This is a genomic window from Enterobacter cloacae complex sp. SHL021, from assembly GCF_049237765.1.
Taxonomy (GTDB): Bacteria; Pseudomonadota; Gammaproteobacteria; order Enterobacterales; family Enterobacteriaceae; genus Enterobacter; species Enterobacter cloacae.
The window spans coordinates 57,672-112,555 of record NZ_JBMKJG010000012.1 but is presented as its reverse complement, the minus strand read 5'-3'; the positions used below and the strand labels follow the sequence as shown (position 1 = coordinate 112,555).

The window sequence follows — 54,884 nt, the reverse complement described above, 5'->3', positions numbered from 1 at the left end:
TCGACAGTCTGATGATTAGCCCGTTTGCGACCAGTACGCTGACGCTAAGTGAAACAGAAGGAACGGGCTACAGCATAGGTTATATTGATGATTATGGTGCGCTACGCAAGGTCAATTTAACCTGTACCGGGTCAACACCATGCACGCTAACGCCGCGCAAGGTAGGGCAAAATGCGACATCTCGCTAAGCTTTTCCTTTTAATGCTGGTGATGTGCCCCCTTAAGCAGGCGCTGGCGCTGAACTGCTACCTTGGCACACAAAATGGCCCGGTGGAGCAAACCAAAACGGTGTCAGAATTCTCAATCCCCAGCACAGCCAGGGTTGGGCAAAAGATTTGGGAATCCAGCGATATCAAAATCCCCGTGTATTGCGACAGAAATACCGCGTCAAATCATGAGAACGAAGACGTCTTCGCCTGGGTGAACCCTTATCCGTCGGTGTCGGATCCTTACTACGAGCTCGGTGTAACCTACGAGGGTGCAGATTACGATGCCATCGGGCAAACCTACGGCGTGGATACCCGTCAGTGTCTGGACAACAACAGCCTGAGCAAATACACGGCCGAACAGTTAAAAGCAATGGGCTGGGAGAAATACATCTGTTCGGGGAATGCGTGGGATGTACATACCTCACGAACCTTTGCGGCACGCTTCAGGCTGTATGTTAAGCTCAAAGCGATACCGCCTCAGGGCTACGTCAGCACGCTTGGTGATTACATCGTCGTGCAGTTTGACGGCAAAGGCGGCGTAAATGCGCTTCCTGATGCCAAAAACCTCAAATACCACATTAACGGGCTGGAAAACATCAGGGTACTGGACTGCGGAGCGACGTTCAGTATTTACCCTGAAAATCAGGAGATCGACTTTGGCACCTTCAGCGCACGTGACATCGTCAATCAGGGCACGCGTACGCGAACGTTCTCGGTTAAAACCAGTAAAGTACAGGATGCGCAGTGTTCAGACGGATTTAAGATCGACTCGTCGTTCTATACCGATAGCGAGTTGACGGCCAATGATACGGCGTTGCTGATTGGTAATGGCCTGAAGCTGCGCATTCTTAACGGCACACAGCCCTACACCTTCAATCAGTATGACGAGTACGCTGATTTTACCGGTTCGGTGCTGCATTTCGAGACCACGTACACGGCTGAGCTTTCACGTGCAGAGGGAAAGGGTATCGATTCTGGTCCGTTTGAAACGGTCGTGCTGTTTAAAATTAACTACCACTAGAGACAAAAAAGCCGGGTTTCCCCGGCTTTTTCATTCATGCACCGTTCAGCTGGCTTTGCGCTCGTGCGCCTGACGGTATTCGATCAGATCTTCAATTGTCACGACCGGCATGTTGTGCAGGCGTGCAAAGGTGATGCACTCTGGTGCGCGCGCCATGGTGCCGTCATCGTTGGTCAGTTCACACAGTACGCCTGCAGGTTTGAAGCCTGCCAGCGTCACCAGATCGATGGTCGCTTCAGTGTGGCCACCACGGGTCAGCACACCGCCCGCCTGCGCACGCAGCGGGAAGACGTGGCCAGGACGGTGCAGGTCGGATGGCTTGGCGTCATCGGCAATTGCTGCACGGACAGTAGTCAGACGGTCAGCCGCGGAGACACCGGTAGTCACGCCATGCGCGGCTTCGATGGTCACGGTAAAGCCGGTACCAAAGGCGCTGGTGTTGTTTTCGACCATCATAGGCAGCTCGAGCTGCTTACGGCGGTCTTCGGTAATACACAGGCATACGATGCCGCTGCCGTGACGGATGGTCAGCGCCATCTGCTCAACGGTCATGTTTTCGGCGGCGAAAATCATGTCGCCTTCGTTTTCACGGTTTTCATCGTCAAGCACCATCACGCCGCGGCCTTCGCGCAGGGCATCCAGTGCATGTTCAACACGTTGAGTTGAAGTGCCAAAAGAGGAAAGTAGCGTCTGATTCATGGTAAAAAAACCTCATTAACATTATGGTTACCAGAATCAGGGCAGTCTTAGGAGCGCCGTATAAGCGGCAAAAAGATAACGTGAGCGGGCCCATGCCCGACTGGATCGTTACTCTCTCCCATCCGGACTTTAACCGTCGGCCCCGGAATTACACCGGATCTGCTGACCTTTGAGAGTTCACCCAAAGCGCTCGCGGGCTTTCAGCATGACGCTGATTTACCGCCGGTGGGGAATTTCGCCCCGCCCTGAGAATAAGCGAGATAACTATAACGCTATTGATTAACCTGGGCAATGCATAAGCTTCAAACAAATCTGCTTTATCCTGGAGCATGACGCGCTACAATGTTCATCAACACCGTCTTATCAAGGGAAGCCACTATGATTGACCCGAAGAAAATTGAGCAAATTGCGCGTCAGGTTCATGAGTCCATGCCAAAAGGCATTCGTGAATTTGGTGATGACGTTGAGAAGAAAATCCGCCAGACGCTGCAGGCGCAGTTGGTTCGCCTTGATTTAGTGAGCCGCGAAGAGTTTGACGTGCAGACACAGGTTCTGCTGCGCACCCGTGAAAAGCTGGCGCTGCTGGAACAGCGTCTTACCGAGCTGGAAAACCGCAATACCCCGGAAGAAGTGAAGCCGGCACCAGCGATACCGCCGGTGGATGACCAGGCCTAAGTGCGGCCTGATGCCCTCACCCCAGCCCTCTCCCACGGGGAGAGGGTGAAATAACGGGCCAACTGGCCCGTTTTTTACTGACTGTCTTTCTGGATCTTTTTGATGATGTTGGTGGTTGAACACCCGTCCTCAAAGTTGAGCACCATCACTTCACCGCCGTTGGCCCAGACCTCTTCGCTGCCCGCGATTTGCTCCGGTTTGTAATCGCCGCCTTTCACCAGCAGGTCAGGCAGAATGCCGGCAATCAGGCGCTGAGGCGTGTCTTCTTCAAACGGCACAACCCAGTCCACCGCTTCCAGCGCGCCGAGCACAATCATACGCTGCTCCAGCGGATTCACTGGACGCGTTTCGCCCTTCAGACGTTTGGTCGAGGCATCGCTGTTCACCGCCACAATCAGACGATCGCCCAGCTTGCGTGCATTCGCCAGATAAGAGACATGGCCCGCGTGCAGAATGTCGAATACGCCGTTGGTCATCACCACTTTCTCACCGCGTTTACGCGCGGCGGCAACGGCCACTTTCAGCTCTTCTTCCGTCATGACGCCAAAACCGGTATCGGCGCGGCCGCGCACGGCGTTTTCCAGTTCAATTGGCGAAACGGTAGAGGTCCCAAGTTTACCGACAACCACGCCCGCCGCGGCGTTCGCAAAGTAGCACGCTTCTTCGAGGGAGTTACCCGCCGCCAGCGTTGCCGCCAGTACGCCAATCACCGTATCACCGGCACCGGTCACGTCATAGACTTCCTGCGCCTGGGTTGGCATATGCAGCGGCGCCTTGCCCGGCTGCAGCAGCGTCATTCCCTGCTCGGAGCGGGTCACCAGCAGTGCAGACAGCTCGAAGTCAGCGATGATCTTCATGCCGCGCTCGACGATCTCCGCTTCCGACTTGCACTTGCCCGCCACCGCTTCAAACTCAGAGAGATTAGGCGTCAGCAGCGTTGCGCCACGATAGCGCTCAAAGTCGGTGCCTTTCGGATCGATCAGTACCGGCACATTGGCTTTACGCGCCAGCTGGATCATCTGTTGTACGCTTGCCAGTGCCCCTTTGGCGTAATCAGACAGTACCAGCGCGCCGATATTGCCCAGCGCCTGATTAATGCGCTCGTGCAGCGGCTCAGGATCCACACCCTCAAACCCTTCTTCAAAGTCGAGGCGGATCAGCTGCTGGTTACGCGACAACACGCGCAGCTTGGTAATGGTCGGGTGCGTCGGAACAGAAACGAAATCGCACTTCACGTTCACGTCCGCCAGCGACTTGCTCAGCGCGCGCGCCGCATCGTCGATACCGGTGAGGCCCACCAGACGCGAATGCGCGCCCAGAGAAGCAATGTTCATCGCCACGTTTGCCGCGCCGCCAGGACGCTCTTCAATGGTATCGACCTTAACGACCGGTACCGGTGCTTCCGGGGAGATACGGCTGGTCGGCCCATACCAGTAGCGATCAAGCATTACATCGCCGACAACCATAACTCCAGCACGTTCAAACTCTGGCAGTGTTACTTTCATTCCTGACTCCAGAAAGATTCACAATTTGCGCGCGATGATATCACACTTGTTTTGTTACGCACGGTTCCACCAGCCACTTCTGCCAGCTCGCTTTCACCTGGTCGCGTTCACGGGTAAAGCAGTCGAGCGCCACGTGGCCCGGCTGTTCCTGCAAGGCGAGGTGGTGCAACTCATCGCGCAGCGTGGTGTAGGCGCGGGTTAAGGCCTGCGCCTCCTGCTCATCCATGATGTCGTTTTGCGCAAGCAGCTCCAGAATGCGCACATTATCCGACCAGCGGGTCAGCTTCGGCTTGTCATGCGCGTGCAGGAGCACCAGATACTGGGTGATAAACTCAATGTCGGTAATGCCACCCTCATCGGCTTTAATATCAAACCGATCGCGGTGTTTATTGCCCAAATGCGCGCGCATCTTTTCACGCATTTCGCGCACTTCGGTCTGCAACTTACTGCCTTCACGCGGGGTGGTCATCACCGCTTTACGAATGGCATCAAACTGCGTTTTTAACTGCGGATCGCCATACACCACGCGGGCGCGCACCAGCGCCTGATGCTCCCACGTCCAGGCTTCGTTTTTCTGATAATCGGCGAAGGATTCCGTTGAGGTCACCAGCATACCAGCCGCGCCGGACGGACGCAGACGGGCATCCACTTCGTACAGAATGCCCGATGACGTGCGGGTGCTGAACAGGTGCATAATGCGCTGGGCCAGACGCAGATAGAACTGGCGCCCGTCAATTTCTCGCTCGCCGTCGGTCATCACGTCGGCCGGACAGTCGTGCAGGAAGATTAAATCCAGATCGGAGCTGTATCCCAGCTCCCACCCGCCGAGCTTACCGTAGCCCACCACGGCAAAACCGCGGCCTTCTCGTTCAGCAAGATGCTTCGGCTGGCCGTAACGCGCCACCATCTGGATCCACGCCTGGTGCACCACCGCATCGATGATCGCTTCCGCAAGCCAGGTTAAGTGATCGCTCACTTTCATCACCGGCAGCGTTTCGGCAATATCCGCCGCCGCGACGCGCAGCATCTGGGCCTGTTTGAACTGGCGCAGCGCTTCCAACTGCTGCTCTTCATCTTCTTCCGGCACGCGTAGCAGATACTGGCGCAACTCATCGCGGTAGGCATCGGTCGCCGTCGGCTGATAGAGGGTATTGGGATCGAGCAGTTCATCCAGCAGCAGCGGGTAACGCGCCAGCTTGTTGGCCACCATCGGTGACGCCGCGCAGAGCGTGATCAGGTGCTTCAGCGCCCCCGGGAATTCGCTCAGCAGTTCAAGATAGGTGGTACGCGTAATAATGCCGCTCAACAGCGGCATCATGCGGGAAAGCGGCACCGGGGCGTCGGCACGGGAACAGACATCGCTCAGCAGGTGCGGCATCAGGTGATCCAGCACCTGGCGACCACGCGGACCAATGGCACGCTTGTTGAGTTCAAGGCGGAAATCGGCGATCAGCGCCACCACCCGATGGCGATCGTCGTCGCTCAGGTGCGCCAGCACGGGCGTAGTGTCATCTTCCTGCAGGGCATCCTGCCACAGTTCACGCCAGTGTTCAGAGAGCGTATCGTCCTGCGATTCGCTTTCATCATCGCCAATCAGCTCGTTAAAGATACGGCGCACGCCTGCCATATGCGCCTCCAGCCGTTCGGTCAGTGCGGCCCAGTCGTCCACGCGCATGCCCCACGCCAGACGCGCCCGGTTCAGGTCATCCCCCGGCAGGGTCTGGGTTTGCTCGTCATTGATGCTTTGCAGCAGGTTTTCCAGACGACGCAGGAACAGGTATGCCTCACGCAGGGTTTGCGCGTCCCCCTCTGGCAGGAGATGGAGTTGCTCAATCGCTGACAGCGTCGGGAGCAACGAGCGGGATTGCAGCGACGGCTCGCGACCACCGCGGATAAGCTGGAAGACCTGGACAATAAACTCGATTTCACGAATGCCACCCGCGCCGAGCTTAATGTTATCTTTCAGCCCACGACGGCGTACCTCACGGGCGATCATCCCTTTCATGTTACGCAGGGACTGGATCACGCTGAAGTCGATATAGCGACGGAACACAAACGGGCGCAGCATGGCGCGTAGCTCGTTGGCGTAAGCGTCGTCGCTGTCACCCATGATCCGCGCTTTGACCATCGCGTAACGCTCCCAGTCGCGCCCCTGCTCCTGGTAGTAATCTTCCAGCGCCGCAAAGCTCAGCACCAGCGGGCCGCTGTCGCCAAACGGACGCAGACGCATATCCACGCGATAGACAAAACCGTCCTGCGTCGGCTGATCCAGCGCCTTGATCAGACGCTGGCCAAGACGGGTGAAGAACTGGGCATTGTCCAGTTCACGACGGCCTCCGCGCGTGGAGCCGTTCTCCGGCCAGGCAAAAATCAGGTCGATATCGGAGGAGAAGTTCAGCTCGCAGCCGCCCAGCTTACCCATCCCCAGAATCAACAGCGGCTGAGGAACCCCTTCCTCGCTGCACGGCGTGCCCCACTCTTTACAGCAGGCGGCGTAGAGCCAGTCTCGCGCAGCGACAATCAGCGTCTGCGCCAGCTCGCTCAACTGCTGGAGCGTGCTCTCTTCACTGACCAGCTCAAGCGACTGCGCCCAGGCTATGCGCACCATCACCCGGCGGCGAAACTGGCGCAAAACGCGCATCAGCGTGGCTTCATCCGCCACCTCAGCCAGCGCGCTTTGCAGCCAGCCTGCATAATGCCGCCACTCGTCAGCCTGCGGCGGGGCGTTTTCAAGCTCCACCAGCCAGTCCGGGTTAGCAGTAATACTTTCCTGCACAAAATCACTGAACGTGAGCACGCGCTTTGCCTGCTCGCTTAACGATGACGCCGGTAATGACTCAGGCAGACGTTCGCAAACGGTCTGCCACTGCTGCTGTAACTGCGAAGAAAGCGGCATTATAGGGGTTCCTTGCCAGAGTTAACGTTTTCCGCTGTGCAGCCAGAATGGCTCCTGCGAAATGGCCTCGTTGCGGAAATGCTCAATCTCAATATGCTGACGGGTTTCGATGGCATGTTTCAGCCCCTGCCAGTTTTCCAGCCATGCCTGCGTTTTGACATCATCATAGGCACCCGACAGCAGTAGCATGCAGTCGATGTTGCGCGTCAGACGGATCAGCTGGTCGCCGTACTGGTCACCCAGCGGATAAGCAAAGGTGGTTTTCAGCTCTGCGGCATGGCGGGAGAGGTGGATATCCGCGAAACGTTTGAAGTTTTCTGCGATTTTTGTCTGGGCTTTCGCGTCCAGGAAAGTGCGCCAGCCGCGCGTCACCAGAAACTCGGTCAGCGCCAGTTTGGCGGCCGCGGTTTGCGGGCTGTAGATCGCCGTTTGCGCAGACACATCAGAGAGCATCAGCGTTTCAGTTTGCGTCAGCAGATCGCGTAAGTGAGCACTTGCTTTGCGAGGCACGATGCCGCCAAACAGCATCAGAGTATGACGAACCAGACCGATGGCGGCCAGGACGTGGGCTTTTGCGTTTTTCACATTACGCACCCAGAGCTCTTCGTGGTACTGCCACTGCGAAAGCGCCAGCTCCAGAGCCGCCTCCATGCCCTGCTCAACGCTGGCTTTTGGGGCTACGCGTAACACAGGGGTCTCTTTCAGCGCCCGTGGCGCATTCCCGGCGGCCAGATGATATCCGCGGGCGGCTTTGCTGAGGCTGCCCTGACGCAAGCCTGACTGACTCACTAGCTTACGCGCCAGCTTCAGCACGTCGTTCGTCTCGCCTTCCAGCAGTTCAAGCTCCAGTTCGCAAATTGGCTCCTGGTATTCCCCCGCTTTCACCTCGCCCAAATCAAGGGCGATTTCAATGCGGCTTTTGCCTTCCGTTACCAGCCATTTCTCGCGCCAGAAATCGGTGCTGAACAGCGGCTGCACCTCAGCTGCCAGGGTGGATGGCAGTTCGCCGTTTGGCCACACTTCTGCCGGAAAACGTTCCAGCTCAAGTTCTGGCTGATTGATGTCGATATTGTATTCGGGGCGCTGATGCAAACCGCCCACAACGCGACCGGCGATTTTCATCGTCATCTCGTAGCGCCCGTTCGCGCCGCGGATGCGCAAGCCCATATCATGACGACGCAGCCAGTTGTCCGGCGTTTCGTAATAGATATTGAGCAGCTGTACGGGTTCATGGTGTTCGCCGGACAGCGTTTGCAGATGCTGGCGGAGCGCGTCAACGCTGTCTTTTTCGACGATAAACTTTAATTCGATCTCTTGTGCCATAGCCTTGTACTTTTGCGTGCGTCACAGACGCGTCGATGAAGGCGAACTTCCTCGCCATTTGTTTGTCAGTACATAGTATTTTGCGCCAAATTGCCACGCAATGAGCAATTTGACGGGCGTAAAAAGTTTGCAGCGGCGGCAATCGGGACACAGATGATTCTGATTGATGACGAATCCTTTGCGTAGAGACACTGATGCCACTACTATCGTTCCACTATTTATGAAAATAACGACTGATATGCTTAAATTACGCCTGATTGGACTTACTTTACTCGCTTTTAGCGCCGCGACTGCGGTCCACGCTGAAGAAAAGCGTTACGTTTCTGACGAACTGAACACCTGGGTACGTAGCGGCCCCGGAGATAATTATCGCCTCGTGGGTACGGTAAATGCCGGCGAGGAAGTCACCCTGTTACAGACCAACACCGAGACCAATTATGGTCAGGTTCGCGACAGTTCCGGCCGTACCTCCTGGATCCCCCTGAAAGAGCTGAGCACCGTGCCAAGCCTGCGCACCCGCGTGCCGGATCTGGAAAACCAGGTGAAAACCCTCACCGACAAGCTGAACAACATTGACGGTACCTGGAACCAGCGCACCGCTGAAATGCAGCAGAAAGTCGCGCAGAGCGACAGCGTGATTAACGGTCTGAAAGAAGAGAACCAGAAACTGAAAAATGAGCTGATTGTGGCGCAGAAGAAGGTGAATGCCGCTAATCTGCAGCTCGATGACAAACAGCGCACCATCATCATGCAGTGGTTTATGTATGGCGGCGGCGTGCTGGGCGTCGGCCTGGTGCTGGGTCTTGTTCTGCCACACCTGATCCCAAGCCGTAAACGTAAAGACCGCTGGATGAACTAATTCGTCTTCTCTGCCAGACTTACGTATTATCTTGCCAAAAGAGAAAACGGGAGTGTAGGGCGTGAAGAGTTATCTGGTCGGTGGTGCGGTACGTGATGCGTTGTTAGGTCTGCCGGTCAAAGATAAAGACTGGGTGGTGGTAGGCGCCACCCCCGAAGAGATGCTTAACGCGGGCTACCAGCAGGTAGGCCGCGATTTTCCCGTGTTCCTCCATCCGCAAAGCCGGGAAGAGTACGCCCTGGCGCGTACGGAGCGTAAATCCGGTTCCGGCTATACTGGCTTCACTTGCTATGCCGCGCCCGACGTCACGCTGGAGCAGGATCTCCTGCGTCGCGATCTCACCATCAACGCGCTGGCGCAGGACGAGAACGGCCAGATCGTTGATGCTTATGGCGGCCAGGACGATCTGCGCAACCGTCTTTTACGTCACGTCTCCCCGGCGTTTTCGGAAGATCCGCTCCGGGTGCTGCGCGTGGCGCGCTTTGCCGCACGTTACGCCCATCTCAGTTTCCGTATTGCCGATGAGACGATGGCGCTGATGACCGCCATGACCGAGGCGGGTGAGCTTGAACACCTGACGCCAGAGCGCGTCTGGAAAGAGACGGAGAACGCCCTCACCACCCGCAACCCACAGGTCTTTTTCCAGGTGCTGCGCGACTGCGGCGCCCTGAAGGTGCTGTTCCCGGAGATAGACGCGTTGTTTGGTGTGCCTGCCCCGGCGAAATGGCACCCGGAAATCGACACTGGCGTGCACACCCTGATGACGCTCAGTATGGCGGCCATGCTCAGCCCGGAGGTGGACGTGCGCTTCTCAACGCTGTGCCACGATCTCGGCAAAGGCTTAACGCCAAAAGAATTCTGGCCTCGCCACCACGGGCACGGCCCGGCTGGGGTGAAGCTGGTCGAGGGGCTGTGCCAGCGCCTGCGGGTGCCGAACGAGATCCGCGATCTGGCGAAACTGGTGGCCGAATTCCACGACCTTATCCACACCTTCCCGATCCTGAAACCGGCCACCATCGTTAAGCTGTTCGATAACATCGATGCCTGGCGTAAACCCCAGCGCGTCGAGCAGATCGCGCTCACCAGCGAGGCTGACGTGCGCGGGCGCACCGGGTTCGAAGCGTGCGACTATCCGCAGGGGCGCTTGCTGCGCGCCGCGTGGGAGGTGGCCAAAGCCGTGCCAACAAAAGAGGTCGTCGAAGCAGGATTTAAAGGCCCGGAAATTCGCGAAGAGCTGACGAAACGGCGGATTCAGGCGGTTTCAGAGTGGAAGGAAAAGCATTGCCCTCAGCCAAAAGACTGAGGGCAGCCGGTCAGAAGAAGACCACGTAAACCGCAGCCGCGACGATAAAGCGGTAGATCGCGAACGGGATAAACGAGATACGCTTAATCAGTTGCAGGAAGGTTTTAATGGCAATCAGCGCCACGATAAAGGCGGTGATAAAGCCCACGGCGAACATCGGAATATCGCCCGTGGTGAGAAAACCAATGCTTTTGTAAAGGTCCAGCGCGGTGGCGCCCATCATCATCGGCACCGCCAGCAGGAACGAGAACTCAGATGCCGCGTAACGGCTTACACCCATCAGCATCCCGCCGGAAATCGTTGCTCCTGAACGGGAGAAGCCCGGCCACAGCGCCAGACACTGGAAACAGCCAATGATAAAGGCCTGGCGATACGTCATATCGTCCAGACCTTCTGCGCGCGGCGTTTTTGGCTTCAGCACTTCCGCCGCAATCAGCAGGAAACCACCGACCACCAGTGCGTACATCACGTTAATCGGGTTAAACAGCGATTTGATGGTGTCGTGGAAAACCAGCCCCAGCACCACCGCCGGGATCATCCCGAGCAGGATATGAATCAGCGTCAGGCGGCCCTTGCTCTCTCCTTCACGCTGTGGCAAACGCCCGAAGTGGATGCCGATCAGCCCAAACAGACGACGCCAGAACATCACGACCACAGCCAGAATGGACCCCAACTGAATGACCACCTCGAACGTCTTTGCGGTATCGCCTTCAAAGCCCAGCAGGTGGCCAACAATAATCATATGGCCCGTACTGGAAACCGGCAAAAACTCCGTCAATCCTTCGACCACACCCAGAATTGCCGCCACCAGCAGCGAGTGCATATCGCTCATCTATAAACCCCTAAAAAAATATAAAAAAAACGGTCGCCCCAACAGCTACCGTGAAAGATACAGCTTTAAGACCGATATAACCTAAAATGGTTTAGCTATTATGACGTTAAATCTTTCCTTTCAGATTTGTGCCACGCTCGATGATGACCCCCACATTGGCGGCACGCGCCACCGCGCCCGGCTTACTCAGCTTAATGCGCACCCACGGCGAGTTGAATTTGGTCAGCAGTAACTCTGCCACCTCTTCTGCCACGCGCTCCACCAGCGCAAAACGCTGCCCTTCAACGTGGGCGATGACTGTTTCACTGATGTCGGCATAGCTCAGACAGTCATTCACGTCGTCACTTTTTGCCGACTTGCGGTTATCCCAGCCCATTTCGATATCGAACACCAGCTTCTGCTCGATGGTCTGTTCCCAGTCGTAAACACCAATAGTGGTGATTACCGAAAGTTGCTCTATAAATACAATATCCATCACGACCTGCCTGCTTTTTGGCTAAACCGGATACCACTTCCGGTGAATTATGCGTATTATCCACAGATGCTGAGAATACAGATACATTTTCAAAACGGAACAGCGTTATGAGTGCAATCGCGCCTGGAATGATTCTCCTCGCCTACCTTTGCGGCTCAATCTCCAGCGCCATTCTGGTCTGCCGCATTGCCGGGTTACCTGACCCGCGCGAAAGTGGCTCCGGTAATCCGGGAGCGACCAATGTACTACGAATTGGCGGCAAGGGAGCAGCCGTAGCGGTTTTGATTTTTGACGTTCTGAAAGGGATGTTACCCGTCTGGGGCGCGTATGCGCTGGGCGTGACCCCGTTCTGGCTGGGGCTTATTGCCATCGCCGCCTGTGTCGGTCACATCTGGCCCGTATTCTTCGGTTTTAAAGGCGGCAAAGGCGTCGCGACGGCCTTTGGTGCCATCGCGCCCATCGGCTGGGATCTCACCGGCGTAATGGCAGGCACCTGGCTGCTGACTATTCTTCTGAGCGGCTATTCGTCGCTGGGCGCCATCGTCAGCGCGCTGATTGCCCCGTTCTATGTCTGGTGGTTTAAACCCCAGTTCACCTTCCCGGTGTCGATGCTCTCCTGCCTTATCCTGCTGCGTCATCACGATAATATTCAGCGTCTGTGGCGACGTCAGGAGACCAAAATCTGGACGAAGCTCAAGCGAAAGAAAAAAGATCCTGAATAAAGCGCAGCGCCCCTCATTTATCCCGGCAGCGCCGCGCCTGCACGCGCCGGGAACGACAAAGTCTTATCCATAAGCGACTCATATGACAGCCTTCATTTCCGCCAGGGCATACTGAAACGTATCTCCCGGGCGCGCGAATGGAAGCACCATGTTAGCAACTCAGGTCACTGATAGTTCGTACAAAGGCTGGCAGGCCTCGCTTGACCTGCGGTTTTGCCACACGCCTGAGAAAACCCTCCTCCATGCCGCGCACCACGTCGGGCCGCTCACGGTACAGCGTCCGTTCTACCCCGAAGGGGAAACCTGCCACCTTTATCTGCTGCACCCGCCGGGTGGCGTGGTGGGCGGTGACAGGCTGGATATTACCGTAAGTCTGGACGCCAATAGCCACGCGCTTATCACCATGCCCGGCGCCAGTAAGTTCTATCGCAGCAGCGGCCCACAGGCCCGCCTTAACCAGCACTTTTATCTCGATGAGGCGTCCACGCTGGAGTGGCTGCCGCAGGACACCATTATCTTTCCCGGCGCCAGTGCCGCGCTGCGCTCCGTCTTCCACCTGAAGGCCTCCAGCACGCTGCTGGCGTGGGAGCTGTACTGTCTGGGTCGCCCGGTGATCGGCGAGACCTTCAGCCACGGCACGCTGGAGAGCCGCCTTGAGGTCTGGGTGGATGACGAGCCACGTCTGATTGAGCGTCAGCATCTCAGCGACGGCGATCTTACCCCTGTTGCCGGGCTGCCGTGGCTCGGCACGCTGCTGTTCTATCCGGCCGGAGACACGCACCTCGACACGGCGCGTGAGCTGCTCGCACCACTGAATACCTTTGCCGGGGTGACGCTCACTGACGATCTGCTGTCGGTGCGTTTTCTCTCCCACGACAACCTGATTTGCCAGCGGGTGATGCGCGATATCTGGCAGTCGCTTCGCCCGCTTCTCACCACCAAAACCGCCTGTTCGCCGCGTATCTGGCAGACATAAGAGAAACGTTATGGAACTGACCCCCAGAGAAAAAGACAAGCTGTTGCTGTTCACCGCCGCGCTGGTTGCCGAACGCCGCCTTGCGCGCGGGGTAAAGCTCAATTACCCGGAATCGGTCGCGCTGATCAGCGCCTTCATTATGGAAGGCGCGCGCGATGGCGAAACCGTCGCCTCGCTGATGGAAGCGGGCCGTCACGTCCTGACGCGTGACCAGGTGATGGAAGGCGTACCGGAGATGATCCCGGATATTCAGGTGGAAGCCACCTTCCCGGACGGGTCAAAACTCGTCACCGTGCATAACCCGATCGTGTAAGGAGCGCGTAATGATCCCAGGCGAATACCAGATCCAGTCCGGCAATATTGCCCTCAACGTCGGGCGAGAAACCCGGCTTATCATCGTCGAAAACCACGGCGACCGGCCTATCCAGGTAGGGTCGCACTATCACTTTTACGAGGTGAATCCGGCGCTGAAATTTGACCGGGAAGCCACCCGGGGCTTTCGACTGAATATCCCGGCAGGCACCGCGGTGCGGTTCGAACCCGGCCAGAAGCGCGAAGTGACGCTGGTGAAGGTCACCGGGGCGCAACGCATTTTCGGTTTCCGGGGTGACGTGATGGGAGAAGTGAAAAATGGCTGAGATTTCGCGCCAGGCTTATGCCGATATGTTCGGCCCCACCACCGGCGATAAAGTGCGTTTAGCCGACAGCGAGCTGTGGATCGAAGTCGAAAACGATCTCACCGTCTACGGCGAAGAGGTCAAATTCGGCGGCGGGAAAGTGATCCGCGACGGTATGGGCCAGGGGCAGATGACCGCGGATGACTGCGTGGATCTGGTGCTGACTAACGCGTTGATTGTCGATCACTGGGGGATCGTGAAAGCGGATATCGGCGTGAAGAACGGGCGGATCTTCGCCGTAGGTAAAGCCGGCAACCCGGACATTCAGCCCGGGGTGACGATCCCGATCGGTGCCGCCACGGAAGCGATCGCCGCCGAAGGGAAGATCGTTACCGCTGGCGGGATCGACACTCATATCCACTGGATCTGCCCGCAGCAGGCCGAAGAGGCACTGGTTTCCGGCGTCACGACGATGATCGGCGGCGGCACAGGTCCCGCGGCAGGGACCAACGCCACCACCTGCACGCCGGGGCCGTGGTATATCGCCCGCATGCTGCAGGCTGCAGATACCCTGCCGGTGAATATCGGCCTGCTGGGTAAAGGCAACGGTTCTAACCCGGATGCCCTGCGCGAGCAGATAGCCGCCGGGGCCATCGGGCTTAAGATCCACGAAGACTGGGGCGCAACGCCTGCGGCCATCAACTGCTCACTGGAGGTGGCGGAAGAGATGGATATTCAGGTGGCGCTGCACAGCGACACGCTGAACGAATCCGGTTTCGTCGAAGACACGCTGGCAGCCATCGGCGGGCGCACCATCCATACCTTCCACACGGAAGGGGCCGGTGGCGGCCACGCGCCGGATATTATTACCGCCTGTGCGCACCCGAATATTCTGCCCTCCTCCACCAACCCGACCCTGCCCTATACGGTCAATACCATCGATGAACATCTCGATATGCTGATGGTCTGCCACCACCTCGACCCGGATATCGCCGAGGATGTGGCTTTTGCCGAATCGCGTATTCGCCGGGAAACCATCGCTGCGGAAGATGTGCTGCACGATATCGGCGCATTCTCGCTGACCTCCTCTGATTCCCAGGCGATGGGCCGCGTGGGCGAAGTGATTCTCCGCACCTGGCAGGTGGCGCACCGCATGAAGGTGCAGCGCGGCGCACTGCCGGAAGAGACTGGCGATAACGACAACTTTCGCGTGAAGCGCTACATCGCCAAATACACCATTAACCCGGCGCTGACGCACGGTATCGCCCATGAAGTGGGCTCCATCGAAGCGGGCAAGCTGGCGGATTTAGTGGTCTGGTCCCCGGCGTTCTTTGGCGTGAAACCCGCCACCATCGTCAAGGGTGGGATGATTGCCTGCGCCCCGATGGGGGATATCAACGCCTCTATCCCCACGCCGCAACCGGTCCATTACCGTCCGATGTTTGGCGCACTGGGTGCCGCGCGTCACGCCACCCGGCTGACGTTTGTCTCGCAGGCTGCGGACGCGCAGGGGATAACGCAACAGCTCAATCTGCAGAGCGCCACGGCGGTGGTCAATGGCTGCCGCACGGTGAAAAAGGCCGACATGATCCACAACGGCCTGCAGCCAAATATCACCGTCGATTCGCAAACCTATGAAGTGCGCGTCGACGGCGAACTGATAACCAGCGAACCGGCTGACGTACTGCCGATGGCGCAACGCTATTTCCTGTTTTGAGGAGTGATGATGATCTATTTAACCCAACGCCTGGACCATGCGCATCCGATTACCGCCAGCGTCACGCTGCCGATTGACGTGCGGGTGAAAAGCCGTGCCCGCGTGGCGCTGAATGACGGGCGCGAAGCCGGGCTCATGCTGCCGCGCGGTTTACTGTTGCGCGGCGGCGACCTGCTCTGTAACGAAGACGGCAGCGAAGTCATCGAAGTGATTGCCGCCCCGGAGTCCGTCTCCGTGGTGCGCTGCGACGATCCGTTCCTCCTCGCCCGCGCCTGCTATCACCTGGGCAACCGCCACGTGCCGCTGCAAATCATGCCCGGCGAGTTGCGCTATCACCACGATCACGTCCTCGACGACATGCTGCGCCAGTTTGGGCTGGCGGTCACCTTCGCCAGCCTGCCGTTTGAACCTGAAGCGGGGGCCTACACCAGCGAGGCCCACAGCCAAAGCCACTCTCACGCTCATTCACATTAAGGATTAATCATGCGTAAGTATTTACCCCTGTTACTGCTGGCCTTTTCCCTGCCTGCGCTGGCACATCCGGGACACGGTGCCGACAGCTTCCATGCTGGTTTTTTCCACCCGCTGACCGGACTTGATCATCTGCTGATGCTCGCCGGTGCGGGCGTGCTCTCCGCGCTGAGCGGCCGCAAGCTGCTGCTGCCTTTTGCCACCCTTGGGATGATGTTTGTCGGTGCCATTGCGGGCAGCCTGCTCGGCGGCTTTAGCGGCATGGAGATGCTGATTATCGCCTCGCTGGGCGTCTGCGGCGTGATGATGTTTAAAACTGAAAATCGTCTGCTGCTGGCGGTGCCTGCCCTGGCGATGTTCCACGGCTGGGCGCACGGGGTGGAGATGTCCGGTCACAGCTTCTGGCTCTTCACCAGCGGCTTTATGCTGGCCAGCGCCACGGTGCTGTGCGCCAGCTTCGCCGCCGGGTTACTGCTGCGCCGTCACGACGGACTGCGTAAAACCTTTGGCGGTGGGCTTATCGTCTCTGCCCTGCTGGCGCTGATGAGCTGATGGAACTCGCCCGCCAGCGGCTGCGTCTGATGCAGCTCTCCAGTAGCAGCCTGCCGGTCGGGTCGTTTACCTGGTCGCAGGGGCTGGAGTGGGCCGTCGAGACAGGCTGGGTTACCGACGCAGAGGCGTTCAAAAACTGGCAAACCCTGCAGATGGAGCAGAGCTTTTTCTGCGTCGACCTGCCGCTTTTTGCCCGGCTCTACCGGGCCTGTGAAGAGGGCGATCTGGCGGCAGCAAAACGCTGGACGTCATACCTGCTCGCCTGTCGGGAAACCCGTGAACTGCGGGAAGAAGAACGCAATCGCGGCGCCGCCTTTACGCGGCTCATCAAAAGCTGGGAGCCGGACTGCCCGCCCCTCTGGCAGCCGCTGTTTATGCAAAGCCAGCTCAGCGGCATGGCGTGGCTCGGCGTGCGTTGGGGTATTAGCGCGCACGAGCTGGCGCTGAGTCTGGGCTACAGCTGGATTGAGAGCGCGGTAATGGCCGGCGTCAAGCTGGTACCGTTTGGGCAACAGGCCGCACAACAGCTGATTATCGAACTCAGCGACCATTTTGCCGCCGGGTTTGAACAGGCATTTTTACGTGACGATGAGGCACTGGGCGCGGCGACGCCGCTTTCCGCCATCGCCTCTGCCCGCCACGAAACACAATATTCACGGTTATTCCGTTCCTGAGGATGCAACATGGCTGATTACAAACATCCCCTGCGCGTTGGCGTGGGCGGCCCGGTCGGTTCGGGCAAAACCGCGCTGCTGGAAGCGCTCTGCAAGGCGATGCGCGACACGTATCATCTGGCGGTAGTTACGAACGATATTTACACCAAAGAGGATCAACGCATTCTGACCGAAGCGGGCGCGCTTGAGCCGGAGCGCATTGTGGGCGTAGAGACGGGCGGCTGCCCGCACACCGCCATTCGCGAAGATGCCTCGATGAACCTGGCCGCGGTGGAAGCGCTCAGCGAGAAGTTCGGCAATCTGGATCTGATCTTCGTCGAAAGCGGCGGCGATAACCTGAGCGCGACCTTCAGCCCGGAGCTGGCGGATCTGACGATCTACGTGATCGACGTGGCCGAAGGGGAGAAGATCCCGCGCAAGGGCGGGCCGGGGATCACCAAATCCGATTTTCTGGTGATCAACAAAACCGATCTCGCGCCGTACGTGGGTGCCTCGCTGGAGGTGATGGCGCGCGACACCAACCGCATGCGTGGCGAGCGTCCGTGGACCTTTACCAACCTGAAGGCGGGTGACGGTCTGGCAACGATTATTACGTTTCTGGAAGAGAAAGGGATGCTGAGGATCTGAAAAAAGGCCTGGCGCAATGCCAGGCCGTGAGGGTTATTTACAGCTGTTACTGGAAGAACCCTGCTCGCGCCACGCGCCCCACTGGCCGCCGGTTCCCGGGGTTTCCTGACCCGGGTTGACATACCACTGGTTGAACCAAATTTTACCGTTGTAAGAGACTTTGGTGCATTTGGTCGGGTAAGCGATTTTGGCGTTATAGGCCGGTGCGGCAGGTTTTACCGGCGTATCGTCTTTTGCCGGGGTGTCGTCTTTCTCGGGTACCGCCGGCTTAGTGACCTTAATGGTCATGCTGTCCGTCGCGGTCCGTCCATCTGCGCCGGTTGTGGTCAGCGTGAAGACCGCTTCTCCCTCGCTGTTGGCAGGAATAACGGCATAGGCATGCGCGCTATCCACGCTCTTCACCAGCGTGCCGTTCAGGTTCGCCTCCAGCGAGAAGGTTTCCGCCCCTTTTGTCACGCTCCAGTTATACGATTTGGCATTCAGGCTCTTGCTGCCGTCCAGCGGGTAGGTGCTCACGCCCGTGGTCGGGGAGACCATGGTGTAATCCGCGCCTGCCGCAGCGGTTGGGGCCGGAGCGACAGGGGTGTTACCGTCTTTCAGCGCCATAATACGGGCTACCGCACGCTCCATGTCAGGCTGTGTCCCCACTTTTGCCGAATCCCCGTTCGCCAGCGGCGTACCGGTCTCCGCCAGAATCTGACGCATCTGACGCGGTGTCACGGTAATACCGTTGGCTTTGGCGATGCCTGACAGGCTTGCTACCACACCCGCAATAATCGGGTTCGCGGAAGAGGTTCCGGCAAAAGTCGCGGTATAGGAATCGTTAACGCCAGCGTTTTTATACAGATCGCCATAACCGGTGGTCACCACATCCCAGCAGCCCCAGGCAGAACTGGTAATGCGCGAGCCATAGGAGCTGAACGACGCTTTTTTACCGTCTTTTGCACAAAACGCACCCGCCAAAATAGCCCCGGAGTCCCGGACATTCACGTCATACTCCCCCTGGAACCCTGGGCTGTCCATATTGATATTCCCGTTACCTGCTGCCTCAATAACGTGAACACCTTTGTCGGTCAGCGCCTTAATAATATCGTAATAGGCGGTCTGGGATTCCATTGCGACCCAGCAATCCTTCTGACAACCCGCTGGATAACCCCCCGCAACTTGTATCCCGATCTGCACCACATCACCCGCTTTTAGCTGGGGGATTAAATTATAGAGGTTATTACTCGCGGAGGCCGCATACCCCATCCGGCTTTTCCAGGCTAAACCGCGAATACCGGTGCCCATATCTTTCGCCGCCATAATCCCCACTGAAGCGGTGTCGTGATCATGGCTTGCAACATACGTCGTCTTGCCAGAGCTGAGACTCATCGGCGGTAAGTTGGCATGGCTGGTATTCCAGGCATCAATCTCCGCCGAAATAATCGTTACCCCTTCACCCGCACTGCCTGCATAGCGATCAACACTGTCGCGGTTGACGCCCCCCATATAATAACCGGTGCGCTTAACATCCGGCGCTTTGAGATAATCCTGCTTATTGCGGAAATCCGGAATGGCAGCAGACGTTAAATTAACATTCAGGGAGGACTTTAACTGTGGCGTAAGGGCCGTGTCATCCAGCGATACCGGCTCGGCTTCCGGGTACACAAACTCTACGTTCTGATTTTGTTCAAGCTCGGTGATAATATGGTTAATATATGTTTTATCCTGACTTTTATCTTTCGGTAACTCGATGCGCAGATAACGGTCAAAACCATAGCGTTTATTAAGCTCCGTCAATTCAGAGGATTGAGTAGAACTACGCAAGTTGGTCGGACGGAACATATTTGTTGTTGTCAGGGAAGCGTCGCTCAAGGTAATTTTATTGTTTGTGGCTTTTAACAGACCTGTCGTCGGTTTTAGCTTGAGCACAATTGCGGTGTAGGTGGCATTATCCTGTGCAAATTCATTTTGCACCAGAGTTTCAGCCGCAGCAGAGAATGAAATTGCTGCACAAATAAAAAGAGATAAAGCGCTTTTTTTCATGATAATCACGGTTCCTGTGTGAATTGAAATTTTTCCTTTTTCAGTATCACTGACACACGGACCGCGAAGAATAAGAGTGGCCTACTCTAATGAACAGAGTTTTCTCTAAATAATTAAGAAAATTCCATACTGCGTTAATTTATATTTCGCAATGCAACGATACACCTGGATACAAAAAACGTAAAGCTTAATCATTATGAAATAATCAAGAGCCGTCGGCGTTAAAAATATTCTCGTTACTGCTGCGACTTTACCGCAAAATGAATTTTAATAACATTATATCTTGCGAGGTGTTCCAACCGCCGTTGGCCCCGCCATTTCATGAAAGGGTTAATACGACGCATCATTATGGACATTAAAATCGTTATCGCTGAAGAATCCTCGTTAATTCGACGCGGCTTATCCTCCATGATGCAGTCCCTCTCGTTACCCGCCGTTGGCATGGATCAGAGGTGCGTTCTGATCGGTGAGGCAGCGGCCTCCGCTGAACTTCAGTCGCTTCTTGGCCAGCATAATCCGGATATCGCTATTCTTGGCTATTCGCTGACAACCAGCCTCAGCCGCCCTCCGCTCGGGGGAATGGACGGGCTGAAGCTCTTGAGATGGCTTAAACAGACCTACCCTGCGCTTAATATTATCCTGCTCTCGCCCTATGCAAACGCCACGCTTATCCGTCAGGCGCTAAAGGAAGGAGTCAGAGCGTACTTATCACGTGATATCAACGAGAAAACCTTAAGCCAGGCGATTACCACGGTCCTGAAAGGCGAGATTTATATCGAAAACCAGCTGGTGAATATGCTTTTCCGTCATGAAAAGACGGACGTGGAGAAACTCTCTCCACGGGAAATTGACGTGCTGCGCCTGATTTGTAAGGGATTAAATTTGAAGGAGATTGCACAGTTTATGCATTTGAGCATCAAAACGGTCAGCGCACATAAGGTCCGGGCGATGGAAAAGCTGGACGTACAAAACGATTGCCAGCTTTACTCTTTGATCATCAAGAACCAGATGTTTGAGATCGGGATGTAAACGTCTCCCGCCGTTAAGACGGGAGCGTCGGTCAAGCTTCCGGCAGCTCCGCCAGCGGCCAGCGTGGGCGTACAGAGACGCTCAGATCCGCCGTTGCGCCAGCGTTCAGGCGCACCATCCCGGCGTAGGCGATCATCGCCCCGTTATCGGTACAGAATTCCGGGCGCGCATAAAACACTTCCCCGCGACGCTTTTGCATCATCTCCGCCAGCTTCGCACGCAGCGTACGGTTAGCGCTGACGCCACCCGCCATCACCAGGCGCTTAAAGCCGGTCTGATCCAGCGCGCGTTTACACTTGATCATCAGCGTATCGACCACCGCATCTTCGAATGCGCGAGCGATGTCCGCACGGGTCTGCTCGCTGTCATCATTATTGCGGATGGTATTGGCGGCGAAGGTTTTCAGGCCGGAGAAGCTGAAATCCAGCCCCGGACGGTCGGTCATTGGACGCGGGAAGACAAAACGCCCTTCCGTGCCCTGCGACGCCATTTTCGAGAGCATCGGGCCGCCCGGGTAATCCAGACCCAGCAGCTTAGCGGTTTTGTCGAAGGCTTCTCCGGCAGCGTCATCAATCGACTCGCCCAGCAGCTCATACTTACCAATACCCGTCACGCTAATCAGCTGGGTATGGCCGCCAGAGACCAGCAGCGCCACAAACGGGAATTCGGGCGGATTCTCTTCCAGCATCGGTGCCAGAAGATGCCCTTCCATATGGTGAACCGGAATGGCCGGAACATCCCACGCGAAGGCCAGGGAACGGCCCACCGTCGCACCGACCAGCAGCGCGCCGACCAGACCCGGGCCTGCCGTGTAGGCGACGGCATCAATATCAGTTGAGTTCAAGCCGGCCTCTTTCAGTGCCGCCTGAATCAGGGGAACCGTTTTACGCACGTGGTCACGAGAGGCCAGTTCAGGCACGACGCCGCCGTAGTCAGCATGCAATTTCACCTGACTATACAGTTGGTTGGCAAGAAGCCCTTTTTCGTCGTCGTAAATGGCGATGCCGGTTTCATCGCAGGATGTTTCAATACCCAGTACACGCATGACTTGTTTTACCTCGTTTCAGTACCGCGCAGTGTAGAGCCTGGGCGGGTTGATGTAAAACTTTGTTCGCCCCAGGACATCCGCTCGTGTATACTCTTCCCCCTTATAAAAGTCCCTTTCAAAAACGCGTCGGTGCTTTACAAAGCAGCAGCATTTGCAGTAAAATTCCGCACCATTTTGAAATAAGCTGGCGTTGATGCCAGCGGCAAACCGAATTTATCAAAGGTGAGAGTTACATGCCGGTAATTAAAGTACGTGAAAACGAGCCGTTCGACGTAGCACTGCGTCGCTTCAAACGTTCATGCGAGAAAGCAGGTGTTCTGGCTGAAGTTCGTCGTCGTGAGTTCTATGAAAAACCAACGACTGAACGTAAGCGCGCTAAAGCTTCTGCAGTGAAACGTCACGCGAAGAAACTGGCTCGCGAAAACGCACGCCGTACTCGTCTGTACTAATCCGTTGAGGGCGACAGTCCTCAATTGACAGACAGAGTAATAGTCGTAAGGCCGTGCTTCCGGAAGGAATGCGCGGCTTGTTTTCGTTTATGAGTTGCTAAAAACTTTTGGGGCATATGGCCGGACGAATCCCACGCGTTTTCATCAATGACCTGCTGGCAAGAACCGACATCGTCGATCTTATCGACGCGCGGGTAAAGCTGAAAAAGCAGGGCAAGAACTACCATGCGTGCTGTCCTTTCCATAACGAAAAAACCCCCTCCTTCACCGTCAACGGTGAAAAGCAGTTTTACCATTGCTTCGGCTGTGGCGCACACGGTAATGCCGTCGATTTTTTAATGAACTACGACAAGCTCGAGTTCGTTGAAACCGTCGAAGAGCTGGCGGCGATGCACAACCTTGAAGTGCCGTATGAAGCGGGCAGTGGACCAAGCCAGATAGAGCGCCATCAGCGTCAAACGCTGTATCAACTGATGGATGGCCTGAATTCGTTTTACCAACAGTCTCTTAAGCACTCTGCGGCTGAGCCTGCGCGTCAGTATCTGAACAAGCGCGGACTGAGCGACGATGTCATTGCGCGTTTCGCTATTGGTTACGCCCCGCCCGGCTGGGACAACGTGTTAAAGCGTTTTGGCGGCAATAGCGAAGATCGTAAATCGCTGATCGACGCAGGCATGCTGGTCACCAACGACCAGGGACGAAGCTACGACCGCTTCCGCGAACGGGTGATGTTCCCGATCCGCGACAAGCGTGGCCGGGTGATTGGGTTTGGTGGTCGCGTGTTGGGTGATGCCCTGCCCAAGTACCTCAACTCCCCGGAAACTGACATTTTCCATAAGGGCCGTCAGCTTTACGGCCTTTATGAGGCGCAGCAGGCAAATGCGGAACCTCCGCGCCTTCTCGTCGTCGAAGGGTATATGGATGTCGTTGCGCTGGCGCAGTATGACATCAATTACGCGGTGGCCTCGTTGGGCACGTCCACCACGGCCGATCATATTCAGCTGCTGTTTCGGGTGACCAACAACGTCATCTGCTGCTACGACGGTGACCGCGCAGGGCGCGATGCCGCCTGGCGTGCGCTGGAAACTGCGCTACCTTATATGACCGACGGGCGGCAGTTACGCTTTATGTTCCTGCCCGACGGTGAAGACCCGGATACGCTGGTGCGTAAAGAGGGCAAAGCGGCGTTTGAAGCGCGGATGGAGCAGGCTCAGCCGCTCTCCACGTTCTTGTTTAACAGCCTGATGCCGCAGGTTGATTTAAGTACCCCTGACGGGCGCGCGCAGCTCAGCACGCTGGCGCTGCCGTTAATCAGCCAGGTGCCCGGCGAAACGCTGCGCATCTATCTGCGTCAGGAGTTAGGCAACAAGCTCGGCATTCTGGATGACAGCCAGCTTGAACGTTTAATGCCAAAACAGGCTGAAAACGGCACGGTTCGCCCCGCGCCTCAGCTAAAACGCACAACCATGCGTATACTGATAGGGTTACTGGTCCAAAACCCCGAACTTGCACCGCAAGTGCCATCGCTGGCGGGTTTGAACCACGAAAAATTGCCCGGGCTTGGCTTATTTTCAGAACTGGTCAACACATGTTTGTCTCAGCCAGGTCTGACCACCGGACAACTTTTAGAACATTATCGCGGCACAAAAGAGGCCGCTACCCTTGAAAAATTGTCGATGTGGGACGATATAGCAGATAAGGACATTGCAGAAAAAACGTTCACCGACTCACTCAACCATATGTTTGATTCGATGCTCGAGCTGCGCCAGGAAGAGTTGATTGCTCGCGAGCGCACACACGGTTTGAGCAGCGAAGAACGCCGGGAGCTCTGGATGATAAACCAGGAACTGGCGAAGAAATAAGCAAAAAGACAAAAGTATTTAACGGCTTAAGTGCCGAATATCGATCGGGAAGCCCCCGGCAGCCGCACTGAGAGGCAGCGGCAAAAATATAAGTACGCCCTCGCTTTAAAGGTTGGCAAACCATCGCCGACACCAATCAAACGAATTAAGTGTGGATACCGTCTTATGGAGCAAAACCCGCAGTCACAGCTGAAACTTCTTGTCCAACGTGGTAAGGAGCAAGGCTATCTGACCTATGCCGAGGTCAATGACCATCTGCCGGAAGATATCGTCGATTCAGATCAAATCGAAGACATCATCCAAATGATCAATGACATGGGCATTCAGGTGATGGAAGAAGCACCGGATGCCGATGATCTGTTGCTGGCTGAAACCTCCAACAACACTGACGAAGATGCGGAAGAAGCTGCTGCACAGGTACTGTCCAGCGTGGAATCTGAAATCGGGCGTACCACTGACCCGGTCCGCATGTACATGCGCGAAATGGGTACCGTTGAACTGTTGACCCGCGAAGGCGAAATTGACATCGCAAAACGCATCGAAGACGGGATCAACCAGGTTCAGTGCTCTGTTGCTGAGTACCCGGAAGCGATCACCTATCTGCTGGAGCAGTACGATCGCGTTGAAGCGGAAGAAGCGCGTCTGTCCGATCTGATCACCGGTTTTGTCGACCCAAACGCTGAAGAAGATATGGCGCCAACCGCCACTCACGTCGGTTCTGAACTGTCTCAGGAAGAGATGGATGACGACGAAGACGAAGATGAAGAAGAGAGCGACGACGACAGCGCCGATGATGACAACAGCATCGACCCGGAACTGGCACGTGAGAAGTTCGCCGAGCTGCGTACCCAGTACGAAGTGACGCGTGACACCATCAAAGCCAAAGGTCGCAGTCACGCTGCTGCCCAGGAAGAGATCCTGAAACTGTCTGAAGTCTTCAAACAGTTCCGCCTGGTGCCAAAACAGTTCGACTACCTGGTGAACAGCATGCGCGTGATGATGGATCGCGTACGTACCCAGGAACGCATCATCATGAAGCTGTGCGTTGAGCAGTGCAAAATGCCGAAGAAGAACTTCATCACCCTCTTCACCGGCAACGAAACCAGCGAAACCTGGTTCAACGCGGCTATCGCGATGAACAAACCGTGGTCTGAAAAACTGCACGACGTGAAAGAAGACGTGCATCGCGGTCTGCAGAAGCTGCAGCAGATTGAAGAAGAGACCGGCCTGACCATCGAGCAGGTGAAAGACATCAACCGTCGTATGTCCATCGGTGAAGCGAAAGCCCGTCGTGCGAAGAAAGAGATGGTTGAAGCAAACTTACGTCTGGTTATCTCTATCGCCAAGAAATACACCAACCGCGGTCTGCAGTTCCTGGATCTGATTCAGGAAGGCAACATCGGTCTGATGAAAGCGGTAGATAAGTTTGAATACCGTCGTGGTTACAAGTTCTCCACCTATGCGACCTGGTGGATCCGTCAGGCAATTACCCGCTCTATCGCGGATCAGGCGCGCACCATCCGTATTCCGGTGCATATGATTGAGACCATCAACAAGCTCAACCGTATTTCCCGCCAGATGCTGCAGGAGATGGGTCGCGAGCCGACGCCGGAAGAGCTGGCTGAACGCATGCTGATGCCGGAAGACAAGATCCGTAAAGTGCTGAAGATCGCCAAAGAGCCAATCTCCATGGAAACACCAATCGGTGATGATGAAGATTCGCATCTGGGTGATTTCATCGAGGATACCACCCTCGAGCTGCCGCTGGACTCTGCCACCACCGAGAGCCTGCGTGCTGCCACGCACGACGTTCTGGCTGGCCTGACCGCCCGTGAAGCGAAAGTACTGCGTATGCGTTTCGGTATCGATATGAACACCGACCACACGCTGGAAGAAGTGGGTAAACAGTTTGACGTTACCCGCGAACGTATCCGTCAGATCGAAGCGAAGGCGCTGCGTAAACTGCGCCATCCGAGCCGCTCTGAAGTACTGCGTAGCTTCCTGGACGATTAATCCAGGTAAACAGCAAAAAGCTCCCAATCGGGAGCTTTTTTTTTGTTTATCCCCTCTCCCTGTGAGAGAGGGCCGGGACGAGGCATCAGGCCGCAGAGGCCCCTAAAGCCCCCGCACCACCAGCGCCTCGTCGAGCTCCCTGTAAGCTTCCACCAGTTTATCCAGCGTTGCCCTGTTAAGTCCGCTCGGGTTTGGCAGCACCCATACCTGCGTCACACCTATGGTGATGGCCTGTTTACCCCATTTCACCCCGCGCTGGCTGAACGCCTGCTCATAGGCCTGTTTCCCCAGAATCGCCAGCGCGGCAGGCTGGTAGTCTTCGATCTTCTTAATCAGTTCCCGCCCGCCAGTGCGCAGCTCATGCAGGTTGACTTCGCTCGCCTGCACGGTTGGTCGCTCCACCAGCATGGTGATCCCGCAGCGCGTATCCAGCAGATGCTGCTCCTCTTCAGGCTTGAGTAACCGGTCGGTAAACCCGGCCTGGTAGATCACTTTCCAGAAGCGGTTCCCCGGATGAGCAAAGTGAAAACCGGTATGCGCCGAGGATTTACCGGGGTTGATCCCACAGAACACCACCCGTAATCCCGGGGCCAGAATATCGTTGATCATATTTACTCCCGATTGATACATCATCATGGAAGTATAAAGGATTGATTATGCGTTGTTTATAAAAACAGCAGGCGGGTGTGAATGGCTGGATTGCTGCGGGGAGTTACATTATAATCCACCGCCACGGCCCCTTAGCTCAGTGGTTAGAGCAGGCGACTCATAATCGCTTGGTCGCTGGTTCAAGTCCAGCAGGGGCCACCAAATATCAAGGGCTTACGTTAATTCGTAAGCCCTTAGTCTTTTCTAGGATACCCATAGGATACTCGCGCAAAGTATCTTAAAGTAAAAAAAAGCCCGGTATATACCAGGCTCTTTCCTCCAACTCCTTCAACTTTTTACAAACAGGACATTGCCATCTTGCCCCACGGGTTTCCGTACCCGGCTGTAAAAGCGTGCATTTTGACCTCTGAACCTTCACCGTCAGCACTCACAAGGGCAACAACTGAAGCGCCAACATCAGATACGGATACCACTATTCTGTAGCCCGTTTCAGTCTCCATTGTTGTTGCCGATGGGTTCAAATCTGACATCTTGGGTGCCAGGCAGCGAACTACCTCAGCTGGTTTTTTTGGGCTTTTACCAGTGAAAATTGGAGGTTTGCTGGTAATCGTGTCAACTGAACAACCAGCCAATAGAATCGATGCAACGAATAAGGTAATTATTTTTCTCACTTCATCCTCTACTTAATATTTCAATCCTGCAGCGTAACGGGTATGCGGGCTTAGTTGATGGTATTTGGTAAATGGATAAATGCCGCTTTATTTTTCTCCAGTTTCTCTTTCATGTACTCCGTCCAGCAACGGAAAAGCGCTTCATCAGTACCGGGATAGGCATATAAGTACCCCATCAGAACTTTGTCCGTCAGTTCTTCTTCCTGATCCCATCCAACAATGAATTGGCGGAAAAGCCCGTATGACCTTTCCGGATCTGTGTTTTTCCACATATCCACGACGATCTCAAATGGAGGAACAACAAATGTGACCATTACAGGGAAATCCTCGTAACCCACTGGCTCTTCATCTGATTTTAGGCAAGAGCCAAAGCCCGTTGGAATTATGACCTCACGGGTAAATGTCTCACCTTCAGGCCAAAGCTGAGTTGCTTCTGTCATAATTTATCCTCTACGTAGATGCCAGCAGAGATGATCGCACCACCGATGCGGCGCTTACCATAAGCCAAGGGTACCGGATAACCTTGCGCAGCAGTATTAGTAACGCCGCCAAATGCGTATGAAGCCTTGTTATCGGCATCCTGTTTGCTGGCTAAGCCCGTGGGCTGAGGGGATAGCATTTGTACAATTCCACCAGCAATCATGGCTGCGCCAAGCTTCCATGCAACCGGCCCCCATGTACCACCGCCCCACGCCTGACCAAATGTAACCCCAATTGCCCCTACCACTACCAGCACCGCGCCGAGAATAGTTTGCAGCACCCCTGCTTTTTTGCTGCCGATTAACACAGGCACGATATGAATCTCGCGCCCATTGTTGGGAAACTCCAGATCATTTTCTCCAATATTCTTTTTCCCGACATAAATCGCATACGTTAAACCTCGAGCCTTGCTTGTATTCATGTATTTTTCGAATCCAGGGATCGTTGCTGCCAGAGCCCGGAAAGCCTCATGCGTAGTCCGTATCAGACGTTGATGAGTTTTCCCGAAAATCTTGCCGAGAGGGCCAAACATACGGATGGTAGCAAGTGTTTCATTGTTAGCTGTATTCATCGTTCTACTCCTGTCAGATACCGTTAAATGTCGCCAGCCGCTGTTTGTGGCTGTCGCTCATGTCGAAAGCAAAATCCTCATACTCAGCCTGGAAGGTACCGAACGCCATCAGCGCCGAGACTGCCGGGTCTATCTTGTTGGAGGATTTTTTCTTATTGGGCTTGATGTTGGCGTTAGCGTCTGACTCCATCACCACGTTACCAATCGCCCAGGCCAGAACTGGATCGCCCCGATGGCGCACCACTTTACGGTTAACGAACACCTCAAAGGATTTCGCCACTGGACTGAATTTAAGATAGGTTTGCGGGAACGGCTCCACATCGAGGCCCGCCCCCTGCAGCTGAGTACGCAGATGCGTGGCGTTCCACGTATCAAAGCCCACCAGCCTGATATTGAAGGTTTCAGCGTCGCGCAGAATATCGTCACGGATGCGGTCATAGTCGATACAGTCGCCGGGCGTGGTGCGTATCCAGCCCGCTTTCACCCACTGGCGGTAGATGGCGCGGTTTTTGTTGGCGACGTTAAGCAGCTGCGCTTCCGGCAGATAATGGCGGGTCAGCAGGCGGATCTCCCTGTCGAACGGGAAAGCGTAACTCACGCTGGTAATGTCGCTGGTAGAGGATAGGTCAAATCCGGCGTAGCACTCCATTCCGGTCAGATCGTCTTCGGTATAGTCGAGCGCACAGGCATCCCATGCGCCGGCACCCATCCATGGCGTGGAGCCCTGACACCAGATATTGAAACGTTTGGTCAGCATTTCCACCCACTGCGACGGTATGCCCCGCGCTTTCTGAATCGTGGATTCCAGTTTCGCTGCGTCAACGGATACATGCAGATTAGGGTTAGCCTTGATCCACATTTCCGGCTGTTCAACCTCGCTTTCGTCGTCCAGCTCGTAGATCAGGACAAACAGAGAATCGTTGCTCTCTTCCCCGGCCAGAATCTGGCAGCAGTAGTCGTAATGCTGTTTACAGGCGGAGACAACGTTACTTCCGGCGGTAGTGATGGCGAACAGAACCGCCTCCGGACGTGCACCCATGCCCAGCTCAAGTGCGGAATAAACACCGTTATCCGGGTGAAGGTGGTATTCATCGACAATCGCCAGGCTGGGGTTGGTTCCCTCAATGGTTGCCGCTTTCGCCGCCAGCGGCTTTAACAGGCTGTTGCTCTTCGGGAAAATGACCTTGTGGGCCTGAATATTGACGCGCTTTTTCAGCGGCTTTGACAGCAGGCACATCTGGCGGGCATCGTCGAATACAATACGGGCCTGATCCCGGCTCACCGCCGCCGTGTAAATATCCTGCTGGCCCCTCTCCATCACCAGAAACCAGTTGGCCAGCATGGCGGCTACGGTGGATTTGGCATTCTTGCGCGGCACTTCAATAAAGGCGCTGCTGTACTTGCGGCGGCCTGATTCCCTGACCTTAAAGCCCAGCAGGTTAGCAAAGGCGAACTGCTGCCACGGCTCCAGATCGATAGGCTGACCGCGCAACGGGCCTTTGACGTGAGGACAGAGCCGGGAGAACGCAATAAACCGCTCTACGGTCGCCGTATCGAACTCATAACGGGGGTCATTCAGGTCTGAAAAGTACCTTTCCACGGCCTGTTTTACGCGCTTACAGGCCGGAATTTCGCCCGTTTTTATCGCATTTGCGTACTCATTCCAGACGGTCAAGCTCGTCTTCCTCTTCGGTTTCTACCGGGTTACGGCGGCGGCTTACCGGATCAAAGCCCAGCAGCGACGACATTTTAATCATGATTTTTTCAGCGTCGGCCTTTGCGCTCAGTGCCGGATTTCGGCTCTCGCCGCCCTGGCTGTTAACAATGCTGAATCCACGGCTGGCAAGGTCTTCCACTGCTTTGCGGTACATCGAATAGTTGACGCAAAAAAGCTCAAGGTTGTTCCAGTCGGCGGGAGTCAGATCCCCGCGTTCGGCCAGTTGCTTTGCCTTCGCTTTCCACTGCTGCGCGGCTAACTCATCAAGGTAGGCTGGCGGTTTGGGTGGTCTTGCCATAAAAATTTCTCGTTTCCATCGCGTTTTATTTTCAAAAAAATCACCGTGCGTAAAAATTTGAGGGGGCAGGCGGTGCCTTGCAGCAGGGGCTTTGTCTTTAAAACCTCCCCCACCCCGTCCATGCGGCCTGTCAGCGGTTGCGGAAGCATTCCATCACCTCCCGCTCACGCTCGCTCCTGCGCTTCACTGGCTGGCGCTCATCGCGTGTGGTGCGCCCCTTCATGAAGCCATCACGGCATCGCATCAATGATCGATACAGATTCACCACGTCTTTCTCATTCATTGCGGGCCTCATACATCCACTTATTGCGCTCTGCTGCACTCTCTTCCTGCTCGCGGTACAGCCCTGCTTTACGCTTCGCTTTGGTAGTTGGGTCTTGCTGTGTGGTCTTCTGGTTATGATGCGCCTGGCATAACGGCTGATGATTCCACTCAGGCCAGAACAGAACATCATCACCGCCGTTGATAGGAATGATGTGATCGACAATCTTTGCGGGAACGTAGAGGCCCAGCTTCTGACACTCAACGCACAGCGGATAGCGCTTAAGGTACTGAGCGCGGTACTTCTCCCATGAGACTGAGTAACCACGGGCGCGGCGGTGGCCGCGCCTGGCATCCTCTGCCCGCCACGCTTCTCGCTTATGCTCGTCACACTTGCCGGACTTAACACGCTTATTACATCCCGGCTCGGTGCACCGGCGCATTGGCTGCCACGGCATCAGTACACCCCCACATCACGGTAGACAGACCACAAAGCAGAGACAGCCATCGGTATCTCTTTGGCATCGGTTTCACCAATCATCGTGCGGTACTCATACAGCTGAGAAACGTACATCAGACAGCCGATCTTGATAGCAGGGGTGAACTCCAGACCGTTATCAAATCGCTTGCCGATATGCTTCTGGCAGACCTCTATCGCCGCAGCTATGTACGCCTGAATGAGCGCATCTTCATAATCATCATCAATACGGCAGTGCAGCTTTGCTTCTGCCAGGGTGATCAGATCAACCATTAAAAATCCCTCCCTTACAGAGCAACTCAAGCCGGGTATGGTCTTTGTCGGGAATAACAGCATCAACCGAATAGGCCATTCCGCGGGCATTGGGTGAGCGCCACAGAAGGCGAAAACCGGCCAGGATGTCGGGGCGGTAACGGATCCAGATGCGGGTGGTGATTTGGTTCATGATCGCGCCGGATGCAATTATCTCTTTACCACTCACGTCAGCGATATCAGCCCATACCGTACACAGGTCTTTCCATTCTTTAATTACCTGGCCTGATGGCGACTGTCTGGATACATAGTTCTGCACCGTCACCCGGCGTTTCATACTTCCCGCTCTCACTGTTCTTCCCCCTTATCGCTACTGATTTTCACTTCCTGCTTCCATGCCTGGCTGAACTCGTCACCACCTTCACGCGGTGGCATCCCCTCACGCTCGCGGGCTTCGTTCGGGTTCATAATCCCGTTCTTGATGCCGCGCTCATAAGTGGCGTAACGGTCGGTTGGCGTAGCACGGAGAAGATCAGCAGAGTCAAACTCCACCTGATAGCGGGTTCCCGGAACGGGGGAGGCCACCAGCAGCGAAGATTTGATTTGTTGTTCGAAGTTTGCCAGCCACGGGCGCATTGTCATGGTGAGAAAGGCGCGGCTCGCTTCGCTGAAATTGCTGTAGGTGCTGTTGCTGTATTCCTGCAGGAAGATGGGCGACACGTTGAACATGCGTGCAATGTCTTCGATGGTGAATCGACGGGAGGCCAGCCATTCAGCATCCTGATTGCTCATTCCCAACTGCTGGAAGTCCATTCCGCCCTCTAAAATAGGCGTCTTCCCGGCATTCTTAGCGCCTTTGTAGCGCTCAAGCGCATCCATCGCCTTTTTGCCTTTGATATCGTCAAACCATTCGCTTGTTTTTACGACTGAAGAGGCCATAAGGCCATTTTTCATCACACTGGATCCGTGGCGCTGCTGGGCCAGACCTAACCCCAGAGCTTCACGGCAGATGGTGATCGGCGAGCGCCCCAGAAAGCCATCATCGGTGGAGTAACGCAGGTGCAGAATCTCTTCCTGCAGGTAGGTGCGCACAGCACCGGTAAACGGCTCAGTAACGGTGTATTTGTACTTATGCTGGCCGATACGCTCAGGAACAACCGCCCCCGGCGCATACGGATGCAGGGATTGCGGCTGGCCGTCACGGCCCCACTGGATCACCGCATAGGCGTTACCGTTCAGCAGGCAGTGGCGCATCATCGTGCGTTTAAACTGGTAAGGCGTCTGGCAGTCGTTCGGCTGCTCGTTAAGGAGAAAATCCACCGGGTGATTGCTCAGCCATTCTCGCGCCTCACGACCATTATCATTACGGACGCGGTAGAGATAGCAGGGCATTGTTGCTACCGCCTCACTGATAACTGATACGGCGTTCATGACCGCCGGCAGAGATTCCGCAGTACCCGCAGACACATACTCGCCTGATCCGGTATTTGGAATCCCTGCCATCGCCAGAAATTCATCAATGGTCATGCTGCGCTGCTCAGAGGGTTCAGACTTACGGCCAAACGGCCAGATATTCCACATATCAGAGCCCCGCTAATTCAGCCCAGCGGCGACGGTTATCGCCAGCGCGGCGCAGTTCAGGATGTTGGGAGAAAAGCGAACGATGCGCGATTTCCACGCCAGACTCAGGATAAGCAGGCATAGAGGTAACGGTAATCTCCCGCAGTTCAGCAGCGGTAACAGTGCGCAGATATGGAGACTGAGCAATATCCCACGCCTCTTTCAGCGCCCGGAAACCAAAGCTCATGCCGGAGATATCCCCGCGCTCCACCAGCTCCAGCACATCGTTGCCAAGCTGGGTATTCGGCGGGGTCAGCTCAAAGCGCAGTCCGGTATCGTCTTCGGACAGCACCAGCGTGCCGGATTTAGTGCGGCCCAGCAGCTGGGTATAGTTATGCTCGTACAGCGCACGCACATCGCTACCGGATGCCAGGCTGTCTTTAAACGCACCCGGCGCAAACTGCTCGCGGAACTCGTCCCAGATCACTTCTGAAAGACTGTTCCAGCGCACCGCATAGCCCACCAGCTTTTTGTTGCTGGCGCTCACTTCGGTAGTGCGGATTTCAAAATCGATAGTTTTCATTACTGGACTCCACAAAGGCTGAAAAGGGGCTAAAGCCCCTCGTTAACTGGATCAGGAACCTGAGCCAGCGATTTCCAGCACTTTGATTGCGTTGGAGTCCACTACGCCGCCACCGACATATTTATCGGTGTTCACCTTGTAGAAGCCCGGCTCCGTGATGTTGTCCGGGCGGGTACGCACGCCGGTAGTGTGATCCACAACGTAGTAACCGCGCTTGAAGTCACCCACGGCCAGCACCGGCTCACCGGCTGCAGCGTCAGACAGATTTTCGAGGTAGTACACCGGACGGCCCAGCAGAGTGTCAGGGGAACCCGCTACCAGACGGTCGCGCCAGATGTAATCACCGTTGCCGTTCTTCAGCTTCTGCAGTGCTGCTGCGGAGCCTGAGTTCATCACCCACACCGCATTTTTGCGATACTTGGACTTCAGCTTAAACAGCAGATCGATAAGCTCATCAGCGGTCGGCGCAGCACCGGCAGTGACCATTTTTTCCAGCGTGCCGAACGGACGGGTTTTATCGCCGGTTGCTGCACGCGGATAGCTCAGGAAGCCTTTAGCCTTCTTCACGCCATCGCCGCTGACAAAATCTTCATCTTCAGTGGCGGTGAACGTGTCAGAGATTTCAGAGGTGAGCCAGCCCAGAATATCCACCTCGGAGAAGTCGAGAATCTCCTGGGTGGTTTTCGGATAGGCATAGATGGTATTCAGCTTGATTTCGACTTCTTCCAGCTTCGGCGTGGCCGTTTCGGTACGCTTGTCACCTTCAGAGGCGTGATTCACTGCGGCACCGCCAACAGACACAAGTTTTTTGTACTCATTGGATTTGGTGGTGCGCACCGTGGCGATCTGACGCATAACGCTGTCGTCCTGCATCTGGCGCATTACTTCTTTGTCCAGCTCAGGGATAACGGTATAGCCACCATCAGCGCCAACGGCGGTGGAGAGTGCGCGGCGTTCACCGGTCAGGATATAGGTGCGGAGCTCGTCGTTGGTGACGCTTTTACCGGTCATTGATGTGCCAGGCAGATTACGCTCTTCTTCCTGCACGGCTTCAAGGCGGCTGATTTCAATTTCCAGCGCATCTGCCTGAGCGCGCAGCTCATCGAATTTTTTGCCTTCCTCATCGGTCAGGCTACGTTTCTCACCATCAGCAGTGGTGATCATTGAGCGCATTTCGTTTTTGAGGGCGGTTTTCTGCTGACGCAGTTCAAACAGTTTTTTCATGAATGGTTTCTCGTGACAATGAAAGTTGAGACGTGAAACCAGCTCGGGAAGGGAGGCCGTTAAACCTTTTGCTGAATCTCTCAGGCTGTACTCGCTACAGCTTGATTTAACGGCCAGTGGCGGCTCACGTCTGAGTGCCACTCTTCAAGATATACATGAAAAATATAAAGAAAACCCCCATCAGAGACAGGGGTAAGAATGAGTAAGCATGAGTATAAATAATTTACAAAATTATTCCTTAGCGCAATCCAGAGCATCATCAAGCAGCTCTCGCTTTGCTTTAAGTTCCTCGATAAGGATATTCAACTGCTCTTTACTCGCGGCCATAACATCACCAGAGAATTGGTGACGCAGAAATCCATTGTGATCCACAAAAAAGTAAGCCTCTCGCTTCACCAGTTCCCGGTATTCACTAAGCGGCATAAGCTGCAAATCTGTTTTGCTGTCTGGAACCCCAAACATATCTTTATGCTCAACCAGTTTCTGGATCAGCACCTTCGAATAAACAAGGTCGTCACTGCTTTTCATATTCATAACACCCTCTATTTTTTGTGTATAGAAACAAAACTATGTTGGTTCAGTTGGTTCAGTTGGTTCAAGGTGTAAATAGCATTGTTTTATAAGGATTATTTTCAGATAGGTGAACCAACAAAGCCCCTATTTGAACCAACATTGGGCATTTTCATGTTGGTTCAGTCCATGAGGTTCTAAAATGTTGGTTCAAATTGCCCGTTTGTTGGTTCAAAACTGCTATTTGTTAGTTCAGTGTTGGTTCATTTTTTTGACATTAAAACCATATAAAACAGCCATATGAACACAACCAAAAGAAACTGAACCAACTGAACCAACAAAATAAACCCTCACGTGTAATTATTCTTCTGCTCCCTCCTGCTGGTACTGAATGACGTAAACGTTAATCTGTCTCCCATCAATACGCGGTGATTTACGCTGGTATCCCCTGCCGCTTGCAGGTGGTGTCAACATTCCAGATTCAGCCAGGACTCTTGCGAACTGCTTCGCATTGAATCCCTGCGCCATCTCCTTTTCGAACGCAGAAGGGAAGGTATAAAACACCATTGGCGAATCATCATGCTTGCCCCTTTCGCGGTAGCCAGCCATATCGCGTATAGGCATATCTGACGGACAGTATGGCAGCGGAGCATAGCGGCTCAGACCATGCGCGTTCAGAAAGGCCTCGCACTGCTCAATGATCTGCTGGTGTTCTTTGTTACCTGTTCCGAACTCTTTTACCCAGGCATTGAAGCTATGCTGGATTGCATCCCGGCTGGCTTGCTCGCTCCAGCCAGTGATCGGAGAACCAGTTACTAGCGCAGCCTCAAGAATGGCGAAGCGTTCAGCCACACGGTGTACCTGCTCACCATAATCAGCCGGAATAAGACTGCGCCAGCGAGTCTGGGCATCCCGCACGGCCTGTTTAGCCTCCTGCTGGTGGGTTGCCAGCCATTTGACCCACTCGCGCCCTGCTGCACCGTGGTTATCAATCCATGCCTCTTTCAGTGCATCGGCGTGGGCCTTTCCGTTAGGCAGCCCATTAAAGTTCGTGGATTTCTCCATAGGGATATTCAGCAAGCGCACCAACTGCCCAGCCTTTACCCTAATTCCACCAGCAGCCAGGAATGTTTCAATATCCATCTCTCCTGTGCTGATCGCCACAGTGCGCCAGCGCTTTAACTCACGGTTGCCGCCCTCTTTAGCCCCTTGCAGCTTTCCAGCCCCGTTAAACAAGGTGTAAGCAGAAGTGGCAACATCTTTGGCACTACTTCCCTGCCCTACCTCATCAAGTGGTAACAGGCTGTCATTATGCGCTTCTGCCTCGTTGGCGATACCAAGCGCAGTACCGTACCAGGTCAACCGCAGAGCGTCGGGCTCTCCCCACAGGCTACTCGCAATATTGGCGGTGGTGGTCTTACCGGCACTCGACTGCTCAAACAAATGGACACCGAAACCATCAGCCCCCACCAGCCCGATAAGCGGTGCAGATAATGCCGCAGCCACACCAAGCATCATCGATGGATTACCCTCGGCCAGATATGCCACTGAATCCCGCCAGCTCTCAGCAGTACCGGCAACGGCATAACCGGAAGATGCCGCGCTACGACCGTTGAAGAGAATAGGCATTTCTGGATCACCGATCACTTCACCATCTGGCATGATGTATGCGCCGTGATGCCAGCCGGTGGTATGGCTGATGATCCATTCCTTCCCTGCACCACATTGCTGTAGCCAGTCGGCAAGAATTGCCCGGAATGTACTTTTAGTCGTTACGTTTACCCCACCAGCTTTAAGAGAACGCCAGCCGTCACGTTCACCGATATCAGCACATGGTATCGCCCTGGTAATATCTTCATGGCCACGTGGCGAACGCCAGCGTAAAACTAGATAGCGCTCGGCCCCGTCACTACCGGAACCCACCACCTCAAGCGGCGAACACAGCCATGTTTCGTTATTGATGATTTCGCCGCTGTCCTTATCCACCTTTGGCGTGATCCAGTACAGGCCATCGTTACGGCTCTCAACACGGGGTTTGAGTTCATCACCCGGTTCAGGCTTCGGTTCCCGTTTTCTCACGGGTAGATTCACCACAATACTTTCCCCGCGCTCAACCTGTTCCCTAAGCCGTGGGAGTATGTCCGTCCAGTTCTCTTTTGGCAGAGGCTCAAACATTCCATTAAACAAACGTGCCTCTTTCACATCAGACAGCGCCAGTTTGGTAGCTATGGTGCTTACCTGTGTTTCTGAAAGCTCACCAGCGCGGATCACACGGACGCAGCGGCGACCTTGATCAATGATATTTAGTCTTTCAAGCTCCTCCAGCTGCTTTTTACCCAGATACACGGGCGGTACATCATCCCCCGCCCTTTTCCCCTCGCTCTCTATCCAGTGCTGCGCGTGCGAATACGCATCATCACCCGCAAAAATAATCGCCTCAGTAAATTTATCCTTTGGCAGACACTTAATGTTCGGGGCGTTTTTCATCTTCATCAGTGCAGCACCTTATTGGAAATCTCCGCTTCCAAGTCTTCATGCAGGTATTCAAGGTGGCAGCTTTTCACTATCTGCAACCCCATTTCGCTAATATCGCCATCGTCGGTAAAGCAGGTCAGCAGAATATCGCGCAACCGGGTTAAGCCCTCACCCTGGCCAAATTCTTCTACACAACCGAAGATCATGAATTTCGCCAGCACGTTATAAGTGGCTACTGGTTCCAGCGTGAAGCGATAGCGGGCCATATACTTATCACTTTCCACCAGCAGTGTTGCCGAACCGGTTTCCACTATCTGATGAGCAATAACGGTTTCGGTCAGTTTGCGGAACAATGGCCCCAGCACTTCAAAAATATCGGTCATTGTGGGATACCTCCGCTCATCTGAAATTTGCCAAGTAATGGGTGATACCAGTACGCCGATCCATATTTGCGCTTAGCGCTGCGCAGAACCTGCCTCGCCACCTCTCTGAATTTGCTATCAGGCGCGATAAAGCCACCAGCTTTCATTCTGACCAGCATCACGCCCGTGTTTTTTGCCAGCTCTTCGGCTTTTTTGGTCGATATGCCGAACTCAGCCGCCAGCGTGGCGACGGAAATCATACCTGGAGGGATATCCCCTCCCTGGCTTTCTCTAAGTGTGCGTACCTGCTGTTCTAACTCCAACACACGGTTCACCAGTAAATCGACACGGTTTTCCAGCTCGCTAAACTTCACCTGATTAATCATGGTTTCCCTCCCGCTTTTTACGCTGGCCGCGCTCATAATCAGCTGCATCACTGCTCTGATTAAGCGCCTGTGCCATTCTTGGGAGGTGACGCAGCGCATGGCTTACCAAAATCAAGTCACGGCGGGCATCTTCATCTGAATAATCTTCTGCATTGGTTGCGTCGAAAGCCAGATTGCCAATCAGCGTGAGCGCACTATTAATGGCAAATGCCCAGGAAGCGTACAAATCGCTGGATTCAGCCAGGGCCTCATCAGTGAAATTTTTAAAATCAGGGGCACTTTTCGCCAACTGATGATAGATATCACGCATTTTTACCCCCTTTCGAACCTTGCTCGACCATGGTTGCGGCCAAGTTGTCAGAGACACGCCTTGCCAAGCTGATCAGATTTTCACGGCCAACAGGATCGACTTCGCACTCTTCAACAACCATTAGCAAAGCAGCCAGCTCGCAAGCGAGAGAGGTAATAGGTTGGCTCGACATATTACGCATGGCACACCTCCGATACTGGCAGGCGTGCTGCAAAAGAAAGAATGAAATGGGGGGCCAGAATGAGACGGGCCTCACGTTCTGTTGCCGCCTCAACAGACAGACGGCAGGGCTTGGCTTTTTTGTCATGGCGGTTAAGTGCCAAAAAACGCCATGTAAATTTTTTCTCAGTTTGGTTATGCTGTAATTCAGCCATGATCGTTACCTCTGATAACGGTTTGTGGTCAGAGGCCCGTTGGTGTTGGTAGCACCTTCGGGCTTCGCTGTTTTTGCTCGTAAGCAAAATCCAAGTGTCGGACACATGGTATTTACAGGTGTCGGACACGTCAAGTGTTGCCATAGCCTTTTTTTCGTATATTATTGTCGGACACCTAATATCAAGGACTTGAGTAATGGCAACCAAATCTATTAACGCAAAATCCAAAAGATTCGATGTTCGTGTCCCACACCAAATAGCTGAAAATGTAGAGATATTAAAAATTGATGGTGAAAGCACAGGGCAGTTTGTTATTACTGCCCTGGAAAATGAGATCAAACGCCGTTTACGCAAGCAAGCCAAAGAAGAACCTAAAACTTGATCAAAAAAAGCTGGCTTAAAAGTGCGCAGGCTACCTTTTTGACCACCAGCTTTAACCCTGGTATTCTGTCCATGCTGAATTATTTGGTAGTGACATTGGCGGCCCTGCATGGCCGCTTTTGTTTTATTATGCGTCTGCACCTGGCACCTCCGGCAATATCCCACCTGCTATCAACTTTTTCGTTAACCACAGCTCTCCTTTCCCAGAAAGCATTGTCGTAAATGAGGCTCTTATTTCACCGTTCGTTTCATATGTGCCCTGGCGAACGGCAAAATATCCACTATCGATATAACGCTGCATTGGAAGGTTATGGCGCTGGCCACCAGTGATGAGTATTCCCTGCTGACGCATCCACTCAAAAAGCTTCAGCGGACCAACACCTACCGCTTTGGCATAGTTAGGGATTGATATACCTTTGCTGATATCAGCAACGCGATCAGCAAAATCTACCTTAGGCGCAACGACCATGAATTTGGTTTGCAGTTTTATGGCTTTTTCAGCCATATCAGCAGCAAGGCGTAGCGCTTCAGGTAGTGATTCTGGTATTACGGATTTAGTTTTTGCCTGGCGTTCGCAGTCGATGAAATATCGCCTAACCTCTCGCCCTTTATCATTACGTTCTACCATCGCCAGTTCTTTACCCATATCAATGGTGATCAGGTAATCAACTGATGGGCGGCCACCAAGTGGGTTTTCGCCAGAACTGGCGTAAACCAGATAATCAACATTTTCAGCAAACCCATACTGGTTAATGCGACCTTTTATCCAGTTTGTGAAATCCCGTCTCACATCTAGAAAAGAGTGAAGGCGCTTCGCGCTCACAAGTGAAACTGGTTGCCCGTTGATACTTCCCGCTTTAACCGGGACAAGCTCAGGTAATTTTCCCATGCTGATCCTCAGGCTGTTTGCGTGCGGCGGGTTGATGCCAGATAGCTATCAAGATCTGACCTCATGTAAATAACCTTGCGCCCAACCTTATGGTGCGGGATTCCCACTTTTCCGGTGTGAGCCCAATTGGCAAGGGTTTGAGTGTTAACTCCAAGGTAGGCCGCAGCTTCGGCTCGGGTTAAGCGCTCCAGCTGGGCAGAGGAAGTAATTAAACGCATATATATCACCATGTATTTCTGCTTAACAGTGGTGATACTTTATTGTTGATATATATACTTGGGGAGAAAGTGAAACCAGATATGGACACTTATATCTGGTTCACTCCTTAGGTTACAAGTTAAGAGGGTGTAAAACGAGATTTACCCCTCCACTGATACGATTAACTCATAATTTCTATTTTTTGGTTTAACAGATGGATTCAACCCAGAATCTTTTAACCATTTCTCTACTGTCCCAGCCACTGGCACGTCTTTCCATGATTTTCTCAAATGTGCAGAGATATCTTCTGAAAGCCCCGCAAGGCTAGCATTTGGATATTTTACCCATGTATCGGAAGCAATTTTTAAGGCCGTAGCATGGTGCCTATTTGTTTTACCCTTTTTAGCTAAACTTCTATCCTCGCTGATTATCTTTTTCTTCTTATAAATATCCATAGCCTTGCTATTGTGGGCATTCTCTACCATGGAATTAAATAAAACCATCAGGTCATTTCTCAAATCCAAACACCCAATAAGGTCGGCAATGATTGCAGCCTTCACGATAGTTGAGGAATTTTCCCCATAGATACCATGTAGTACAGCATTAACATGCTCTTTTTCTTTGAAGGATGACTGCAGTTCTCTGGCATGATTAAGTATTTTATCAGCCTGTTCCAGAGGTAAGGCGTTCATTCGTTCTGCATTTTCCCAATATTCTTTGCTTGCAGACTCAAAAAGATCATTCATCTCATTAAAAACGCCTTCCTCATCTTTCAATAGAGAACTGGCTAATGCCTCTGCATCATCATCACTCATGATGTTTTCAACTGGCGTTACAGTTGCATAATTGTATTTTTTTAAAATTTCACGCTCAAAATCTTTATTTCCATCCATAATAGCCTGATAAAGAGACAGTTTGTCATCTTGGCTCATTTTATCAGTAGCCTCAATAAATGATTTATTGATTTGCTCAGAGAGTTCAATTTGTCTATTCATTTTCAGAAACCTTAATATTTTTGGATAAATCAAAAATGAGTCGGCGTTTTTCTTCTTCGCTCAGACCTTCAAGAGCAATTAATAACTTCGCATCCAGAGATTTTTTACTCTCAATGATCCCGGCGTGTTCGAGTATTGCCCTTTCTATTCTTGAAGCTGGCTCCATCAGCTCATCAGCACTGAAATGCAGATAGCCCTGGGTAACATCAGCGCTTCTCATCGTTCGGTGGTTGAGCAGGCGTTTCAGGATATAATTACCAACCCCCACCAGCTCAGCCACGGTGCCGAAGGTTCGGCGGCCGTCATGCCATTTGAAAGGGATGGGTTTTAGCAGGTCTGGGTTTGGGTCTGGCACGGTGGCAGCACTTATGCGATCGATAATGTGCCTGTACTCTTTAATGACACCTTTATCACCAGGAAAAACCAATAATCCATCTGCCGCTTTCATCTTGGCTCGGCGGCGAAATAATTTCAGTAGAGTTTCAGTAATGGGGAGTTCAAGCGGATCACCGTTCTTTGTGGTATCAATCCAAAAATATCGGCCTCCAAGATTAACTCTATCCCAGCTAAGCTCTAAAATTTCAGACTTACGCAGTCCGGTAAAAATTGCCATTTCCACAGCATCACAAACCGCCGCTGCTATATCATCGCGCCCCTGTTCGGCAAAATCTCGCACGGACGATAAGGCGTTAAACCACCTGCCAAGCTCATTGGTGCGGATACGTTCAGTCTTCCTCACAGTACCATGCCATTTGCGCTTTGTGCTCAGTACCATTGTAGGCGGGTCCGGAAGTAGCGTTTTCCCTTCATCGTCACGGTAATGATCGTGCGCGAAGCGGTATATGGCACGAAGCACCCTAGCCCAGAGATCGGCCTGTGCTTTACTGCCGGTTCCGACCCCTGCGCGGAGCGTTGATTTATCAGCACCAAACCACACGGAACCATCAGTAACTGCTTTGTGTCTGCTTTCCACCCGTTCACGGCTGATAGAGGCGATTGGTTGTTTCATCCAGTCACCAGAGAAATTTTGCAGGATGGAACGATACTGTTTTGCTGTATCGGTGCTTAACCGTTCATCACGGCTTTTGATATAGGTGTCCAGCGCATCATTAAGCGTAACCAAAGCCTTCTCATTGATGCGCTTTTCGACGTTAGGGTTTCTGCCTGTAGTTGCTACGTCTCCCAGCAGTTCGAGAGCCTTTGCCCTGGCATTATCAATAGTAAGATCGGGAAATCTGCCTAAAGTGGCCCGTATAAATTTGCCATTACGTTTTCTGGAGATACAAAAGCTCTTCGCGCCACTTATCCCCACCCGGAGTCGTAATCCGTTAACAACGGTATCACCATACTCCACCTGGCCACGTTCTGCAGGGGGCAGGCTTTCGAGTTTTGCTTTCGTGAACTTGAATGTTTCCACAAACACTCCATACCAAGCGATCAGGGTATCCTGATAATCGCTTGTTTTGCTCTAGGATACCTATAGGATACCGCAAACGAGTATTTTAGAGTATTTCTGGTTATTTATACAGTAAATTAAAAGGCATTAAGCAACTGAAAATTATAGATAAGTATTTTTAGGTAAGAAGTTGCGCCCTAACTCATAATCGCTTGGTCGCTGGTTCAAGACCAGCAGGGGCCACCAAATTTTAGCTTTAGAATCATATAATTAAGCTACTCATATGAGTGGCTTTTTTGTTTGCGCAATAAAAAAGCCAACCCCGCACTCCCACGGTGTTGGCCCTGTTTTAAAGCAGTGACGGTCACAACAGGTTAAAACACGTAACGCATACCCAGCGTAAATTCGTTAGAGACAATATGCGCTTTCATCTGCTCGTCTTTTAAGCCGCGCGCGTTAGTGAAATTGTTATATCCGCTTTCGATCTTGCCCATATCGATATAGCGATAGCCCAGATCGACATACAGACGCTCAACCGGCGTGTAGCTTACGCCCGCTCCTAACGCGTAGGTCAGGTTGCTTTGGGTGGTCGAGGCGTATTCACGTCCGGCGTTACCCTGCCAGCCGCCCGCTTTGATCTTGCTCACGCCAAGCCCTGCGGTTCCGTAAACAGAGACACCATAGCCGAGTTCATAATCGCGGTAGACATTCAGCATCAGACGTTCAGTTTCGGTCTGCAGGTGGTTAAAGCTGTTCGCGAATGTGCTGGAGCCGCTGGTGTACTCCGTTTTTTGTTTAAAGGTGTATTCACCTTCGGTACGCCAGCCGTTACCGAACTGGTAACCTGCGGCAATCGCCGCGCCGCCAAAATGCTCTTTCTCTTTACCGCCCACAAACTGCCCGACACCCGGACGCGCGCTGGTATCCATCTCTTTCGCACGCTGTTCAATCTGCAGGTATTTTGCCGAACCGTAATACCCTTCTTCCGTATTTGCTGCCAGAACGGTAGCCGGGATCATCGCCACAGGCAGGGCGATTAAAATTGCTTTCATCTTCATCTACACTCCATTGAAAAACAGTCAGTGAGACGAATCATAAGCAGTCCCGAAAGGGCAAACTATTAGGATGAATACGCGTTTTACCTGGTAATTTTACGTAGGGATTTGTCTCGCTTTTTGTCCTGTTTATTTTTATTTCAATCGGTTACCGGTTGGGGAAAACGCAGCAGGACAATCGCGCCATCGGTGGGCACCGATTCCAGTTCCGTCACATCCAGCGCGGTGTTTTCCGGCAAGCTGAGGCTATCGACCGTAATGCGGTTCACTCGCCATGGCGTTAAGTAACTCACCAGCAGCTCACCTCTGGCATTGGTTGTGGAGCCAAACTGGTTATAGAAGCCAATGCCAGGCGAGTCCGGCACGTCCACCAGCGCAGCGGTGCTGCCGAGCTGTTGGCCAAGCGTCACGCCGCCTGCGTGTACCAGAATGCTGCCGCTGGTGTCGGCATGATAATCACGGCGCGTTCCCCCGCGTACCATACTGAGGTTCAGCTCGCCCGCGTTGTACTGATAGCCCAGGCTCGCAGACAACTCATCATTGCGGTGTACGGTATGCGTCGCCTGCAGATCGTAACGCAGGCTGTAATCACTCAACGCCGAACCGTACACATTCACTCCATGACTATCTTCCCCCCGGCTGGCGAGCTCGGTGATATAGCCGACATTACTCGTCGTCCCCCAAAGGGATAAAGGCACACTGATGTTGATACCCACGGTGGTTTCATCCGGATTTTTACCGTAGCGTTCATAACCGCCGTACAGGCTGACATCCACGTTCTGTAAGGTCGCATCCAGGCTCAGCGTCATCCCCATGCTGCCTGCGTCAGGTTCACGTGACTTCAACCCGTGCCACGACAGGCTCAGGCTGGCGTCCTCGCCAAGATTCTGGTTAAGCTCCAGCTGCCCGCGCAGCGCCCGCCGGGTGACGTCATCGTCCCAGCCGTATCTCAGCAGCTCCGCCCGCGTGATTTTTTCTTCCAGCGACCGGTAATGTTCATTACGTGGATACCACTGGAGCTGAGCGGTGAGGCTGGTTTCGGTTGTAAAGAACGCTTTGGCATAGCGCAGACGCCACACCTTGCCCCGTTGCGTCTCCGCCTCTTGCGTATAGCGAGCCGCGCTGACATCTGCGGAAAACGCTCCCCACCGCCCGAGGTTAGCGCCAAAACCCGCGACCTGGCTGAAATAGTGCTCCCCTTGCTGCAGCCCGGCAAACACGGTGACTTGCGGGGCAACTCCCCACGAGAACGTACTCTGCCAGAAGCGATCCTTGTCCCTGTCGATACCGTGAAAAGGCTTATACCGACCGGCGGCCAGTTCGTAGCTAAAGAGCCCGTGATGCACCAGATTGGGCATGCTGGAATAAGGCAGCAGGCGGGTACGCTCCGTACCGTCGCTCTCCTGCACCGTCAGTTCCAGGTTGCCGTCCGGGTCCGGCGGATAAAAATCGCGAATGGTAAACGGCCCGGGCGGGACGTGAATACGGTAAACACGTACCCCGTTCTGGTGAATGGTGACTTCCGCCTCTGTGCGGGCATAGCCGTTGATCCACGGGGAATAGGGTCGCCAGCTATCAGGGTACATCGCCTCGTCACTGGCGAGCGATGCACCGCAAAACGCAAGGCTGTCGAACATATTTGAAGAGGTATTGCCGTCGCCCAGCGTCACACGCGAACGCAGCGGCGTGATGCTGCGCCAGAGCGACATCGCATTGGTGTACGAACCGTGTTGTCCCTCTTTTTCACGCCAGAAGGTGTTTTGATAACGCAAACGCCAGGGGCCCACATTAAGGCCATTGTCCAGGCTCAGCGTGGCGTCAGTACCGGAACGCTCCCAGTCATACTGCGCCTGGCTGTTATCCGCATCCAGACGGTAGTTGATAAACAGCGCGTTGATGCCATCATCCCAGCGGCTGGTGCTGACGCCGTTCTGCTGCGGGCTAATGGCGTCTGTCGGGAACAGAAGCGTCAGCAGTTGCGCCTGCGGGCGATACCAGTATTTGAGGTTAAACTGCTCTGCAGACTGTGGTGTCAGGCACCCTTTGGCATCCCAGACCAGACGCGCAAGCACCGCGTCACGTACGCCCCACTCCTCCATCAGCGGCTGGCTAAGGCAAGGCCCTGAGTCAGACACCTCAAACGAAATCGCCCCTTTATAGAGGTTATTGAGGATCACCCACGTCTTTTGGCTGGCCGCACGACTTTCTGCCACGGCGAACAGCAGCATAAAACAGAGAAGATGGAGTCGCATCATGATGGCAGGCAGCGCAAAAAGGTGAGGAGGCTCACGCCTCCTCACCTGTTTTACAAAAAAGCGTTATTTCTGCAGGGAGGCAAGCGCGGCGCGTGCGCGGCTCAGCTCTTGCTGAATGCTGCTCAGATCGCTCTGTTTTTCAGCCAGTTTGCGCTGGTATTTCGCCACTTTCTTGCTGTCGCCTTTGGCTTTCGCTTCACGCAGATCGGCCTGAACCTCGGCAATATCTTCGCGCTTCTCGGCCAGTTTCTTCTCCAGCTTCTTCACCTCTTTTTGCGCGTCAGCCTGTACGCTTGCCGGGGTGCAGTGCGCTTTCACTTCAGCCAGCGCTTTTTTCAGGCCGTTGACCTTGTAGGTATTACCGTACTGCTGGGCGATACGGATCTCTTTTTCCAGTGCCGCGGCTTTGGCAGAGCAGCTTTCTGCCGCCTGGGCGGAGGTGAACATACCAACAGAGGCAATAACGGCCAGGGCGGATACGAGTTTTTTCATCGGGATATCTCCTTTATATGTGAACGTCCTCGAATAAAAGAGTACCCCGGCGGACGGGAAGCTTACGCTGTACGCCCGTCCTCATTCTGCTGTAGGACGGTCTCGCCCGGTTGTAGTCCCGTCTCGCGCCAGCGCTGTAATGCAGCCCTTAATGCCTGAATCTCCTCCTCAAGCTGACAGATGCCGCCGCTGTCGGCAGCCTGCTCCTGCTCCAGACAGCGCGCCTCAAGCGCCGTCATACCGAGCAGTTGAATACCGCCCCGCAGTCGGTGCAGCGCGTCCTTCAAGGGTGTACCGGGGTCCTTTCGCCACAGCGCAATATCGCCCAGCGTCTCCTCCAGCACGGTTATCTGCAAATCCAGAAACGTTGCCAGATGCTCACCGTCCAGCAGTGCTGGGGGGAGCGTGATGGAATATGGCGAAGCAACCGGCGATTTACCGGAGGGGGCCAGAGGGGCAAGCAGATTTTCCAGCGCAACCAGCGTGACCGGCTTGAAGATACAGTCGCGCATGCCTGCTTCCCGCGCCTCATCCCGCACGGATTCACGCGCGTCCGCCGTCATGCCAAACACCGTGACACTGGGGTAATGTTCATTGATGATGCGCGACAGGGCATAGCCACTCATCTCGGGCATGTTGCAGTCGGTGATCACCGCGTCCGGCTGTCGGATTGCCAGGCTCTCAAGCAGCTTTGCCGGGCTGTCGTGCTGGGTGACCGCATGCCCCAGCCACTCAAGCTGCTGGGTAAGTAGCATCCGCCCGACCGGATTATCGTCTACCACCATGATGGTCAAGGCTGCGCGTTTGCCGGGTGGCACACAAGCTTTAATCTCTTTCTCTGGCAGTGCGGCCATGACGGGCAGCCTGAGCGTCACCGTGACCGTTGTCCCCTCACCCGGCACGCTATTCAGTGTAAGATCCCCGTCCATCATGTCCGCGAGCTGGCGGCAAATATAGAGCCCCAGCCCGCTGCCCTGTGCCCGGGTACGGCTCTCACCCTGACTAAAAGGCTGGAACAGACGCTGTTGCGTCGCAGCATCAATCCCCTCGCCGGTGTCTGCTATTGTCAGCTCCAGCAGCATAAACTCGCCGTTCTGCCATTGCGGCTGCGCCCGCAGCATCACCTGACCGTGGTCGGTGAATTTAATGGCGTTACCCAGCAGGTTGGTGACGATCTGACGAAAACGCATCACATCGATCAATACGTCCCCTTTCAGGGCGGTATCCATTTCCAGCAGCAGCTTCAATGATTTCTGCGCCGCCAGCCCCTCAAACTGCGACACCGTTCCTTCAATCAGGTTTCGAAGCGAGGCGCGCTCCGGGCGGAGCACCAGACGGCCGGACGCAATACGCTCCACATCCAGGATATTCCCGATAAGCAGCAACAGCGATTGCGCCGCGTCCCAGGCGACCCGTATCGACTGCGGGTTGTGCGGGGCATGGTCGGGACGTTTCATCACCAGCTCCAGCATGCCGATAATGGCGCTGACGGGCGTGCGAATTTCATGGCTCATGGTCGCCAGAAAGGCGCTTTTTCCCCGACGGGCTCGCTCTGCGCGCTGTTTCGCCGCACGCAGCGTCTGAATGAGCTTGCGGATGCGCGCCTGTTGGATGCGCCGCCGACGGTAGATCCATCCTGCCACCAGCGCCAGCAAGGCCAGACCGGCGGCGGTGAACGTCACCAACCACGTTATCGACAGCGCCGACGTCGACACAGAGGCAAACGCATTGCCCGTATTGCTGCCGCGCGTCAGAGCGTGGAGATCTTCCGGCGGGATGTTGATCAGCGCTTTATTCAGAATGGTGATCAGAGGCCAGGCCTGCCGCGATGCGCCAAAGGCAAAGCGCAACGGTTCGGCATCGATGCTCGCAAGAATTTTCAGTGAGGCAAATTCTTTGCGGGTGAGCTGGGCGTTGGCAATGATCAGCGGCACCACCATCATGTCGTTTTTATCCTTCACCACGCTGTTAAAACCCTGCCACCAGGTATCGACCTTCGCCGTCTGGCCGCTGTTTTGTCGGCCAAGCCAGTCATCAGGCGCTTCACCGCGCAGGCTCACCACACGGGGCTGAAGCGCCTCCTTCCCCGGGAGCGCACGTCCAACCATAACCCAGGAGTTATACAACCAGGTTCGGGTGGTGAGGAGATCCGCCTGCCAGATCCCCTCCTGCGTGACGCCTGCAATCAACTCGGCCTCTCCGCGATTAATGGCCCTGAAGGCGGCGGCCTGGCTGGGATAACGGCGGATTTCAAAGGTAAACCCGGTACGCAGGCGAAGCGCGGTCAGCAGATCCGCCAGGATGCCGCGCAGCTGCCCGCGCTCGTTGAAAAAGGCAATGGGGGCGTTATCCTGCGCCACCGCGACGCGGATCCGGGAATGTTCTTTGATCCATTTATGTTCGAGCGAGGTGTAACGCGGTGGCTCTTCGCTCAGGGAGAGCGGGATCCCCCCGCTCCAGCGACGGTGGATCTCCACGCCCGCGTTCTCCGGCAGCGCCGTCAGCATCTTGTTGAGGATCGCGATCCAGACCGCCATCTTTGGCATCGCGGCGAACGAGAATCCCGACGCCTCGAACGTGTCCGCCACCGGACGAATACTGAGATTGCTTAAATTGGACTGACTCGCCAGATAGCGCGCGGTGATCGCATCGCTGAAGAACAGATCGATTTCGCGAAACGCCAGCGCCTCCAGCGCATGCCGCGTGGAGGAGAAATTCACAATGTCAGCCCCCGGATAACGGGCCAGCACGTCACTGCTGCTGTAGACAGGCGAAACGGCGATCCTTTTCACCGGCTCATCGGGCGAGGCATCGGTATTCACCACTTCAACCGGGATGTTGTCGCTGTAGGGCACACTCAGCATCAGCCCCTGTTGTTGCTGGCTATCCCCTGCCTGAGGCATAAAATCCGCCTTGCCTGCCCGCAATGCTGACAAGGCATCGTCATAGGTGGGATAACGCACCACCTCGATCTCCACGCCAAGGTTTTCTGCCACCAGCCCGGTGAAATCCGCATTGATACCACCGTAATCATTCAGCCCGGTGGTGATGTCGTAAGGGGGCATCATCGGCTCCCAGACCGCCAGACGGATTTTGCGGTGTTCGCGCACCCAGCGCCATTCGCTACCGCTGAGTCCCGGCTCGATCACCTTTTCATGGCTACGCGCCAGCAGGCGAAGGGATTCCCCCGGTTGCGCGGCGCACACGGTAAAGGCAATACAAAAAAACAGGATAAAGGTAACGGCTCTCACGTCTCTGGCTCTGAAGTGTCAATAAGATCTAAAAGTTGTTCAAAATGCGCAAAGCCGCTTTTTTTCATCATTCGCGCCTTATAGGTGCTGATGGTTTTGTTGCTGAGCGCCAGCCGGTCGGCAATCTCCTTGTTGCTTTTGCCCTGCTTCAGATAGTTCAGCACCGCGATTTCACGATCGGAGAAACTCGCCAGCAGCGCCCGGGTATCATGTTGTATTTCAGTAGCCTCGACGATTTTCGTGAACGTCTCTTCCGGGAAACAGTGATAGCCGTCCAGCAGCAGCTGGCAAACCGGCTCGACGCGCTCCAGCGCCAGGCTTTTATTGATAAACCCGCTCGCCCCGGCCTTCAGCGTGCGCAGTGCGTAGATCCCCGCAGGCTGGTTGGTATAAACCAGCACCCTGAGCGCAGGGAAGTGGTGCTTGATACGCGGGAGAAGATCCAGCCCGTCAGCGTTTTTGAGTTCCAGATCGAGGATCAGCAGCGACGGCTGTTCCCGATGCAGCAGCGCCAGCAGGTTCTCGCCGGAGGATGTCGTCACGATAAAATCCGGATTTTTTTCCAGCAGCACCTTGAGCGCAAAGCAGATTGCCGGATGGTCATCCACAAGCAGTATTTTTGTCATTGGTGTTTATTCTTTCCTGAGGCATTAACGGCTCCATTACACGCTATACACCATAGCCTACCACGTGTTGAATCAGGACAAGGTTTGTCTGGTTTGAGAATAATTCAGAAAAAATACGAAATACACGACCACAACCTACTTTTCATTAGGCATAATGATTTAAATAAATGGGTTTGGAATTTAAATGCCGGATATAACAGGTTGTTTTAATGCAGCAAAACGCTAAACCTGTCCTGTGATGAAAAAGGTTCTGGAAACCTCAGTCACAAACTCGAAATCACTTGTCAGGCCATGAGAATGACTCAGAAAAACAGGCGGAACAGAACTTTCTTTCCTTCCAAAACAAGCAGTTTGGATGCTTTGTATTTTTGTTTTATCATCCTTACCCTCAATTAATGAGAGCAGGAAATGCATACCATCCGAATGGATGCTGAGCGTTTTTTGATTATCAACATCTACAATATTAACGCTTCCCGTATTCGTCCTGAGCTGATGAAGCGCATCGTAAACATCTGACCATAAGGGGAAGTCCTTTTTACTTAAACCTGTATTTGCGCAAAACAGGGAAAGCTTCATTTTCATCGTTTGTCCTTTAACAATGTTGTTTGCTACGTATTTTAACATGGAAGATGAACAATCCAGAGCAGGATAAAGTGATGTCGCTGGCAAATTACACATTTTAGGAATTTTATGGTAAACCGGGCATAGGGGGCGGGGTAATCAGAATGACAACTGCTAACAAGCCCGGCAACGTGTAATGAGAGTAAATGTAACAATTGATATAGGATTTCCAGCACGGAGGTAGGGATCATTCAATGATATTGTTCAAAAATATTTTCCGAAGCTACTTCGCCATTCCCATAATTATTTTTATCAAAAGCTAATTTTCATACAGATAACATCCCGGTTTTAAAACCGGGACTGTTTTTATACAAATGCTATTTCTTCAGCAAGCGCGGGAGATGATTATTTAATTCCATGATACACGCATCCATATATTTTTGGGTTTCAATCGTCACCTTCTTATAATTATCACGTTCCCATTCTGACAGATTTGCTTCCACAGGAACGGGGGAACATTCAGCTACAGTATACGCGGAAAACATATTCCCACCCTCAGGTTTCTTATAGAAAAGCACCTTATATTTCAACTGATAAACGGGAGTGGTTGCTGTGGCATCTTTAAAAATCAATGCCCAGGTAGCATGTCCAATATTGAGTTGTTCTTTATAAACATAACCGCTGGATTGGGAGTCCATCCACTTACTGATACTTTTCTTTGCACCTTGAGTGAGGTAGGTATCAGTAGGATTTTTGATCGACTCGATGACTTCCCCTTTATAATTTTCTTTATCAAAACTGCTGGGTTTTATATTTCCGGTCAACACAGACAAAACGGCCAACCCTTTTCCTACAGCGTTATGAGTCGGAGTAACTACGCGTAGTGAATTATCTGCGATACGATTATTGTTAAGATCTGCCTGTGCTGACACAGTCATAATCTCAATTGAACTACCATTGGAAGAGGTTACTGTTTCAGGCTTTATTTTGCTGGCACAACCCGTTAGCGTTACAACGAATAGTAAAGTAGTTACTGTGAATGTTGTTACTTTCATTTTCTTTTCTTGAGATAAAATAATGAAGGAGAATATCCTTCTACTTGCTTACGCTTACCGCTCTTTCGTACTTAGTTCAGGCCTAATTCGGCGTTCCCCTGCAAACTGCAATATCCACTGCCGTTAAATTTCGGCAATCTGTGAGTGATCCAGAGCAGATACGGGAATTTCGAGTAAAGCCTAATAGTTTAAAAAAGAAGATCCCGACATACAGGCCGGGAGCTTCCTGGTTACCACCATTTAGGATAGTCGCTAAATGCTTCATATATAGTGCGCGTTGATTCTTCAGTTAGTTTTTCCTTTCCCTGGAAGGATGTAACATTTCCCTCCAAATCCTCTTTGGCGCATGACCATTCTAGCCAGCCTTGAGAAGAAAATACCCGCAACTCAAAAAAATGGTTCATATCTTTAAGTATTGCTACATCACCCCTTTTCATATTATCGATAAACCTGTCAAACTCCTGACATTATATCCAGAACTGAGAGTTTACCTCGCAGCTATAGCAAAATTTCCTTACCCGAATAGTTACACTAAACTTCATGGAGGGAATATTCCCGTCAAGCTCCATTACGTCAAGAGTAATATTTATAGGGCTATTAATTTCTATATCCATTTAATGTAAACCCAAGTATCGACATGAATGATTGTTAGCAACTCGCCAGCAGCGGGCATTGTATGTAAACGTAACTACTGATAAAGCTCCCACCTCGACATTCGGGAGCTTTCATTTTTTAGTGTACTTTTGGCAAATAAAATAACTTTTCGACAACTCTACGCTCTAAATCACTATTTCCATTCAGGCACATATAATCAGAAGCAACCCAATGTAGATAGTGAAAAATGTCTTCGATTTCTTTTCCCACATATAACATATCACAGATAGACTGCACATATGCATCATATTCATCATCGGCCTCAATGAGGTCGCTGATACCTAAAGGATCCCACTCATGTAATAAAACAGCCTTAACTTGGTCATATAAAAAGCGATCATTCATTTTGTCGGTGCTCCTGGAATTACTGTTACAACATCGCCTGTATTAGAGTTAATAATTACCCGCAGATTGTTTGTTGCATCGTAGTACCCCATAGTTCCAGACTTTGTTGAATAAGTATTCCCTGTCTTAATAGTATTTTCTACTGCTGAAGGCGGAACACCGCGCCCTTGCATACGATCAACTGTATGAGCTGAATATTTTCGCTCTCCAATTGCTGCTGGCGAGTTAGAACCTTTGGTATTCATGGGATTACCATTTCTACCAGTAGGATTGTAAGCACCTCTGGATCCTCCACCTTCAATCAGCGGGTTATCACGACAATCCCAAGGGGTTTCCGCACACATCACGCTCTTTAGAGAATTATTCTCAATAAAGAGTCATTTTTGCGGCCTGTGAATGTGGGATATTATTTCAAAGTATTTCTTAAGCCGAGATAAATATCCAACAACCTTTTAACATTCTCTTCATCGACAGCTTGATTCGTGTAATCAAAAATAAAATAGTGAGCATTATAATGATTCATTAAGAATAATTTCCGACTATTTTTTACACTATACTCAACTTCATATATATTTTTACCAAATAATGAAACATTATCTTCAATAGTAAACTTTACTTTCTGCGTTACATCTTTTGGCTCCCACGTCAAAAAGCCCTCATACAAATCAATCCATGTCTGAACATTGTCTTTTGTCACGTAACCAAAGTGGCTTTCGACGTTTCCACCATTATAAATAACCATCGATGCATATTTACCCTCATCTTGCAAACGCAGGATGGCATCTACACCTCCTTTCCATTTTGGCATACTGACAACTTCAACTTCCACCCCTGTTTTATATTGTATCCACTCGTAAAACAGACCAGGCTTTCCTGGTGATGAGCATCCAACGGTCATAAATATAAACAATGTAATCAACAGTTTTTTCATAAAGTTTAATATCCTTATTTTTAGTGTTCAGGCGAACCATTTTGGGTTTAGTACCCACTATCAGTAATGGCTAAAGCAATCCTCAGTCGTAAAAGCA

The 54,884-nt window shown here is 53.5% G+C and carries 60 protein-coding genes, 1 tRNA gene and 1 riboswitch (1 of these 62 only partly in view); of the genes, 20 read left to right on the top strand and 41 right to left on the bottom strand.

Features of this window, described 5'->3' with window-relative positions:
- Nucleotides 1-188, top strand: the final stretch of a protein-coding gene (locus ACOTZF_RS13990) for a fimbrial biogenesis chaperone (protein ID WP_013098755.1). The gene continues 568 nt to the left of window position 1, outside the view; the window shows 188 of its 756 coding nt (coding positions 569-756); its start codon lies off the left edge, out of view; it ends in the stop codon at nucleotides 186-188.
- The gene (locus tag ACOTZF_RS13985) at nucleotides 172-1,230 is read left to right on the top strand and encodes a fimbrial protein (RefSeq protein WP_023620517.1); all 1,059 of its coding nucleotides are present in this window, start codon (nucleotides 172-174) and stop codon (nucleotides 1,228-1,230) included. The genes ACOTZF_RS13990 and ACOTZF_RS13985 overlap by 17 nt, the downstream gene beginning before the upstream one ends.
- A 45-nt stretch (nucleotides 1,231-1,275) precedes the next feature.
- Here ACOTZF_RS13985 and ribB read toward each other — a convergent pair whose 3' ends face one another.
- Nucleotides 1,276-1,929 carry a 3,4-dihydroxy-2-butanone-4-phosphate synthase gene (gene ribB, locus ACOTZF_RS13980; RefSeq protein ID WP_008502964.1) on the bottom strand — a complete coding sequence of 218 codons (654 nt, stop codon included), beginning with the start codon at nucleotides 1,927-1,929 and terminating at the stop codon, nucleotides 1,276-1,278.
- Nucleotides 1,930-2,035: 106 nt separating this feature from the next.
- Nucleotides 2,036-2,186: riboswitch (FMN riboswitch) on the bottom strand.
- Nucleotides 2,187-2,307: 121 nt separating this feature from the next.
- On the opposite strand from ribB, the gene ubiK reads away from it, so the two are divergent.
- Nucleotides 2,308-2,604, top strand: a complete 297-nt coding sequence (gene ubiK / locus ACOTZF_RS13975) for a ubiquinone biosynthesis accessory factor UbiK (RefSeq protein ID WP_013098757.1) — start codon at nucleotides 2,308-2,310, stop codon at nucleotides 2,602-2,604.
- A 74-nt stretch (nucleotides 2,605-2,678) separates the two neighbouring features.
- Here ubiK and hldE read toward each other — a convergent pair whose 3' ends face one another.
- The 3 genes from hldE to ACOTZF_RS13960 are packed head-to-tail and all read right to left on the bottom strand — an operon-like array spanning nucleotide 2,679 to nucleotide 8,328.
- Nucleotides 2,679-4,109, bottom strand: a complete 1,431-nt coding sequence (gene hldE, locus ACOTZF_RS13970; protein ID WP_013098758.1) for a bifunctional D-glycero-beta-D-manno-heptose-7-phosphate kinase/D-glycero-beta-D-manno-heptose 1-phosphate adenylyltransferase HldE — start codon at nucleotides 4,107-4,109, stop codon at nucleotides 2,679-2,681.
- A 40-nt stretch (nucleotides 4,110-4,149) separates the two neighbouring features.
- Nucleotides 4,150-7,008, bottom strand: a complete 2,859-nt coding sequence (gene glnE, locus ACOTZF_RS13965; RefSeq protein WP_129317879.1) for a bifunctional [glutamate--ammonia ligase]-adenylyl-L-tyrosine phosphorylase/[glutamate--ammonia-ligase] adenylyltransferase — start codon at nucleotides 7,006-7,008, stop codon at nucleotides 4,150-4,152.
- 18 nt (nucleotides 7,009-7,026) lie between these two features.
- On the bottom strand, nucleotides 7,027-8,328 hold the full coding sequence (locus ACOTZF_RS13960; protein WP_013098760.1) for an inorganic triphosphatase: 1,302 nt from the start codon (nucleotides 8,326-8,328) through the stop codon (nucleotides 7,027-7,029).
- Nucleotides 8,329-8,566: 238 nt separating this feature from the next.
- Between ACOTZF_RS13960 and ACOTZF_RS13955 the strand changes: the two genes are divergently transcribed.
- Nucleotides 8,567-9,187, top strand: coding sequence for a TIGR04211 family SH3 domain-containing protein (locus ACOTZF_RS13955; protein WP_013098761.1), 621 nt, complete (start codon nucleotides 8,567-8,569; stop codon nucleotides 9,185-9,187).
- A 61-nt stretch (nucleotides 9,188-9,248) separates the two neighbouring features.
- A complete protein-coding gene (locus tag ACOTZF_RS13950) occupies nucleotides 9,249-10,490 on the top strand; it encodes a multifunctional CCA addition/repair protein (protein WP_020689463.1) in 1,242 nt (413 codons plus the stop codon).
- 10 nt (nucleotides 10,491-10,500) lie between these two features.
- Here ACOTZF_RS13950 and bacA read toward each other — a convergent pair whose 3' ends face one another.
- Both bacA and folB read right to left on the bottom strand, forming a co-directional pair.
- The gene (gene bacA, locus ACOTZF_RS13945; RefSeq protein WP_014833310.1) at nucleotides 10,501-11,322 is read right to left on the bottom strand and encodes an undecaprenyl-diphosphate phosphatase; all 822 of its coding nucleotides are present in this window, start codon (nucleotides 11,320-11,322) and stop codon (nucleotides 10,501-10,503) included.
- 106 nt (nucleotides 11,323-11,428) lie between these two features.
- Entirely contained in the window at nucleotides 11,429-11,797 is a 369-nt protein-coding gene (gene folB / locus ACOTZF_RS13940) for a bifunctional dihydroneopterin aldolase/7,8-dihydroneopterin epimerase (RefSeq protein ID WP_013098764.1), read from the bottom strand.
- Between the two features lie 107 nt (nucleotides 11,798-11,904).
- Here folB and plsY point away from each other — a divergent pair, with 107 nt between their 5' ends.
- The 9 genes from plsY (at nucleotide 11,905) to ureG (ending at nucleotide 18,153) form a co-directional block, all read left to right on the top strand.
- A complete protein-coding gene (plsY, locus tag ACOTZF_RS13935; protein WP_014833311.1) occupies nucleotides 11,905-12,519 on the top strand; it encodes a glycerol-3-phosphate 1-O-acyltransferase PlsY in 615 nt (204 codons plus the stop codon).
- Nucleotides 12,520-12,667: 148 nt separating this feature from the next.
- Complete coding sequence (locus ACOTZF_RS13930) at nucleotides 12,668-13,495, top strand: urease accessory protein UreD (protein ID WP_129251558.1); 828 nt, start codon at nucleotides 12,668-12,670, stop codon at nucleotides 13,493-13,495.
- Between the two features lie 10 nt (nucleotides 13,496-13,505).
- Nucleotides 13,506-13,808, top strand: coding sequence for an urease subunit gamma (locus ACOTZF_RS13925; RefSeq protein ID WP_003862556.1), 303 nt, complete (start codon nucleotides 13,506-13,508; stop codon nucleotides 13,806-13,808).
- A gap of 10 nt (nucleotides 13,809-13,818) precedes the next feature.
- Nucleotides 13,819-14,133, top strand: a complete 315-nt coding sequence (locus tag ACOTZF_RS13920; protein WP_013098767.1) for an urease subunit beta — start codon at nucleotides 13,819-13,821, stop codon at nucleotides 14,131-14,133.
- Nucleotides 14,126-15,829 carry an urease subunit alpha gene (gene ureC, locus ACOTZF_RS13915; RefSeq protein WP_129251559.1) on the top strand — a complete coding sequence of 568 codons (1,704 nt, stop codon included), beginning with the start codon at nucleotides 14,126-14,128 and terminating at the stop codon, nucleotides 15,827-15,829. The genes ACOTZF_RS13920 and ureC overlap by 8 nt, the downstream gene beginning before the upstream one ends.
- A 9-nt stretch (nucleotides 15,830-15,838) precedes the next feature.
- Nucleotides 15,839-16,303: an urease accessory protein UreE gene (ureE, locus tag ACOTZF_RS13910; protein ID WP_047351831.1), complete on the top strand. Its 465-nt coding sequence runs from the start codon at nucleotides 15,839-15,841 to the stop codon at nucleotides 16,301-16,303.
- A gap of 9 nt (nucleotides 16,304-16,312) precedes the next feature.
- Nucleotides 16,313-16,852: a HupE/UreJ family protein gene (locus tag ACOTZF_RS13905; RefSeq protein WP_047351830.1), complete on the top strand. Its 540-nt coding sequence runs from the start codon at nucleotides 16,313-16,315 to the stop codon at nucleotides 16,850-16,852.
- Nucleotides 16,852-17,526 carry an urease accessory protein UreF gene (locus tag ACOTZF_RS13900; RefSeq protein ID WP_013098771.1) on the top strand — a complete coding sequence of 225 codons (675 nt, stop codon included), beginning with the start codon at nucleotides 16,852-16,854 and terminating at the stop codon, nucleotides 17,524-17,526. The genes ACOTZF_RS13905 and ACOTZF_RS13900 overlap by 1 nt, the downstream gene beginning before the upstream one ends.
- A 9-nt stretch (nucleotides 17,527-17,535) precedes the next feature.
- Nucleotides 17,536-18,153: an urease accessory protein UreG gene (ureG, locus tag ACOTZF_RS13895; RefSeq protein ID WP_129251560.1), complete on the top strand. Its 618-nt coding sequence runs from the start codon at nucleotides 17,536-17,538 to the stop codon at nucleotides 18,151-18,153.
- A gap of 33 nt (nucleotides 18,154-18,186) precedes the next feature.
- On the opposite strand, the gene ACOTZF_RS13890 is transcribed toward ureG, so the two are convergent.
- A complete protein-coding gene (locus ACOTZF_RS13890) occupies nucleotides 18,187-20,112 on the bottom strand; it encodes a S8 family peptidase (protein ID WP_421636114.1) in 1,926 nt (641 codons plus the stop codon).
- Between the two features lie 417 nt (nucleotides 20,113-20,529).
- Between ACOTZF_RS13890 and ACOTZF_RS13885 the strand changes: the two genes are divergently transcribed.
- On the top strand, nucleotides 20,530-21,210 hold the full coding sequence (locus ACOTZF_RS13885; protein WP_029883055.1) for a LuxR C-terminal-related transcriptional regulator: 681 nt from the start codon (nucleotides 20,530-20,532) through the stop codon (nucleotides 21,208-21,210).
- A 31-nt stretch (nucleotides 21,211-21,241) separates the two neighbouring features.
- Here the strand turns inward: ACOTZF_RS13885 and tsaD are convergent, their stop codons facing one another.
- On the bottom strand, nucleotides 21,242-22,255 hold the full coding sequence (gene tsaD, locus ACOTZF_RS13880; protein ID WP_013098775.1) for a tRNA (adenosine(37)-N6)-threonylcarbamoyltransferase complex transferase subunit TsaD: 1,014 nt from the start codon (nucleotides 22,253-22,255) through the stop codon (nucleotides 21,242-21,244).
- Between the two features lie 236 nt (nucleotides 22,256-22,491).
- Between tsaD and rpsU the strand changes: the two genes are divergently transcribed.
- The 3 genes from rpsU to rpoD all read left to right on the top strand — a co-directional run bounded on the left by rpsU (nucleotide 22,492) and on the right by rpoD (nucleotide 26,582).
- The gene (gene rpsU / locus ACOTZF_RS13875; RefSeq protein WP_001144069.1) at nucleotides 22,492-22,707 is read left to right on the top strand and encodes a 30S ribosomal protein S21; all 216 of its coding nucleotides are present in this window, start codon (nucleotides 22,492-22,494) and stop codon (nucleotides 22,705-22,707) included.
- Nucleotides 22,708-22,823: 116 nt separating this feature from the next.
- Nucleotides 22,824-24,569, top strand: a complete 1,746-nt coding sequence (dnaG, locus tag ACOTZF_RS13870) for a DNA primase (protein ID WP_014833324.1) — start codon at nucleotides 22,824-22,826, stop codon at nucleotides 24,567-24,569.
- 165 nt (nucleotides 24,570-24,734) lie between these two features.
- Complete coding sequence (rpoD, locus tag ACOTZF_RS13865; RefSeq protein WP_013098777.1) at nucleotides 24,735-26,582, top strand: RNA polymerase sigma factor RpoD; 1,848 nt, start codon at nucleotides 24,735-24,737, stop codon at nucleotides 26,580-26,582.
- A 102-nt stretch (nucleotides 26,583-26,684) separates the two neighbouring features.
- On the opposite strand, the gene mug is transcribed toward rpoD, so the two are convergent.
- Nucleotides 26,685-27,191 (bottom strand): G/U mismatch-specific DNA glycosylase, encoded by a 507-nt coding sequence (mug, locus tag ACOTZF_RS13860; protein WP_020689452.1) that lies wholly within the window; start codon nucleotides 27,189-27,191, stop codon nucleotides 26,685-26,687.
- 125 nt (nucleotides 27,192-27,316) lie between these two features.
- On the opposite strand from mug, the gene ACOTZF_RS13855 reads away from it, so the two are divergent.
- A tRNA-Ile gene (locus ACOTZF_RS13855) sits at nucleotides 27,317-27,392 on the top strand.
- 520 nt (nucleotides 27,393-27,912) lie between these two features.
- Here the strand turns inward: ACOTZF_RS13855 and ACOTZF_RS13850 are convergent.
- The 18 genes from ACOTZF_RS13850 to ACOTZF_RS13765 form a co-directional block, all read right to left on the bottom strand.
- The gene (locus tag ACOTZF_RS13850) at nucleotides 27,913-28,302 is read right to left on the bottom strand and encodes a hypothetical protein (RefSeq protein WP_047716793.1); all 390 of its coding nucleotides are present in this window, start codon (nucleotides 28,300-28,302) and stop codon (nucleotides 27,913-27,915) included.
- Nucleotides 28,299-28,913 carry a tail assembly protein gene (locus ACOTZF_RS13845; RefSeq protein ID WP_421636113.1) on the bottom strand — a complete coding sequence of 205 codons (615 nt, stop codon included), beginning with the start codon at nucleotides 28,911-28,913 and terminating at the stop codon, nucleotides 28,299-28,301. Before ACOTZF_RS13845 ends, ACOTZF_RS13850 begins: the two co-directional genes overlap by 4 nt.
- A 13-nt stretch (nucleotides 28,914-28,926) precedes the next feature.
- Entirely contained in the window at nucleotides 28,927-30,588 is a 1,662-nt protein-coding gene (locus ACOTZF_RS13840) for a terminase large subunit (RefSeq protein ID WP_421636112.1), read from the bottom strand.
- On the bottom strand, nucleotides 30,572-30,928 hold the full coding sequence (locus tag ACOTZF_RS13835; RefSeq protein ID WP_000113647.1) for a phage terminase small subunit P27 family: 357 nt from the start codon (nucleotides 30,926-30,928) through the stop codon (nucleotides 30,572-30,574). Before ACOTZF_RS13835 ends, ACOTZF_RS13840 begins: the two co-directional genes overlap by 17 nt.
- Nucleotides 30,929-31,058: 130 nt before the next feature.
- Nucleotides 31,059-31,211: a hypothetical protein gene (locus tag ACOTZF_RS13830; RefSeq protein ID WP_187808990.1), complete on the bottom strand. Its 153-nt coding sequence runs from the start codon at nucleotides 31,209-31,211 to the stop codon at nucleotides 31,059-31,061.
- Entirely contained in the window at nucleotides 31,204-31,647 is a 444-nt protein-coding gene (locus ACOTZF_RS13825; protein WP_421636111.1) for an HNH endonuclease signature motif containing protein, read from the bottom strand. Before ACOTZF_RS13825 ends, ACOTZF_RS13830 begins: the two co-directional genes overlap by 8 nt.
- Nucleotides 31,647-31,940: a head-tail connector protein gene (locus ACOTZF_RS13820; protein WP_421636110.1), complete on the bottom strand. Its 294-nt coding sequence runs from the start codon at nucleotides 31,938-31,940 to the stop codon at nucleotides 31,647-31,649. The genes ACOTZF_RS13825 and ACOTZF_RS13820 overlap by 1 nt, the downstream gene beginning before the upstream one ends.
- Nucleotides 31,933-32,256, bottom strand: a complete 324-nt coding sequence (locus ACOTZF_RS13815) for a phage head closure protein (RefSeq protein WP_234006851.1) — start codon at nucleotides 32,254-32,256, stop codon at nucleotides 31,933-31,935. Before ACOTZF_RS13815 ends, ACOTZF_RS13820 begins: the two co-directional genes overlap by 8 nt.
- An 11-nt stretch (nucleotides 32,257-32,267) precedes the next feature.
- Nucleotides 32,268-33,500: a phage portal protein gene (locus tag ACOTZF_RS13810; protein ID WP_421636109.1), complete on the bottom strand. Its 1,233-nt coding sequence runs from the start codon at nucleotides 33,498-33,500 to the stop codon at nucleotides 32,268-32,270.
- Nucleotide 33,501: 1 nt separating this feature from the next.
- Nucleotides 33,502-34,062 (bottom strand): HK97 family phage prohead protease, encoded by a 561-nt coding sequence (locus tag ACOTZF_RS13805; protein WP_421636108.1) that lies wholly within the window; start codon nucleotides 34,060-34,062, stop codon nucleotides 33,502-33,504.
- Nucleotides 34,063-34,113: 51 nt separating this feature from the next.
- Nucleotides 34,114-35,286, bottom strand: a complete 1,173-nt coding sequence (locus tag ACOTZF_RS13800) for a phage major capsid protein (RefSeq protein ID WP_047716806.1) — start codon at nucleotides 35,284-35,286, stop codon at nucleotides 34,114-34,116.
- A gap of 231 nt (nucleotides 35,287-35,517) precedes the next feature.
- Nucleotides 35,518-35,814: a hypothetical protein gene (locus ACOTZF_RS13795; RefSeq protein ID WP_124040458.1), complete on the bottom strand. Its 297-nt coding sequence runs from the start codon at nucleotides 35,812-35,814 to the stop codon at nucleotides 35,518-35,520.
- A 342-nt stretch (nucleotides 35,815-36,156) separates the two neighbouring features.
- Nucleotides 36,157-38,289, bottom strand: a complete 2,133-nt coding sequence (locus ACOTZF_RS13790; RefSeq protein ID WP_421636107.1) for a DUF927 domain-containing protein — start codon at nucleotides 38,287-38,289, stop codon at nucleotides 36,157-36,159.
- Nucleotides 38,289-38,654 (bottom strand): hypothetical protein, encoded by a 366-nt coding sequence (locus ACOTZF_RS13785; protein ID WP_421636106.1) that lies wholly within the window; start codon nucleotides 38,652-38,654, stop codon nucleotides 38,289-38,291. Before ACOTZF_RS13785 ends, ACOTZF_RS13790 begins: the two co-directional genes overlap by 1 nt.
- Nucleotides 38,651-39,019, bottom strand: a complete 369-nt coding sequence (locus ACOTZF_RS13780; protein ID WP_047716810.1) for a hypothetical protein — start codon at nucleotides 39,017-39,019, stop codon at nucleotides 38,651-38,653. The genes ACOTZF_RS13785 and ACOTZF_RS13780 overlap by 4 nt, the downstream gene beginning before the upstream one ends.
- On the bottom strand, nucleotides 39,012-39,329 hold the full coding sequence (locus tag ACOTZF_RS13775; RefSeq protein WP_421636105.1) for a hypothetical protein: 318 nt from the start codon (nucleotides 39,327-39,329) through the stop codon (nucleotides 39,012-39,014). Before ACOTZF_RS13775 ends, ACOTZF_RS13780 begins: the two co-directional genes overlap by 8 nt.
- Nucleotides 39,322-39,510: a hypothetical protein gene (locus ACOTZF_RS13770; protein ID WP_047716814.1), complete on the bottom strand. Its 189-nt coding sequence runs from the start codon at nucleotides 39,508-39,510 to the stop codon at nucleotides 39,322-39,324. Before ACOTZF_RS13770 ends, ACOTZF_RS13775 begins: the two co-directional genes overlap by 8 nt.
- The gene (locus ACOTZF_RS13765; RefSeq protein ID WP_047716815.1) at nucleotides 39,503-39,703 is read right to left on the bottom strand and encodes a host cell division inhibitor Icd-like protein; all 201 of its coding nucleotides are present in this window, start codon (nucleotides 39,701-39,703) and stop codon (nucleotides 39,503-39,505) included. The genes ACOTZF_RS13770 and ACOTZF_RS13765 overlap by 8 nt, the downstream gene beginning before the upstream one ends.
- Before the next feature lie 196 nt (nucleotides 39,704-39,899).
- On the opposite strand from ACOTZF_RS13765, the gene ACOTZF_RS13760 reads away from it, so the two are divergent.
- Nucleotides 39,900-40,085, top strand: a complete 186-nt coding sequence (locus tag ACOTZF_RS13760) for a YlcI/YnfO family protein (protein ID WP_047716817.1) — start codon at nucleotides 39,900-39,902, stop codon at nucleotides 40,083-40,085.
- A gap of 126 nt (nucleotides 40,086-40,211) precedes the next feature.
- Here ACOTZF_RS13760 and ACOTZF_RS13755 read toward each other — a convergent pair whose 3' ends face one another.
- The 14 genes from ACOTZF_RS13755 to ACOTZF_RS13690 all read right to left on the bottom strand — a co-directional run bounded on the left by ACOTZF_RS13755 (nucleotide 40,212) and on the right by ACOTZF_RS13690 (nucleotide 54,787).
- The gene (locus tag ACOTZF_RS13755) at nucleotides 40,212-40,973 is read right to left on the bottom strand and encodes an antA/AntB antirepressor family protein (RefSeq protein WP_421636104.1); all 762 of its coding nucleotides are present in this window, start codon (nucleotides 40,971-40,973) and stop codon (nucleotides 40,212-40,214) included.
- An 8-nt stretch (nucleotides 40,974-40,981) separates the two neighbouring features.
- Nucleotides 40,982-41,203, bottom strand: a complete 222-nt coding sequence (locus ACOTZF_RS13750; protein WP_421636103.1) for a helix-turn-helix domain-containing protein — start codon at nucleotides 41,201-41,203, stop codon at nucleotides 40,982-40,984.
- A 129-nt stretch (nucleotides 41,204-41,332) separates the two neighbouring features.
- Complete coding sequence (locus ACOTZF_RS13745) at nucleotides 41,333-42,166, bottom strand: hypothetical protein (RefSeq protein WP_421636102.1); 834 nt, start codon at nucleotides 42,164-42,166, stop codon at nucleotides 41,333-41,335.
- On the bottom strand, nucleotides 42,159-43,583 hold the full coding sequence (locus ACOTZF_RS13740; protein WP_047716821.1) for an integrase family protein: 1,425 nt from the start codon (nucleotides 43,581-43,583) through the stop codon (nucleotides 42,159-42,161). Before ACOTZF_RS13740 ends, ACOTZF_RS13745 begins: the two co-directional genes overlap by 8 nt.
- A 353-nt stretch (nucleotides 43,584-43,936) precedes the next feature.
- On the bottom strand, nucleotides 43,937-44,620 hold the full coding sequence (locus tag ACOTZF_RS13735) for an outer membrane protein (RefSeq protein WP_013098813.1): 684 nt from the start codon (nucleotides 44,618-44,620) through the stop codon (nucleotides 43,937-43,939).
- A gap of 137 nt (nucleotides 44,621-44,757) precedes the next feature.
- A complete protein-coding gene (locus ACOTZF_RS13730) occupies nucleotides 44,758-46,872 on the bottom strand; it encodes a fimbria/pilus outer membrane usher protein (protein ID WP_230210018.1) in 2,115 nt (704 codons plus the stop codon).
- Between the two features lie 63 nt (nucleotides 46,873-46,935).
- On the bottom strand, nucleotides 46,936-47,364 hold the full coding sequence (locus ACOTZF_RS13725; protein ID WP_013098815.1) for a DUF1090 domain-containing protein: 429 nt from the start codon (nucleotides 47,362-47,364) through the stop codon (nucleotides 46,936-46,938).
- 62 nt (nucleotides 47,365-47,426) lie between these two features.
- Entirely contained in the window at nucleotides 47,427-50,615 is a 3,189-nt protein-coding gene (locus ACOTZF_RS13720) for an ATP-binding protein (protein ID WP_129251570.1), read from the bottom strand.
- A complete protein-coding gene (locus tag ACOTZF_RS13715) occupies nucleotides 50,612-51,241 on the bottom strand; it encodes a response regulator transcription factor (RefSeq protein WP_095427885.1) in 630 nt (209 codons plus the stop codon). The genes ACOTZF_RS13720 and ACOTZF_RS13715 overlap by 4 nt, the downstream gene beginning before the upstream one ends.
- Nucleotides 51,242-51,463: 222 nt before the next feature.
- Entirely contained in the window at nucleotides 51,464-51,823 is a 360-nt protein-coding gene (locus tag ACOTZF_RS13710; RefSeq protein ID WP_223232826.1) for a DUF6911 family protein, read from the bottom strand.
- Between the two features lie 356 nt (nucleotides 51,824-52,179).
- Nucleotides 52,180-52,857 (bottom strand): hypothetical protein, encoded by a 678-nt coding sequence (locus ACOTZF_RS13705; RefSeq protein WP_129251571.1) that lies wholly within the window; start codon nucleotides 52,855-52,857, stop codon nucleotides 52,180-52,182.
- Nucleotides 52,858-53,589: 732 nt separating this feature from the next.
- Entirely contained in the window at nucleotides 53,590-53,856 is a 267-nt protein-coding gene (locus ACOTZF_RS13700) for a hypothetical protein (RefSeq protein WP_421636101.1), read from the bottom strand.
- Nucleotides 53,853-54,101 carry a DUF4258 domain-containing protein gene (locus ACOTZF_RS13695; RefSeq protein ID WP_072052087.1) on the bottom strand — a complete coding sequence of 83 codons (249 nt, stop codon included), beginning with the start codon at nucleotides 54,099-54,101 and terminating at the stop codon, nucleotides 53,853-53,855. Before ACOTZF_RS13695 ends, ACOTZF_RS13700 begins: the two co-directional genes overlap by 4 nt.
- 161 nt (nucleotides 54,102-54,262) lie before the next feature.
- Nucleotides 54,263-54,787 (bottom strand): hypothetical protein, encoded by a 525-nt coding sequence (locus ACOTZF_RS13690; protein ID WP_129251573.1) that lies wholly within the window; start codon nucleotides 54,785-54,787, stop codon nucleotides 54,263-54,265.
- Nucleotides 54,788-54,884 lie beyond the last annotated feature (97 nt).

What these genes read in the sequence shown, in the direction of transcription:
- ACOTZF_RS13985 (WP_023620517.1), top strand. Translation starts at nt 172, where the DNA reads ATGCGACATCTCGCTAAGCTTTTCCTTTTAATGCTGGTGATGTGCCCC.
- ribB (WP_008502964.1), bottom strand. Translation starts at nt 1,929, where the DNA reads ATGAATCAGACGCTACTTTCCTCTTTTGGCACTTCAACTCAACGTGTT.
- ubiK (WP_013098757.1), top strand. Translation starts at nt 2,308, where the DNA reads ATGATTGACCCGAAGAAAATTGAGCAAATTGCGCGTCAGGTTCATGAG.
- hldE (WP_013098758.1), bottom strand. Translation starts at nt 4,109, where the DNA reads ATGAAAGTAACACTGCCAGAGTTTGAACGTGCTGGAGTTATGGTTGTC.
- ACOTZF_RS13960 (WP_013098760.1), bottom strand. Translation starts at nt 8,328, where the DNA reads ATGGCACAAGAGATCGAATTAAAGTTTATCGTCGAAAAAGACAGCGTT.
- ACOTZF_RS13955 (WP_013098761.1), top strand. Translation starts at nt 8,567, where the DNA reads ATGCTTAAATTACGCCTGATTGGACTTACTTTACTCGCTTTTAGCGCC.
- bacA (WP_014833310.1), bottom strand. Translation starts at nt 11,322, where the DNA reads ATGAGCGATATGCACTCGCTGCTGGTGGCGGCAATTCTGGGTGTGGTC.
- folB (WP_013098764.1), bottom strand. Translation starts at nt 11,797, where the DNA reads ATGGATATTGTATTTATAGAGCAACTTTCGGTAATCACCACTATTGGT.
- plsY (WP_014833311.1), top strand. Translation starts at nt 11,905, where the DNA reads ATGAGTGCAATCGCGCCTGGAATGATTCTCCTCGCCTACCTTTGCGGC.
- ACOTZF_RS13930 (WP_129251558.1), top strand. Translation starts at nt 12,668, where the DNA reads ATGTTAGCAACTCAGGTCACTGATAGTTCGTACAAAGGCTGGCAGGCC.
- ACOTZF_RS13925 (WP_003862556.1), top strand. Translation starts at nt 13,506, where the DNA reads ATGGAACTGACCCCCAGAGAAAAAGACAAGCTGTTGCTGTTCACCGCC.
- ACOTZF_RS13920 (WP_013098767.1), top strand. Translation starts at nt 13,819, where the DNA reads ATGATCCCAGGCGAATACCAGATCCAGTCCGGCAATATTGCCCTCAAC.
- ureC (WP_129251559.1), top strand. Translation starts at nt 14,126, where the DNA reads ATGGCTGAGATTTCGCGCCAGGCTTATGCCGATATGTTCGGCCCCACC.
- ureE (WP_047351831.1), top strand. Translation starts at nt 15,839, where the DNA reads ATGATCTATTTAACCCAACGCCTGGACCATGCGCATCCGATTACCGCC.
- ACOTZF_RS13905 (WP_047351830.1), top strand. Translation starts at nt 16,313, where the DNA reads ATGCGTAAGTATTTACCCCTGTTACTGCTGGCCTTTTCCCTGCCTGCG.
- ACOTZF_RS13900 (WP_013098771.1), top strand. Translation starts at nt 16,852, where the DNA reads ATGGAACTCGCCCGCCAGCGGCTGCGTCTGATGCAGCTCTCCAGTAGC.
- ureG (WP_129251560.1), top strand. Translation starts at nt 17,536, where the DNA reads ATGGCTGATTACAAACATCCCCTGCGCGTTGGCGTGGGCGGCCCGGTC.
- ACOTZF_RS13885 (WP_029883055.1), top strand. Translation starts at nt 20,530, where the DNA reads ATGGACATTAAAATCGTTATCGCTGAAGAATCCTCGTTAATTCGACGC.
- tsaD (WP_013098775.1), bottom strand. Translation starts at nt 22,255, where the DNA reads ATGCGTGTACTGGGTATTGAAACATCCTGCGATGAAACCGGCATCGCC.
- rpsU (WP_001144069.1), top strand. Translation starts at nt 22,492, where the DNA reads ATGCCGGTAATTAAAGTACGTGAAAACGAGCCGTTCGACGTAGCACTG.
- dnaG (WP_014833324.1), top strand. Translation starts at nt 22,824, where the DNA reads ATGGCCGGACGAATCCCACGCGTTTTCATCAATGACCTGCTGGCAAGA.
- rpoD (WP_013098777.1), top strand. Translation starts at nt 24,735, where the DNA reads ATGGAGCAAAACCCGCAGTCACAGCTGAAACTTCTTGTCCAACGTGGT.
- mug (WP_020689452.1), bottom strand. Translation starts at nt 27,191, where the DNA reads ATGATCAACGATATTCTGGCCCCGGGATTACGGGTGGTGTTCTGTGGG.
- ACOTZF_RS13850 (WP_047716793.1), bottom strand. Translation starts at nt 28,302, where the DNA reads ATGACAGAAGCAACTCAGCTTTGGCCTGAAGGTGAGACATTTACCCGT.
- ACOTZF_RS13845 (WP_421636113.1), bottom strand. Translation starts at nt 28,913, where the DNA reads ATGAATACAGCTAACAATGAAACACTTGCTACCATCCGTATGTTTGGC.
- ACOTZF_RS13835 (WP_000113647.1), bottom strand. Translation starts at nt 30,928, where the DNA reads ATGGCAAGACCACCCAAACCGCCAGCCTACCTTGATGAGTTAGCCGCG.
- ACOTZF_RS13830 (WP_187808990.1), bottom strand. Translation starts at nt 31,211, where the DNA reads ATGAATGAGAAAGACGTGGTGAATCTGTATCGATCATTGATGCGATGC.
- ACOTZF_RS13825 (WP_421636111.1), bottom strand. Translation starts at nt 31,647, where the DNA reads ATGCCGTGGCAGCCAATGCGCCGGTGCACCGAGCCGGGATGTAATAAG.
- ACOTZF_RS13820 (WP_421636110.1), bottom strand. Translation starts at nt 31,940, where the DNA reads ATGGTTGATCTGATCACCCTGGCAGAAGCAAAGCTGCACTGCCGTATT.
- ACOTZF_RS13815 (WP_234006851.1), bottom strand. Translation starts at nt 32,256, where the DNA reads ATGAAACGCCGGGTGACGGTGCAGAACTATGTATCCAGACAGTCGCCA.
- ACOTZF_RS13810 (WP_421636109.1), bottom strand. Translation starts at nt 33,500, where the DNA reads ATGTGGAATATCTGGCCGTTTGGCCGTAAGTCTGAACCCTCTGAGCAG.
- ACOTZF_RS13805 (WP_421636108.1), bottom strand. Translation starts at nt 34,062, where the DNA reads ATGAAAACTATCGATTTTGAAATCCGCACTACCGAAGTGAGCGCCAGC.
- ACOTZF_RS13800 (WP_047716806.1), bottom strand. Translation starts at nt 35,286, where the DNA reads ATGAAAAAACTGTTTGAACTGCGTCAGCAGAAAACCGCCCTCAAAAAC.
- ACOTZF_RS13795 (WP_124040458.1), bottom strand. Translation starts at nt 35,814, where the DNA reads ATGAAAAGCAGTGACGACCTTGTTTATTCGAAGGTGCTGATCCAGAAA.
- ACOTZF_RS13790 (WP_421636107.1), bottom strand. Translation starts at nt 38,289, where the DNA reads ATGAAGATGAAAAACGCCCCGAACATTAAGTGTCTGCCAAAGGATAAA.
- ACOTZF_RS13785 (WP_421636106.1), bottom strand. Translation starts at nt 38,654, where the DNA reads ATGACCGATATTTTTGAAGTGCTGGGGCCATTGTTCCGCAAACTGACC.
- ACOTZF_RS13780 (WP_047716810.1), bottom strand. Translation starts at nt 39,019, where the DNA reads ATGATTAATCAGGTGAAGTTTAGCGAGCTGGAAAACCGTGTCGATTTA.
- ACOTZF_RS13775 (WP_421636105.1), bottom strand. Translation starts at nt 39,329, where the DNA reads ATGCGTGATATCTATCATCAGTTGGCGAAAAGTGCCCCTGATTTTAAA.
- ACOTZF_RS13770 (WP_047716814.1), bottom strand. Translation starts at nt 39,510, where the DNA reads ATGCGTAATATGTCGAGCCAACCTATTACCTCTCTCGCTTGCGAGCTG.
- ACOTZF_RS13765 (WP_047716815.1), bottom strand. Translation starts at nt 39,703, where the DNA reads ATGGCTGAATTACAGCATAACCAAACTGAGAAAAAATTTACATGGCGT.
- ACOTZF_RS13760 (WP_047716817.1), top strand. Translation starts at nt 39,900, where the DNA reads ATGGCAACCAAATCTATTAACGCAAAATCCAAAAGATTCGATGTTCGT.
- ACOTZF_RS13755 (WP_421636104.1), bottom strand. Translation starts at nt 40,973, where the DNA reads ATGGGAAAATTACCTGAGCTTGTCCCGGTTAAAGCGGGAAGTATCAAC.
- ACOTZF_RS13750 (WP_421636103.1), bottom strand. Translation starts at nt 41,203, where the DNA reads ATGGTGATATATATGCGTTTAATTACTTCCTCTGCCCAGCTGGAGCGC.
- ACOTZF_RS13745 (WP_421636102.1), bottom strand. Translation starts at nt 42,166, where the DNA reads ATGAATAGACAAATTGAACTCTCTGAGCAAATCAATAAATCATTTATT.
- ACOTZF_RS13735 (WP_013098813.1), bottom strand. Translation starts at nt 44,620, where the DNA reads ATGAAGATGAAAGCAATTTTAATCGCCCTGCCTGTGGCGATGATCCCG.
- ACOTZF_RS13730 (WP_230210018.1), bottom strand. Translation starts at nt 46,872, where the DNA reads ATGATGCGACTCCATCTTCTCTGTTTTATGCTGCTGTTCGCCGTGGCA.
- ACOTZF_RS13725 (WP_013098815.1), bottom strand. Translation starts at nt 47,364, where the DNA reads ATGAAAAAACTCGTATCCGCCCTGGCCGTTATTGCCTCTGTTGGTATG.
- ACOTZF_RS13715 (WP_095427885.1), bottom strand. Translation starts at nt 51,241, where the DNA reads ATGACAAAAATACTGCTTGTGGATGACCATCCGGCAATCTGCTTTGCG.
- ACOTZF_RS13710 (WP_223232826.1), bottom strand. Translation starts at nt 51,823, where the DNA reads ATGAAAATGAAGCTTTCCCTGTTTTGCGCAAATACAGGTTTAAGTAAA.
- ACOTZF_RS13705 (WP_129251571.1), bottom strand. Translation starts at nt 52,857, where the DNA reads ATGAAAGTAACAACATTCACAGTAACTACTTTACTATTCGTTGTAACG.
- ACOTZF_RS13700 (WP_421636101.1), bottom strand. Translation starts at nt 53,856, where the DNA reads ATGAATGATCGCTTTTTATATGACCAAGTTAAGGCTGTTTTATTACAT.
- ACOTZF_RS13695 (WP_072052087.1), bottom strand. Translation starts at nt 54,101, where the DNA reads ATGAATACCAAAGGTTCTAACTCGCCAGCAGCAATTGGAGAGCGAAAA.
- ACOTZF_RS13690 (WP_129251573.1), bottom strand. Translation starts at nt 54,787, where the DNA reads ATGAAAAAACTGTTGATTACATTGTTTATATTTATGACCGTTGGATGC.